Origin of the sequence: Paraburkholderia sp. RL18-101-BIB-B, from assembly GCF_046026985.1 — a bacterium.
Classification (GTDB): Bacteria; Pseudomonadota; Gammaproteobacteria; order Burkholderiales; family Burkholderiaceae; genus Paraburkholderia.
Genome location: NZ_JARESV010000011.1, coordinates 114,291 through 171,153 on the forward strand (window position 1 = coordinate 114,291; position 56,863 = coordinate 171,153).

The following is a 56,863-nucleotide window of genomic DNA, read 5'->3' on the forward strand; positions in this document are numbered from 1 at the left end:
AGCAACGGCCGACTAGGGCTGTAACACGATGTGCGAGAGGCGAGAGAGGCCGGTTGCCGTTGCCGCCTGCGATGACCGATGACGGGCATGCAGTGCGGTACGAAACCGGCAAGCCGCGAAGTCCGCCGACGCGCCCGGTTCTTGTGTGTCGTGCCGGGTCGCGCCGCGCAAACATCTGTTCGCGGCAGCGATGCACAATTTAATCTAGCCGGGCCAGAAGCGCAAAGGGTTTAGTCGCGTTTAGTCACACTCGAGATGCGAATCGCGTCAGACGCGCGGGCTGTCACGCCACGTTCACGATTTGTTACGGGTTTGTCGTCGCTGGCCGCCGCCGCGCGTTCCGCCGTGCGGTGAATCTCAGGTACCATCGGCGCGACGCAAGCTGCCGCGCGGCTTGCGTGCCCTTCGCGGCAGCCTGGCCACAAGCCGCGCGTGCTTCGCACCGCTTTGCGCGCGGCGGAGCGCCGTTCCTGTTCACTTTCGACCGTAGCCCGTCACGTCATCCGATGAAGCCAGCCTCCGGCCGCAAAAGCCCTCCCCGTCTCGTCGCCCGTTTCGTCGCGATCTCCTGGCGCGATCTCGCGGTTTCGTTCGGGCCGATCCTGCTGATCGCCGCCGTCGCGATCTGGTTCGCCGTGCGGCTGATCCAGCCCGCGCCGCCCAGCACGCTGACCATCAGCGCCGGCCCCGAAGGCAGCACCTTCTGGACAGCGGCGCAAAAGTACAAGGCGATTCTGGCGCGCAACCGCATCACGCTGAACGTGCTGTCGTCGGAAGGCTCGCTGCAGAATCTCAAGCGGCTGTCTGATCCGAAGTCCGGCGTCGATGTCGCCTTCGTGCAGGACGGCGTCGCGCCCGGCGCGGCGGCCGACGGGCTGATGTCGCTCGGCAGCGTGGCCTATGTGCCGCTCGCGATCTTCTACCACGGGCCGACCGTCACGCGGCTCTCCGAGTTCAAGGGCCAGCGGCTCGCGGTCGGCGCCGAAGGCAGCGGCACGCGCGAACTGGCGCTCGCGCTGCTCAAGGCGAACGGCATCGTGCCGGGCGGCGCGACCAAACTCCTACCGCTTTCGGGCGACGACGCCGCCGAAGCACTCGTCTCCGGCAAGGTCGACGCGGCGTTCCTCGCCGGCGATTCGGCGCAACCCGCGGTGATGGGCAAGCTCTACCGCACGCCGAACGTGCAGTTCTACGATTTCTCGCAGGCCGACGCCTACACGCGGCGCTTTCCCTACCTGACGCAACTCGAAATGCCGATGGGCGCGTTCGACCTCGGCAAGAACCTGCCGTCCGCGCCGATTCACATGGTGGCGCCGACCGCCGAGCTGGTGGCGCGCGATTCGCTGCATCCCGCGCTTTCCGACCTGCTGATCGAAGCCGCGCGCGAGGTGCACGGCAAGGCGAACATCATGCAGCGCGCTGGCGAATTCCCCGCGCCGCTCGCCCACGATTTCCCGGTCAGCGACGACGCCGCGCGCTACTACAAGTCCGGCAAGAGCTTCCTCTACCGCATCCTGCCGTTCTGGCTCGCGAGTCTCGCTGACCGCCTGCTGGTGGTCGTGGTGCCGCTGATCGTGTTGCTGGTGCCGGCGTTGCGTCTGGTGCCGTCGCTGTATGCGTGGCGGGTGAAATCGCGCATCTATCGCTGGTACGGCGCGCTGATCGCGATCGAACGCAGCGCGCTCAGCGACCATTCGCCCGCCGAGCGCGCGTCGCTGATCGAGCGGCTCGACGCGATCGAGGAGTCGGTCAACGGTCTGAAGATGCCGCTCGCCTATGCGGATCAGTTCTACGTGCTGCGCGAGCATATCGGCTTCGTGCGCCAGCGGCTCATGCAGGCCCGAGACGCCCAGCGCGACGACGCCGCCAACGAAGCGGAAGGCGCGGAGAACGGATCGGACGAAGCAGGCGCCGGACCCACGCCGCCCGCCGCGAACGAAGCGGCTGAAATCGGCGAAACGCGCGACGACCGCGACGCGAAACCATATTGACGGGTGCAAGCCGCGGCTGCACCGCGTAAGATCATTACAAATCCGACGGTGCAGCAGACGCGCCGTGCGGAACCGGCAATTCGGGAGACATTTATGACCGTTGGCATCGACGCCAGGCAACCGCTGTGGTTCTACGACTTTGTCTCGCCGTTTACCTACCTGTTGCTGGAGCAACACGACAAATGGCCGGGCTTCGACTTCGTGTTCACGCCGGTCGTACTGAATGATCTGTATCGTCACTGGGGACAGCGGCCGGCTTACGGCGTGCCCTCGAAACGCACCTTCCTGTACCGGCACGCGCTGTTTCGCGCGGAGCAACTCGGCATTCCGTACAAGATGCCGCCGGCGCATCCCTTCGATTCCATGAAGCCGTTGCTGCTCGCCACCGCGGCGAATGGCGACATCAACTTCGTGCGCGAGATTTTCCGATTCATCTGGCGTGAAGGCCGCGATCCGTCCACTGACGAAGCCTTTGCCGAGTTGTGCGACCGCGTCGGTATGCCCGACGGTCCGGAGATCATCAGAAGCGCAGCCGTGCTGGCGCAATTGCAGCGCAACACGGCGGATGCGATCGGCCTCGGCGTCTACGGCGTGCCGACCTTCTTTCTGAACGATCAGTTGTTCTGGGGTGAGGACGCGTTGCCCATGGTGCTGTACTGCGCGCGCACGCCGAACTGGCTCGAATCGAGAGAAGTCAAACGGATCAGTTCGCTGCCGTCGGGGCTTGCGGACATTCAACCGTAGGCGATACGTAAGCGTAAAGCGGGCTAAACGCGCGCCGCACGGCGCTTGCGCGGGCCGATTGCAGGTCGATAGCGGCAAAACAGCCTTGCTGATGCCGGCCATACCGTGCCCGCTATGCCGCTACACCGCAAACGGGCCTAAGGTTATGACCTTCGCGCCGTGCGCGTTGGCGCTGCGCTCTCACGAGACTCTCGCGGGCGGCTCCGTACGACGCCTTATCGAATGATCCGTTTGCCCCGCCTCGCTTAAACCATGGACGACACCGCCGCCTCCCTCGATATCTGGCTCGTGCGCGTGCTGCGCACGCTGCTGGTCGAGCGCAGCGTCACGCAGACCGCGTTGCGTCTGAATCAGACCCAGCCTGCCATCAGCACCGCGCTGCGCAAACTGCGCGAGACGCTGAACGACCCGATCCTCGTGCGCGGCAAGTCGGGCATGGTGCCGACCGAATACGGCGAATCGCTGCTGGCTTCCGCGCAGCGCGTGCTGCGCGAAGTCGATTTCGTCGCGACACCGCATGGAGACTTCGATCCCGGCCGCTCGCGCCGTACGTTTCGCGTGGCCGCGCCGGATTATCTGAACGACTTCTTCATGCCGACGGTGATCGCGCAGTTTCGCGAGGCGGCGCCGCACGCGCGGCTCGAAATCGATTCGCTGAGCCCGATGCTCGATCATTCGGCCGCGCTCGATGCCGGCGAACTCGATCTGGTGATCGGCAACTGGCCGAAGCCCGAGCCGCGCTTCGAGCGCAGCGATCTGTTCTCCGACACGGTCGTGTGCATGATGCGCGCCGATCATCCGCTGACGCGCATGCCGTTGACGCGCGAGGCGTATCTTGCCGCGCCGCATCTGGCGCCGACGGCGTATAGCGGCGCGAGCAGCGGCGCCATCGACATTGGTTTCGCGCGGGCGCGCGCCGAGCGGCGTATCGTTGCCACGCTGCCCTACTTCGGACTGGTGCCGCAAACGCTGCTGCAATCCGATTTGATCTTCACGACCACGCGCCGCTTTGCGATGCACTACGCGGACATGCTGCCGCTCGCGGTGGTCGATGTGCCGATTCCGTTTCCGCGCATCAAGTGCTATCAGTTGTGGCATCCGCAGCCGGACCGGCCGAGCGATGTCGGCTGGCTGCGTACGCTGATGTCCGAGGTGTCGGATACGCTGGTCGCGCAGAAGGTGCGGCGCGCGAAACGGGCGCCCAAAAAGGAAACGTCAGCCGCGATGGGCTGACGTTTGGGTTTGCAGTGCGATCGGCGGCGGTTGAACGCCTTCGTCTTGATCGACTTCTAGCTATCAGACACTCGCGCAGAGCTGCTGCGTTGCGAGCTGCGCCACGACCTGCCGCGTACGAATCTGCAGCAACTCCGCGCACACCGCCACGGCGATCGCCGAAGGCGCCTTATCGACGATACCGGCCACGCCGATCGGACACGTCATCTCCACCAGCCGGTCCAGATCCACGCCACGATCGAGCAAACGACGCTCGAATTTCACGCGCTTCGTCTTTGAACCGATCATGCCGAAGTAGGTGAAATCGCGCCGCCGCATGATGCGTGCGGCGAGCGAGAAATCGAGCGCGTGATTGTGCGTCATCACAAGAAAGTACGCGCCTGGCGGCGCCGTATCGACAATCGCGTCCGGCGTGTCGGTCGCTTCGATCTGCACGTTGGCGGGCGTTTCGTCGGGGAACAGTTCGTCGCGCTCGTCGACCCACTGGACGACGCACGGCAAGCTGCCGAGCAGCTTGATGAGCGCGTGCCCGACGTGCCCCGCGCCGAACAGCACGATATGCATCGGCGCCGGACGCGGCGTCTGCACGGCGCTGCGTCGGCCGATCTGAACGGATGAAAAATCGTTCATGGCGATCATTCCAGTGAGTGTGTTGTTCACGCGCTTCTTTCCCGGCTCATTGCTACGCTGGTTGCCGCGGTGTTGCGGTTGCGGCCCGCACCGCGCCGACCGCCTTGAGGATTTCCTCGCTGGTCGCGGGCGCATTCAGCGGCGGATTGACCTTGTGGTCGCCCACGGCCGACACTGCGTCGCGCACGGCGAAGAACACCGAGAACGGCAGCAGCAGCGGCGGCTCGCCGGTCGCCTTCGAGCGATGGATGCTGTCCTCCGCGTTGCGGTTTTTGAAGAGACGCACGCGGAAGTCGGGCGGCGTATCGTTGACGGTCGGAATCTTGTAGGTGGACGGCGCATGCGTCATCAACTTGCCGCCGGCGTTCCACCACAGTTCTTCGGTCGTGAGCCAGCCCATGCCTTGAATGAAAGCGCCTTCCACCTGGCCGACGTCGAGCGCCGGATTCAACGAAGCGCCCACGTCGTGCAACGCGTCCGCGCGCAGCACGCGCATTTCGCCGGTCAGCGTGTCGATCACCACTTCCGATACGGCCGCGCCGTACGAGTAGTAGTAGAACGGCCGGCCTTGCAGCTTCGATTGATCCCAGTAGAGCTTCGGCGTCGCGTAGAAACCGTCCGACCAGAGCTGAATACGCGCGACGTAAGCCTTCGCGATCACTTCTTCGAACGGCACGATCGCGTCGCCGACCACGACCCGGTCATGCACGAAGCGGACTTCCGACGCGCTCACCTGCCCCGCGCCGAAACGCTCGGCGGCAAACGCCGACAGACGTTCGCGCAACTGACGCGCGGCGTCCTGCGCAGCCTTGCCGTTCAGATCGGAACCCGTCGAGGCCGCCGTCGCCGACGTATTGGCGATCTTGCTGGTGTCGGTGGCCGTGACGCGAATGCGGTTGAAACCAATGCCCAGTTCATGCGCGACGACCTGCGCGACCTTCGTGTTCAAGCCCTGGCCCATTTCGGTGCCACCGTGGTTCACCAGCACCGAACCGTCGGTGTAGATGTGAACCAGCGCGCCGGCCTGGTTGAAGTGAGTCACGTTGAACGCGATGCCGAACTTGACCGGCGTGAGCGCCATGCCCTTCTTCAGTATTTCGTTATTCGCGTTGAACTCGTTGATCGCCGCGCGACGCGCGCGGTATTCGCTGGTCGCTTCGAGTTCGTCGATCAACTCGTGAATCACGTTGTCTTCGACGATCTGACCGTACGGCGTCTGGTTACGCTCCGTCTTGCCATACAGATTGCGGCGGCGCACGTCGAGCGAATCTTCACCCACCGAGCGCGCGACGTTGTCCATGATGTATTCGATCGCGAACGCGCCTTGCGGACCGCCGAAACCGCGGAACGCCGTATTCGACTGCGTGTTGGTCTTGCCGCAGAAGCCGTCGATCGTGACGTCGGAGAGCCAGTACGCGTTGTCGAAGTGGCACAGCGCGCGCGTCATCACCGGACCGGACAGGTCGGCGGAGAAGCCGCAACGCGAGGTCATGTCGACCGTCACGCCGTCGATCACGCCCTTGTCGTCGTAGCCGACTTCATACGTGTAGTGGAAGTCGTGGCGCTTGCCCGTGACCATCATGTCGTCGTCGCGGTCCGGACGCAGTTTCACCGGGCACAGCAGCTTCCATGCGGCGAGCGCCGCGCAGCACGCGAACAGACCCGATTGCGATTCCTTGCCGCCGAAACCGCCACCCATGCGGCGGCATTCGATCAGCACGTTGTGCGACGCCACGCCCAACGCGTGCGCGACCATGTGCTGCATTTCGGTCGGGTGTTGCGTCGAACAGTAGACGTGCATGCCGTCGTCGTCCTTTGGCACCGCGTACGAAATCTGACCTTCCAGATAGAACTGTTCCTGACCGCCGAGCAACATTTCGCCGGTTTCGCGACGCGCGGCGCGGGCGATCTTGGTGTCCGCTTCGCCGCGCGCGAGTTTCATCGGCGGCAGCACGTGCTGGTTCGCGGCGCGCGCCTGCTGCGCGGTCAGAATCGCCGGCAGTTCCTCGTAGACGACTTCGGCGCGGCGCGCGGCGAGACGCGCGGTTTCATGCGACGTCGCGACCACGATGAAGATCGGCTGGCCGATGTATTGCACGAGACCGTCGGCGAGAATCGGATCGTCGCCGTGGATGATCGGGCCGACGTCGTTGACGCCCGGAATGTCGTCGGCGGTGAAGATCGCGACCACGCCCGGCGTGGCGCGCACCTTGTCGAGCGACATCGAGACGATCTTCGCATGCGCTTTCGAGGACAGGCCGAGCGCGGCGTGCAGCGTGCCGGCGAGCGTCGGGATGTCGTCGGTGTACGTGGCGCGGCCGCTCACGTGCAGATGCGCGGACTCGTGCGGACGCGAGATGTGCACCTGGGTAAAGTCGTCGAGATCCTGAAGGTCTTTCAGGAACGGTTCGGCTTGCTGATTCATTGTTGTGTTCTCCGTATCCTTTGGGCTTCTACTTAGACTGCGGCCGGCGCACAGGCCGCGGCGACCGCGCGCACATCCAGCGCGCTCTTGGGCAGCGGATTGTTCGGACGCGTTTCGAGCCAGAAGCGGTACAGCGTGTTCTTCGCCGATTCGAGGCGGTAGTTGCTGGTCGCGCGCATGTCCGAGAGCGGCGCGTAGTCGTTGCCGAGCGCGAGCATCGCGGCCTGCGCGGTGGCTTCGTGCCATTCGGCGTCGCGCAACACGGCTTCCGCATGCGTCGCGCGCTTGGACGTGGCAGCCATGCCGCCGAACGCAATGCGCGGCTCGCGGATCAGATTACCGTCGGCGATGAACGCGAACGCGGCGCACACCGCCGAGATGTCCGAATCGAAGCGCTTCGAGAGTTTGTAAGTGCGGAACTGCAGGTTCTGACGCACGCCGGTGCGCGTCGGCACTTTCAGTCCGACGACGAACTCGTGCTCCGCCATGTCCTTCTTCTGATACGCGAGGTACAAGTCTTCGAGCGGCATTTCGCGCTCGATCTCGCCGCCGCGCACGATCACGCGCGCGCCGAGGGCGATCAGGCCCGGCATCGAATCGCCGATCGGCGAACCGTTGGCGATATTGCCGCCGAGCGTGCCGGCGTTACGAATGGGCAGCGACGCGAAACGCTGCCACATCTCGTTCAGTTCGGGGTATTGCTTCGCGATTTCCGCGTAAGCCTTTTCGACACTCACGCCCGCGCCGATCTCGATCCATTCGTCGTTGGTCTCGAGCTTCTGCAGTTCGGCGATCTGCCCGACATACACGATGTTGCCGAGGTCGCGCATCATCTTGGTGACCCACAGGCCGATGTCCGTGCTGCCGGCGAGGATACGCGTGGCCGGTTCGGCTTCCTTGATCTTTGCGAGCGCTTCGACCGTACGCGGCGCAGCGAACTGCTGGCCGGCGTGCTGGTAGTGGAAAGTGTCCTTACGTTCGAGCGTGGCGAGCGTTTTCGACAATGCTTCGATGTTGACCGGCGCTTTCGGCGCGGGCGCTTCGAACATGCGCACTGCCGCGTCGACAATCGGACGATAGCCCGTGCAGCGGCACAGATTGCCGGTCAGCGCGTTGCTGATCGCGTCACGCGACGGCACGCTCTTGTTCGCGCAGCTATGTTCGTGGCCGTGCTTTTCGTACAGCGACCACATCGACATGACGAAACCTGGTGTGCAGAAACCGCACTGCGAGCCGTGGCACTCCACCATCGCTTCCTGCACGGGATGCAGCGAGCCGTCCGGTTGGCGCAGGTCTTCGACGGTGTAGAGCGCTTTGCCGTCGAGCGTCGGCACGAACTGGATGCAGGCGTTGACCGCCTTGAAGTCGACGCCGCCCGCCTCGTTGCGCTCGCCGATCACGACCGTGCACGCGCCGCAATCGCCTTCGGCGCAGCCTTCCTTGGTGCCGGTGCAATGCGCGTCTTCGCGCAGATATTGCAGGACGGTGCGGGTGACGGGCGCGTCCTTGATCTCGCGGATCGCGTTGCGGTGGTAGAAGCGAATCGGCTCAGTCATGTCTCGTTACTCTCGAATGTTCTGTGTCCGTGGGGACGTGCAGCAGTGATGATTCGAAAACTATCACCGTCAATAAATACAACCCATAGCTCGGGTCGCATGCGGGACATATCCGCGAAAAGATATCGAGATTGGTTTGGGGGACGGTTGGCTTATGGTGGTTGTGTTATTTGACCGCATTTTTTCTATTTTTGTTGATTATTTGCCAATTTGAGGAGGACAGTTTTGACGTACCCACCCGAAAAAGTGACCTCTGAAGAGGCTAAAACGGACCACTATATGGTTCCGGCACGGGGTTTTTGTTAGACGAATTATTAAGCAAGTCCTGCAAGAGAATCGGTTCCATGGGAAAATCACGTCTTCCCGCCGATTTCAAGTCTCGTTTTCCCCATGTCCACCGACTCAGCGACACCTCGCAGCGAATTTGCGACGACCATGCAGATCATTCCGGTCGTCTTTTTCACGTTTCTTTGCTATCTGACGATCGGAATTCCGCTGGCGGTACTGCCGGGCTACGTCCACGACGACCTGGGTTACAGCGCCGTGCTGGCGGGTGCGGCGATCAGCGTGCAATACCTCGCGACGTTGGCGTCGCGGCCGCTGGCCGGCCGTTCTGCGGATACGTTGGGGCCGAAGCGGACCGTGTCGATCGGTTTGCTGGGTTGTGGCGCAAGCGGGGTTCTGTTGTTGCTGGCTGTGCTGTGCGGACGCTGGCCGGTGTTGAGCCTCGGCCTCCTGGTATGCAGCCGTCTCGTGCTGGGGTTCGGTGAGAGCCTGTGCGGCACGGGGGCGATTCTGTGGGGTATCGGCCGGGTGGGCACGAGCAACAATGCGCGGGTGATTTCTTGGAATGGCATCGCCACTTACGGCGCGCTGGCAGTCGGCGCGCCGCTGGGCGTGGCGATCGAGCATACGGTCGGGTTTGCAGCGTTGGGAATTCTGGTCATTCTGCTGGCGGCGCTTGGTTTTTACCTGGCTCGTCCGATGGCGCCTGTGCCGATCGTGCACGGCGAGCGCATGTCGTATCGCAGCGTGTTCACGCGGGTGCTGCCGCATGGGATCGGGTTGGCGCTTGGCTCGGCCGGGTTTGGGTCGATTGCTACTTTCATCACGCTGTTTTATGCGGCTAAGCATTGGCCCAATGCGGCGTTGTCGTTGACGGTGTTCGGGACGCTGTTCATCGGGGCCCGGTTGTTGTTTGCCAATACGATCAAGACCTACGGTGGGTTTCGGGTCGCGATTGCTTCGTTTTCGTTTGAATGCGCCGGGTTGTTGATGTTGTGGTTGGCGCCTGAACCGCATATTGCGCTGGCTGGCGCAGCTTTGACCGGATTTGGGTTTGCTTTGGTGTTTCCGGCTCTCGGGGTCGAGGCTGTTGGGCTCGTGCCGCCGGCCAGTCGGGGGGCGGCTTTGTCGGCTTATTCCGTGTTTCTGGATCTTTCTCTCGGGATTACCGGGCCGTTGGCTGGGTATATTGCCGGCGAGTTTGGGTATGGGTCGGTGTTTCTTTTTGCGGCTGTTGCCGCTGCCGCGGGTGTGGGGCTTTCTACTTTGCTCTATTTGCGCAATGCCAAGGTGAATAATTTGCCTGCGGCGCTTTGAGTCTGGATGCGTTGTGGTACGGGAGTTTTGGCCTTTCCTTGAGTTCACGGTGGTCTATTAGCGTTGCCCCTGTGCGGGGCAATGCTCTCAACTTAAGCCCCATCCCATCAAGCGACGTTGTGCGCAAGATGGAAATGGGGCTTCGCTTTTTTCTCGGTGGCGGATCACTGCAAGCACCCGATTGAGGTTGTCCAGATAGCGCCGGATACGCAGAAGGCACGCGCCGAGGATGGGCTTGAGCGCGCCGAGCAGGCAAAGAAGAACCTACCTCCCCCCCGACAACCCCCTCTCCAAAGCCGCGACCCCCGCCGGCAAATCAACCTTAACCCCCAGATCCACCATAGTCCTCCCAAGCGCATGCACAGTGCGAAAGAGGTTATGTTCCCGACACTGCTCTCCCATCTGTCCCACGCGAACGATAGGCAATCCAAAAGACCCCGAAATCTCCACCTGATGCATCCGCGAAATATGCGAGCACACATCTGCCGGACTGAACCCTTCGGGCACCTCGATGCCAACAACAGAATTCAACCGACAAGCGTCAGGCGTATACAACCGCAGCCCCATCGCCGCGACCCCATCCTGCAGCGCCAACGAACACTTCAAATGCCGCGCAAACCGCTTCTCCAGCGTCTCGGCACAAACAAGCCGCAAAGCTTCGTGTAAAGCCAAAACGCCAGAAACAGGCGCCGTATAGTGATACCCCGCGTTGTGCCAAAAATTCTCCGCAAGCGTCGCATCCAGGCACCAATGCGCATTCGGCGCCGTGCGCCCTTTCACGCGCTCCCACGCCGCATCCGAAAACGCGATCAACGACACACCGGGAATCGACGACAACCCCTTCTGCCCACCCGTAATAACGGCATCGATCCCCCAGGCATCCATCTCCAAAGGCATCGTACTCAAGGTACAAACCGCATCGACGATCACCAACGCGCCCGCGGCTTTCGCCAACGCGGCAATCTCCTTCAGGTGATAATTCCACACCGTATTCGACGTCTCGCCCTGCACCACCGTCACGATCTCCGGACGCTCGCGTCGAATCGCCTCGGCAATCTCTTCGAGACTCGCCACCGAGCGGTCGGCAACATCGAGCGTGCTCACCCGCGCGCCGACGCGCCGGCCCATCTCCGCCATCCGTTCGCTGAAGAAACCGTTCTTGATGGACAGCACACGCGTGCCTTCCCACGCGAGGTTCGAGATCGCCATCTCCATCGCGGCCGATCCAGGCCCGGCCACGCCCAGCACCCATTTCGAATTCGTCTGGAACACATAGCGCGCCATCGACTTCACCTGCCCAATCACCTTCACCATCGTGCCACCCAGATGATTGATCACGATCGCGTTGGCCTTGGCCACCGCCGCGGGAATCGGCACGGGGCCGGCGCCCATCATCAGGAGCGGCTCTTCGGGAAGAATGGCGTCGAGCGACTCGACAACCGGACAGGGCACTGCGGAAGATGCGGATGTGAATGATGAAGTCGGCATGATGATCGGTACGTGAATGTCAGGACGCAAAGGAGCAAACGGCCCCGCCAGCATTGACGCTGGCGAGGCCGCCTGTTCGATCATTCACCGATCCGCGCGATTGCGCAAGTTTTTTGACTATGCTTGACCGCACAGCACGGCGGACAATCCCGTCACTTCACCTTGGTCTTATCAAGCTTCTTGCCCGTGGACGCATTGAAACGCTCGACATAATCTTCGATCAGCTTGCGCAGGGCGCGGCCGATCTGCCGGTAGTCGGACTCGTTCAGATTGGCCAGCGAGACGCGCCCCGACGGATGCTGAGTGCCGAAGCCGCGGCCCGGCAGCAGCACCACCCGCGCTTCGCGCGCGAGACGGAACAGCAGTTCGGAAGGCTGCGTGTTCTTCAGTAGCCACTCGACGAACTCGCGCCCGAACATCCGCTCGCCGAGGAATTCGATGTCGAGAATGGTGTAGTAGTCGACCTGATTCGGATCGTCGTCCTCGAACGAAATGCCGACCTCTTCATAGAGCGCCTGCTTGCGCTTGCGAATCAGCCGCTTCAACGCGTTCTTGTACGCGTCCGGCGTGTCCATCAGCGAGAACAGCGAAAACAGCACCATCTGTACCTGCTGCGGCGTCGACAGGCCCGCCGTGTGATTCAGCGCGACGGTGCGGCTGTCGGCCACCAGGCGGTCGATGAACTTGAGCTTGTCCGGCTCCGTCGTGATCGACTCGTAACGCTCGTGCAACTGCTTCTTCGCGTCCTTCGGCAGTTCGGCGATCAACCTGTCGAGCACGTTGTCGCGATGCGTCGCGATCGTGCCGAGACGCCAGCCGGTCGCGCCGAAGTACTTCGAGTACGAGTACACGAGAATGGTGTTCTTGGGCGCGAGCGCGAACAGCGACACAAAGTTATCGGCAAAGGTGCCGTACACGTCATCGGTCAGCAGGATCAGATCGGGCCGTTCCTTGACGATGTCGGCAATGTACTGAAGACTCTCGTCGTCGATCTTCACCGAAGGCGGATTGCTAGGGTTCACCAGGAAGAACGCCTTCACCTTCGGATCGCGCAGCTTGTCCAGTTCCTTCTTCGAATACTGCCAGCCGTTGGCCACGTCGGCTTCGAGATTCACGACGTTCAACTGGTAGTCGTTCAGGCGCGGAATCTCGATGTACGGCGTGAAGATTGGCATGCCGAGCGCGATCGTGTCGCCGGCCTTGATCAGGTGGTTCTCGCGCATCGTGTTGAAGATGTACGTCATTGCCGCCGTGCCGCCTTCCACCGCGAACACGTCGAATTCGCCGACGAACGGATGGTCGCCGATCATCTCGCGCCGCAGATACTGGCCGACGATCAGCTCGGACAGTTTGAGCATGCGGTCGGGCACCGGGTAGTTCGAAGCGAGAATGCCCTCGCACATTTCATACAGGAAGTCGCCGGCCGAATATCCCAACTGGTCGCGCACGTAAGACACCGCGCCGCGCAGGAAGTCGATGCCCGCCACGCCCTTGTTTTCGCGCAGGAACAGATCGAAGCGTTCTTCGAGGCCGTCGCGTCGCGGAAAGCCGCCCACGCCTTCCGGCATGTAGGCGAACGAGCGCTCCGATTCGCGCATCGCAAAGAGGCCGAGTTGCCAGAAGCCGTGGCGCGGAATCGTCGCGAGAAAATTCGGATTGCCGCGGCCGGCGTTGAGCATCGATGCGTTGGCGGGCCGCTCCACGGCGCCGCCGCCGGCGGCCTTGATCAATTCGTCCTTCAGCTCGAACGGGCTGAGCGCGGCCATACCTGCTTGTGCCATATCCGAGTGTTTCTTGTCGCCCTTCTCTTTTGCCATGATGCGTTCTCCTGAGCCAAGTGAAAGACGCCGGCGTGGCGGATGATCGCCCGATAAGCGCCGGCGTGAGAGATCGATAGACGCCCGCGCTAGACGAGCCCGACCACGAGCGGGCCGAGCAGCGTCAACGCGACGTTCGCGATGGCATACGTGATCGCGAACGGCACGGTCGGCACTGCACTTTCCGCCTTGTCGAGCACGCCGCCGAATGCCGGATTCGCGCTGCGTGAGCCGGTCAGCGCGCCGGCCAGGATGGCCGCGTTGTTGTACTTCAGCACGTAGCGGCCGAACAGCATGGTGAGCAGGAGCGGAAACAACGTGACGAACACGCCGAGCAGGAAGATCGTCATGCCGCTTTGCTTGACGGTGACCACGGCCTGCAAGCCGGAGTTCAGCCCGACCACCGCGACGAAAGCCGCGAGGCCGAAGTCCTTCAGCAACTGCGAGGCCGCCGTCGGCATCACGCCGTACATCGGGTGCTTGCCGCGCATCCAGCCGAACAGCAGCCCAGCCAGCAGACAGCCGCCGCCCGAACCGAGCGTGAGCGGAATGCCGCCCACGTCGATGACGATCAGTCCGATCAGCAAGCCCAGCACGATGCCGACGCCCATATAGATGAAGTCGGTCTTGATGCTGTACGGCAGCTCGTAGCCGGCTGCGTCGACGGCGCGCTTGGTGTCTTTCGGCGAACCGTAGAAGGTGATCACGTCGCCGTGTTCCAGCTTGGTCTCCGGCAAGATCGGCAGCGGCTGGCCGGCGCGCGATATGCCCTGGATGTAAACGCCGTGGCGCATATCACGATCCAGCACTTCCCGCGCGGCGGCGATCGTTGTGTGGTTCATGCCTTTGCGTGTGAACACGGCTTCACGCGTTTGCATAACCACGCCGATGTCTTCGACTGCGGCAACTTCGCCGCCGCTCGCACCGAATGCGACCACAGCCTCGCGGCGGCCAACAACCAGCACCACGTCATCGGGCTTCAACACCAGATCGGGCGTTGGGTCGAGTTGCTGCCCGTCACGCTTGATCCGCTCGATCGTCAGCATGTCCTGATGTTGCGTCTCGACGGCCTTCACCGTTTTCCCGGCGCTGACATCGATCTTGTATGCTCGGCCGACCATCTCGGGCAACGCGGAAAGCTGTCCCGGCGCGATGGACGGCGCACCGGAGGACAGCTCGCGTTCCGCCTGGATCGAGGCGTCGCGCAAACTCTGCCCCATGAACTTGGGCAGAATGTTCACGCACACGATGATCGCGCCCAGCGAGCCGAACACGTAGGTCACCGCGTAGGCAATCGCCACGTCCGATTGCAGCGACTTGACCTGATCGGCAGGCAGGCCGAGACGCGCGATCGCGTCGCCCGCCGTGCCGATAATCGCCGACTGCGTCAGCGCGCCGCCCGCGAGCCCGGCGGCGAGGCCCTTGTTCAGGTGGAACAGCTTCGCGCACACCACTACGGTGATCAGCGCGGTGACCGCCAGAAAGACGGCCATCGCAATCTCACGCAGCGTCTTGCGGTTCAGCGAATTGAAGAAGCCCGGACCGGAGTCGTAGCCGACGGCGTAGATGAAGACGGCGAACATCACCGACTTCACACCGTTGTCGATGGTCACGCCCGCCTGACTGATGACGACCGCGGCCAGCAGCGACCCGCCCACGCCGCCCAACTGGAACTTGCCGAAGTTGATCTGCCCGATGAAGTAGCCGGCTGCGAGCGACAGAAACAGCGCGATCTCGGGTGATTTCTGAAAGATGTGATGTAGCCAGTCCATCGTGCCCTCGCTGGATAGTTTGCGATACTGAGTACTGGGTGCGGCCCGCGCATGCGAGGCGCAATCGTGTCGCGCGCCACATGCCACATGCCGCCTGCCGCATCGACCGAACGTGGCATGGCGCGCCGCGTCCGGTACATCTGGCCGCCTAGTGGAATTTCCCGGCGAGGCCGACAACCACCGGCCCCATCAGCGGCAACAGAATGTTCGAGAGTGCATAAGTGATTGTGTAGCCGATCACGGGAGTGGAGTTGCCGGTGACGCCCACCAATGCGCTGATCGCGGGCGTGCTGCATTGCTGGCCGGCAATCGCGCCGAGCAGCATGGGCGCCTCGAGCTTGAGGAACATGCGGCCGATCCATAGCGACAGCAGACCCGGCACGAGCACCATCAGAATCCCGGCCACCGGCAACGCGAGACCGTATTCGCGCACCAGCTTGATGGCGTCCGGTCCCGCCGACAAACCCACTGCCGCGATGAAAGTGGCGAGACCAAAGTCCTTGAGGATCTGCGCGGCCGCCGAAGGCAGCGAACCGACCAGCGGATAACGCGAACGGATCCAGCCGAATAGCAGCCCCGACAGCAAACAACCGCCGCCCGTACCGAGCGCAACCGACACGCCGCCCACCCGTCCGCCGAGATGGCCGATCGCCATGCCGACCAGCACGCCCAGACCCAGATAGACGAAGTCGGTCTTCTGCGTCGCGACGAGCGCGTAGCCCAGCCGCTTCGCGCCGCGCTCCACATCGGTTTTCGTGCCCACCAGCGTCAGCACGTCGCCGCGATTCAGTTCGGTGCCTGGCAGCGCCGGCACCGTGCTCTCGAGCCGCGTGACCGCCGCGATGTAGACGCCGCGTCCGTTTTCCGGCGTCGCCTGTTCGCGCACCTGCGCGATGGTCCGGCCGTGCAGGTCGCGGCGCGTCAGCACCACGTCGAGCTTCTCGGCGATCACGAGGCCGAAGTCGGTGCCACTCACTTCGTCACCAAGCGCGGCAGCGGCCGCCACTATGGCTTCACGTCGCCCCGCCACGAGAATGACGTCGCCAGGTGCGAGCGTCAGTTGCGGTTCGGCCGGTACGTCCAGGCCGTTGCGCCGCACGCGCTCGACCGTCAAATTGAAGCCGTACTGCTGTTCGAACGCCCGAATCGTCGCGCCAGCCGCCGTGCCGACGAGAAACGCGCGGCCCACCAGCGCCGGCGCGGCCGCGTGCTGTCCCTCGCCGAATGCGCCGTCGCCGCCGAGCTTGCGCCACACGCGCTCGGCTTCGTCGCGCAGATTGACGCGCAATAGCAGCGGTGCGAACTGGCTCGTAAAGAGCACGATGGTGATCAGGCCGAACAGGTAGCTCACGCTGTACGCGGTCACGATATTGGCCTGCAGGCGGACCGTTTCCGCGTCGCCGAAGCCGAGCTTGGCAATCGCCTCGGACGCCGTGCCGATCACGGCCGACTCCGTCGCCGCGCCGGCCAGCAGACCGGCCGCGGTACCGGCATCGAGCCGCATGACGGCCACCGCGATGATGATCAGCACCAGCACCGACACGATCTCGACCACTGACAGCAACCCGTAGCGCCAGCCGCGGCCGATGTTGGCGAAGAACTGTGGCCCGCCGGTAAAGCCCAGCGCGAAGATGAACAGCGCGAACGCGATGTTCTTCAGATCGGGGGCGATGCGCGCGCCCGTCTGGCCCAACAACAACGCAACGATCAACGTGCCGCACACGCCGCCGAGCTGAATGGGCCCGACGCGGAACGAACCAATGAAATATCCGATTGCAAGGCTTGCGAACAGCGCGATCTCCGGTTGAGACCTCAGCAATTCACCGATCATGTTGGCTCGCCGATTAACGGGTTTATTGGCAGGAAACCGAAAAATCGTTCGAGAAACTCGAATTAATTTATTCGGTCCCCAGTATGACGCACGCATTACTCAATCGGCATAGCGAATGAGTGAAAACTTAATTTATGGCAAGGGGATGACGCGAGTTGCGCCCGGGATGATTTGTCGCACTGCAGCGGCGGGTATTGAAATAGTCATTCGATAGCTCGACTGTCACTCTTTCCTCGCGAAGTTGCCTAATGCCTTGAAAAGACATCGTCTGCTGATGGCCAATTATTACAGCATGAGTGAACATGCCTTTTCGAACTGCCTTTTTTAATTGATATTGTAATTCCGCAGGGCTGTCAATATTATTTTTAACTCGCGTCCGCCTACCTTCGCAAAAAATGATCTTTAGCAAAGGCGAATGGATTGCAAGCACCTGGTCCGTGAGGCTTACCCTATACTGGACCGTTCGCCTGCCGCGCCATCAGGCCGCTTCGTTAGCGCCGGCACGTATTCTTCGGAGCCCGACATGCGCATGATCCTGTTCAGCAGCCGCCAATACGACAGCGACACGTTCACCGAAGCCAATGCCACGCATCGCTATGAACTGCACTTCCAGGAGTCGCACCTCGACAGCGAGACGGCCATTCTCGCTCAGGGCTACGAAGTGGTATGCCCGTTCGTCAACGACAACGCTAACGCAGCGGTATTGGAGCGGCTTCATGCCGGCGGCACGCGCATGATCGCGTTGCGCTCGGCGGGCTTCAATCATGTCGATCTGGCCGCGGCCGAGCGTCTCGGCATCACGGTCGCGCGGGTGCCGGCTTACTCGCCGCACGCGGTCGCCGAACATGCAGTCGGCTTGATTCTGGCGCTGAACCGGCGCCTGCCGCGCGCCGCCGCACGTACTCGTGAAGGCGACTTTTCGCTGCACGGGCTGCTCGGCTTCGATCTGCATGGCAAGACCGTGGGCGTGGTCGGCACGGGCATGATCGGCCGAGTATTCGGGCGCATCATGGCGGGCTTCGGCATGCAGGTGCTCGCGTACGATCCCGGCAAGCCCGCCGACGATCTGCTCGCGCTCGGCGCCCGCTACGTGCCGCTCGACACTTTGCTCGCCGAATCCGACGTGGTCAGCCTGCATTGTCCGCTCGTGCCGGACACGTACCATTTGATCGACGGCCCCGCGCTCGCCAAGATGAAGCGCGGCGCGATGCTGATCAACACGGGCCGTGGCGGCCTCGTCGAAAGCAATGCGCTGATCGGCGCCCTGAAAGATGGCCAGCTCGGCCACCTCGGGCTCGACGTGTACGAGGAAGAAGGCGGCCTGTTCTTCGAGGATCACTCGAACCTGCCCTTGCAGGACGATGTGCTCGCGCGTCTGTTGATGTTCCCGAACGTGATCGTCACCGCGCATCAGGCGTTCTTCACGCGCGAGGCGATGAACGAGATCGCCCAGACCACGCTCGACAACGTCGTGGCGTGGCAGGCCGGCACGCCGCGCAACGTGGTGCGCGCGCCCGCTTAGGTGCCGCCGCCGGTGTTCAGCGGCGTCGCGCGGACCACGGTGCGCGCGTCGTCGGCGGCGCCGCAGAGTTCGCGCAGCAACGTCGCCTCACGCTCGTGCACTTCCACCGGAAACCAGCGCGCGCCCGCATCGGCCAGATAGCGCGCGCGATGCTGGCCGTTGCGAAACGCCACCACGCCTTCGCGCTCCAATCCGAACCAGCCCAGCAGACCCGGCGCGCGACGCGTCGAGATGGTCACGTACGGCATCTGCGGAATACGTGGGTTCTCTGGATCGAGAAACTCGCGAATGCCGCGCACCTTGCCCGAGTGCCATTCGGCGACCGGCTTCAGCACGTAATCGGTATTGTCGCGATCGGCGCAAGCGAGCAGCTTGCGCACGTCGACGAGGACAACCTGATGCCGCGTGCCGTCCGTGACGAAGACGCGTTTCAGGCGCACGTGGTCGTACCATGGATGCTCTTGCAGAGGCACGGTCCAGACCGTCTCGGCACAAGCCGGCGCGGCGGCTGACGATGAATTGGACAAGGGCAAAGGCAGGCTCGTTAAGCCGGCGAAAAGACGCCAGCGCATTAAAAGAGCGCTTACGCTACGAGCCGATTGTGTAAGAAGCATGACAGACCACGGTATTAATTACTCTGCATGAGCACACGGCTCACAACCCCGCACCCAGCGGGCAGACGCTGATGACTTCTACGGTGACAACGATGATAACCACGCAAAATTTCAATGACCACGTGCGCATCGAAGCTAATCAGGATATCGGCGTGGCGACGATCATCCTTGAGCGCCCTGCGCGTCGAAATGCCGTCGACCGTCCTGTCGCTGACGCGCTCAGCGCCGCGTTCGCCCGCTTCGAAGCGGAGCCGGCCTGGCGCGCGGCGGTGCTGTTCGGCGCGGGTGGCACCTTCTGCGCGGGCGCGGACCTGACCGCCCTCGCCGACGACACCCGTCGCAACGAATTGCATGCCGACGGCAGCGGTCCCGGCCCGATGGGACCGACGCGCATGAGCTTCAGCAAGCCCGTGGTCGCCGCGATTGCCGGTTATGCGGTGGCAGGTGGCCTGGAACTGGCGGCCCTGTGCGACCTGAGAGTCGTCGAAGACGACGTGGTGCTCGGCGTGTTCTGCCGGCGCGTCGGGATTCCGCTGATCGACGGCGGCACGATCCGCCTGCCGCGCTTGATCGGCCTGTCGCGCGCGCTCGACCTGATTCTGACCGGCCGCGCGGTGAGCGCGCAGGAAGCGCTCGGCTTCGGTCTCGCCAATCGCGTCGTCCCAAAAGGCACGGCACGCGCCGCGGCGGAACAGCTGGCCGCCGAACTGGCCGCCTTTCCGCAGGCTGCGTTGCTCGCCGACCGCCGTTCGGTGTTGGAAAACAGCATGCTCGACGATGTCGCAGAAGCATTGCGCCGTGAAGGCGCCGGCGGTTATCAAGCGGTTTTCGACGAAGGTGTGGCCGGCGCGGCGCATTTCGCCAGTGGTGCCGGCCGCCACGGCAAAACGCTCGGCCCCGGCGGTGGCAGCCGCTAGAAACGCAGCGAGGCTCGCGTTTGACAGCGACTTTCAGCAAAAAACAACATCCGTGTCGACGATCAGCAAGCCCGTTTTGACTTAGGTAGAATCCCCTACTGTTTTACCCCTGTACGGCGCACGCGTTTTCGCCCCGAAAACGCGCGCCGGCCGCGCGACGCTTCCCGTCGCGCCGATTCACGCTCCTTCACCATGCCTTTGCCCCTGCTTGCCCTTGCCGTTGCCGCGTTTGGAATCGGTACCACCGAATTCGTGATCATGGGGCTGCTGCCCGATGTCGCGCGCGATCTGTCCGTGTCGATTCCGGCAGCCGGCATGCTGGTGTCGGCGTACGCGCTCGGCGTCACCATCGGCGCGCCGATCGTCGCAATCGCGGTCGCCAACATGCCGCGCAAGAAGGCGCTGATGAGCCTGATCGGCGTGTTCATCGTCGGCAATCTGCTGTGCGCGGTGGCGCCGGGCTACGCGGTGCTGATGGCCGCGCGCATCGTGACCGCGTTCTGCCATGGCGCGTTTTTCGGCATCGGCTCGGTGGTCGCCGCAGGCCTTGTTGCACCGAACCGCCGCGCGCAAGCCATCGCGTTGATGTTCACGGGCCTCACGCTCGCCAACGTGCTGGGTGTGCCGCTCGGCACCGCGCTTGGCCAGGCGGTGGGCTGGCGCGCCACGTTCTGGGCGGTGACGGGCATCGGCGTCGTCGCGGCGGCCGCGCTCGCCGTGTGCCTGCCCGCGAAGATCGAAATGCAGAAGGCCAGCCTCGTCCACGAATTCAGCGTGCTGAAGAACTCGCAAGTGCTGATGGTGCTCGGCATCAGCGTGCTCGCGTCGGCGAGCCTCTTTTCCACCTTCACGTACATCACGCCGATTCTCGAAGACGTGACCGGCTTCACGCCGCACGCGGTCACCCTCGTCTTGCTGCTATTCGGCCTCGGCCTGACGGTGGGCAGCACGCTCGGCGGCAAGCTCGCCGACTGGCGGCTGATGCCGTCGCTGGTGGCGTTTCTGCTGGCCATCGTCGTGATTCTGACCATCTTCGCCGGCACGATGCATTCGGAGATCCCGGCGATGATCACGATCTTCGTGTGGGGCATTCTGGCCTTCGCGATCGTGCCGCCGCTGCAAATGCTGATCGTCGACCGCGCGAGTCATGCGCCGAATCTGGCTTCGACCTTGAACCAGGGCGCCTTCAACCTCGGCAATGCGACCGGCGCCTGGCTCGGCGGCATGGCGATCGGCGCGGGCGCACCGCTCACGACGCTGCCCTGGGTCGGCGTGGCGACCTCGATCGGCGCGCTGGTGCTGACACTGTGGTCGGTGTCGATCGACCGGCGCGCGCAACGCATGGCGATGGCGGGCTAACCGCCCTTCTGCTCGCTCGCGTCAAACCCCGCACAGGTGCGGATGACTCGCGGCCGTAGTAGCATCTCGGCCGATGAAAGTCATCTTCACCCGCGATTTCCTCGCTTTGATCCTTAGCGTCGCCGTCGTCGGACTCGGCAGCGGCGCAACGCTTCCCCTCACTGCCCTCGCACTCACGCAAGCCGGTTACGGCACCGACGTGGTCGGCCTGCTGACTGCCGCGCAAGCGGGCGGCGGGCTCGTCATCGTGCCGCTCGCGGGATGGATCGCGGCGCGTTTCGGTGGCCGCCAGGTGATCGTGAGCGCCGTGCTGGTAGTGGCGTTCGCCACGGCGCTGATGCAACTCACCTCGAACCTGTGGCTGTGGGCCGTCTTGCGTGTTCTGTGCGGCGCGGCGCTGATGCTCCTCTTCACGATCGGCGAAGCGTGGGTCAACCAATTGGCCGACGACGCCACGCGCGGCCGCGTGATCGCGATTTACGCGACCAACTTCACGCTGTTCCAGATGGCCGGTCCTGTGCTGGTGAGTCAAATCGCCGGCTTCACGCAGTGGCGCTTCCTGATTTGCGGGGCGATCTTTCTGCTGGCGCTGCCGATGCTCGCCACGATCCGCAAGACGCCGCAAGCGTCCGAGGATGAGCACGCGGCGCACGGCAGTTGGCGCCATGTTTTGCCGCAGATGCCGGCGCTCGTGATCGGCACTGGGTTCTTCGCGTTGTTCGACACGATCGCGCTCTCGCTGCTGCCGCTCTTCGCCATGTCGCATGGCATTACGAGCGAGGTGGCCGTGCTGTTCGCGTCGGCGCTGCTGCTCGGCGATACGACGATGCAATTCCCGATCGGCTGGCTGGCTGACCGGCTTGGACGCGAACGCGTGCATATCGGTTGCGGTGTGATCGTCGTGGCGCTGCTGCCGTTGCTGCCGTGGGCGATGACTTCGCCGTGGCTCTGTTGGCCGCTGCTGTATGTGCTCGGCGCGGCGGCAGGCGCGATTTACACGCTGTCGCTGGTTGCCTGCGGCGAGCGCTTTCGCGGTGTCGCGCTGGTGTCGGCGAGTTCGCTGGTGGGCGCGTCGTGGAGCGCGGCGAGTTTCGGCGGCCCGCTGGTGGCTGGCGCGCTGATGAAGGGCGTCGGGAATGACGCGATGGTCGGGGTACTGCTTGTTGCGGCGTTGGCGTTTCTGGTGGCGGTCTGGTGGGAGAGACGGCGTGCGCCGGTACGAGTCGTTGGTTGATCGCCGGACATTGGTTTAAGCGTTTCGGCGTTTCGGCGTTTCGGCGTTTCGGCGCTTCGGCGTTTCGGCGCTTCGGCGCTTGGGCGCGGCGCCACTGCATGATGATGACCCATGAATAGCAAAACGGGGAAGCCACGATAAATGGCGTCCCCGTTTCTCGTCGTGCACGTTGCGTGCGGCTCGTCCGCTATTACAGCGTTACTTCAACGCCGGCAAAATCTCCCCGACGCATGCGCCGAAACCCACACGATAACCCTCACCCTGACACCAGCCGGCCAGCGTCAATTCGTCGCCGTCTTCGATGAAACTGCGTGTGCCGCCTTCCTGCAACTCCAGCGGCTTCTTGCCGTTCCACGTCAACTCCAGCAGGCTGCCGAACGAATCTTCGGTCGGCCCGCTGATCGTGCCCGAGCCCATCAGGTCGCCCACGCGCGTATTGCAGCCCGATACCGTGTGATGCGCGAGCTGCTGCGCCATCGTCCAGTACATATGCCTGAAGTTGGTTCGCGCAATCGTGCTCGCCTGCTTCGCCTGCTGCGGACGCAGCTTCACTTCCAGCGTGATATCGAACGCATGCTCGCCGTCGTGCCGCAGGTATGCGAGCGGTTGGGGCTCCTGCGCCGGCTGCGCGACGCGGAACGGTTCAAGCGCGTCGAGCGTCACGATCCACGGCGAGATCGTCGTCGCGAAGGTCTTCGCGTTGAACGGTCCGAGCGGCACGTATTCCCATTGCTGAATATCGCGTGCGCTCCAGTCGTTCAGCAGCACCATGCCGAAGATATGCGCTTCGGCATCCGCGCACGCAACCGGTTCGCCCAAGGCATTGCCCGCGCCGATCACGAAGCCCGTTTCCAGTTCGATATCCAGCTTGCGGCACGCGCCGAACACCGGACGCTCCTGATCCGGCAGCTTCAACTGCCCGTTAGGACGACGCACGGACGTGCCGCTCACCACCACCGACGACGCGCGTCCGTTATAGCCGATCGGCATCTCCGACCAGTTCGGCAGCAGCGCATTCTTCGGATCGCGGAACATGGAGCCGACATTCGTCGCGTGCTCCTTCGACGAATAGAAATCGGTGTAGCCGGGAATCTGCACCGGCAGATGCAATTGCGCGTCGGCCTGGCGGATCAGCGCGCGGCTGCGCAGTTCGGCGTCCTCACGCAGCGTCGCGTTATCACGCGAGAGCAGCTTGCTTAACTGAATACGCACGCCGCGCCACGCGTCACGGCCGAGCGCGATGAAATCGTTCAACGCGTCGCGCACGAATACACTGTCGCCCGCACCCGACGTAGGCAGCGTCAGCAGACCCGCGCTTTCGAGCGCGGCCAGGTCGACGATGCTGTCGCCGATCGCGACGCCCACGCGGCGCGTCGCATTCAGAGCGTCGCTAAAGACGCCGAACGGCAGATTCTGAATCGAAAAATCGCTGGTCGAATCGTTGGCCGACTCGACCCAGCTTTTGCGCGACGGATCGAGCGTCGCCTGAAGATCGCTCGGTGCGTTCATCGTTGCTCCGGATTGAAGTGTTTCTTGAGACCTTGCCAGCACTCGTAGTAATGCGCCTGCAATTGCGCGGTTTCGAGCGCGAAGCGCGTGGGCTTGATCAGCGTGCGCGTTTCGAACATGAAGGCCATCGTGTCGGCGACTTTCTTCGGCGTCGACGTATCGCCGTGCGAGGCTTTCTCAAACGTTTCCGCGTCCGGGCCATGCCCCGACATGCAGTTATGCAGACTCGCGCCGCCCGGCACGAAACCCTCGGCCTTGGCGTCATACACGCCGTGCACGAGGCCCATGAACTCGCTCGCCACGTTGCGATGGAACCAGGGCGGGCGGAACGTATCTTCGGCTGCGAGCCAGCGCGGCGGGAAGATCACGAAGTCGATCGAATCGACGCCCGGCGTGTCGCTTTGCGATTGCAGCACCAGGAAGATCGACGGGTCCGGATGATCGAAGCTGATCGAGCCGATCGTGTTGAAGCGGCGCAGATCGTACTTATACGGCGCGTAGTTGCCGTGCCACGCCACCACGTCGAGCGGCGAATGGCCGATATCCGCGCGCCACAGATTGCCGTTCATCTTGGCGACGAGTTCAAAATCGCCTTCACGGTCTTCATAGGCCGCGTGCGGCGTGAGGAAGTCGCGCGGATTGGCGAGGCCGTTCGAGCCGATCGGGCCGAGGTCCGGCAGACGCAGCAACGCCCCGAAGTTCTCGCAGATGTAGCCGCGCGCCGTGCCGTCCGGCAGGCTCACCGCGAAGCGCACGCCGCGCGGAATCACCGCGATCTCGAACGGCTCGACGTCGAGGCTGCCGAGTTCGGTTGCAATGTGCAGGCGCCCTTCCTGCGGCACGATCAGCAATTCGCCGTCGGCGGTATAGAAGAAGCGGTCCTGCATCGAGCGGTTTGCCGCGTACAGGTGAATCGCACAGCCGTTCATCGATTCGGCCGCGCCGTTGCCCGCCATCGTCACCCAGCCGTCTATGAAATCGGTTGGCTCGGCCGGCATCGGCAACGCGTCCCAGCGCAACTGGTTGGGCGGCGTCGGCGGCACCTCCGCGAAGTTGGCGACGAGCCGCTCCGAAGGCAGCGGCGTGAACGGCTTGTGCACCGCCGCCGGATGAATCCGGTACAGCCACGAGCGGCGGTTGTGGCCGCGCGGCGCGGTGAACGCCGTGCCCGACAGTTGTTCGGCGTACAGACCATAAGCCGCGCGCTGCGGCGAATTGCGGCCTTCCGGCAAGGCGCCCGGCAAGGCCTCCGTCGCGAATTCGTTCGCGAAGCCCGACTGATAGCCCGGCTCGATTTCGAGCCGCGAACTGGCAGTGTTCGGCGTGCGTGTTTGGGTGTCCATGCAAGGTTCTCCGTTGATACTCGATCTCGTCATCTCATGCGGTCCGCGGCTCGGACGGCTGGCCGCGTTGGCGCGTCGCGGCGGCCAGCGCGATCACCAGCAGCGCGGAGCACAGCACCGGCAGGGCCGCCGCATGAAACAGCGCGGCGTTCGACCAGTTCAGCGCGATCAGTTGACCGCCGATCAGCGGTCCGATCACCGAACCGATCCGGCCAATGCCGAGGCTCCAGCCGATCCCGGTCGAACGCAGCGTGGTCGGATAGAAATGACCGGCCAGTGCGTTGACCGCCGGTTGTCCGCCGACCACGCAGAAGCCGCCCGCGAACACCACGAGCAACAGCCAGGGCAATGCATGCGCCACCGTGCCGATCGTGCCGACCGCCAGCGCCGCGCCCGCGAAACACACGAACAGCACGCGCACAAAACCAAACCGTTCAATGAACCAGCCTAGCAGCAAGGTGCCGACCACGCCGCCTGTTTGCAGCACCGTGCCGACAATCACGGCCGTGCCCGGCGAATAGCCGGCGTCGCGCATCACGGTAGGCAGCCAGTTCGACAGAAAGTACAGATCGATCAGGTTCATGAAACTGATCGCCCACAGAATCAAGGTTACCGGGCCGCGGCCGGCCCGGAACAATTCAGCGACCGGCGCGCCGCCGTTGCCCTTCTCACGCACGACGAGCCGCGTGTTCGCGTCGATCGGCAGCGCCGGGTTGAATTTCGCGAGCCAGCGCAACGCGCGCTCGCTGCGGCCCTTGAGAACCAGAAATTGCAGCGATTCCGGCAACGCTGCAAGCATCGCCAGCGCGAGCAGCAGCGGCACCGCGCCGCCCACCCAGAATACCGCGCGCCAGCCATAAGCCGGAATCAGCGCGGCGCTGATGAAGCCGCCGAGCGCCGCCCCCAGCGTGAAGCCGCACGACACCAGCATCATGCGCTTGACGCGATGCGCGGGGGTCGAGAATTCGCCGACCAGCGCCATCGCGTTCGGCATGATGCAGCCGAGGCCGAGACCGGTGATGAAGCGCAGTGCGATCAACGCGGGGATCGTGGTGACGAAGGGCGTGGCCAGCATCGACAGCGCGAAGAAGAAGGTCGAACCGATCAGCACCGGACGGCGGCCGATGCGGTCAGCCAGCACCGACAGCCCGAGCGCGCCGAGCAGCATGCCGAACAGGCTGGCGCTGAACACCGGACCGAGCGCCGCCTTCGAGACATGCCATTCGCCGATCACGCTCGGCGCGACGTAACCCATCGCCTGCGCGTCGAACCCGTCGATCACGAGGCACAGCCCGCATAGCGCGAGCAGCAGCAACTGGAATGCCGGGTGATGCGTTTCGCCGAGCACGCGCTCGACTTCGATCACATTGGCGGCGGCCGCGGCCGGTTTTGCACTCATTGGGTCGTCTCCTGATGCTGACTGGATTATTCGATGGTGGCGGCGCGGCTGAAACGGCCGGACAGCGCCAGTGGGCGGCGCATGCGCCGCGCGCACGGCACAAGTCACCCCGCCATCGCAGTCGCACTGCAATTTACGTATAGTAAAATGAATTATGATTAGTGAAATTAACGTAAACCCTCAATAACCATCTAAGAATCCCGGACAGCCAGTCGGCACAAGCGTTCGACGGATAACGTTATGAGCAATTTGTTCATGTGACGGCGGTGCAGACTGCTACCATCAGTGGATGCGGCAATCGAGTCGCGTTGCTGCGCGCCGAGCGCCTCACTATCGCCATCCATACGTCTACATGATTCCGCCGACCATCCCCAACCTCATTGCCCGCGCCGCCGATCATCCGTTTCTCGGCGAGCATCTGGTAATGGGTCAAGGCCTGCATCACGACGTCGCGCTGGCGCAATTCGACGGGGTCGAACTCGCCAGCGCCTATGAGCCGATCTTCGATATCAGCGTGCATGCGTTGGCGCAGTCACTGTCGTCGGGGGTCGAGGGGGTGGACCGTTTCGGCGATGAACTCGGCTTTCAGGCCGTCACGCACCGGGTCGAGGCGGCGCCATTCGACGTGTTCGATCCGTTCGACCGTATCGCCGACGATCAGGAACTGGTCGCGCTCGACCGCATGTCACGCGCGCTGCACGCCATCAATTTCTTCGGCGCGCAGCGGCATGGGTTGCTCTTTTTGCGCGTGCACGAGCGGCTGCTCAAGAGTGTGAAGTATGACCACGGGCGTCATTTTTCGAGCGTGCTGTTGTCGTTCGGATTGAACCCGTCGCGGGTGGTGATCGAGTTGCCGGCCGCGGCGGTCGCGCACAAGACGTTTCTCGGCTATCTGACCAAGAGCTACCAGCACTATGGGTTCAAGGTGGCGGGGAATCTGTCCAATGCCGGGCAGATTCTGTCGGTGTCGGAGACTGCGCGCCTCGACTTCATCAAGATGGATGCAGGGACCGCTTTGCGCGATGCCACGGTTAAACCGCTAGTAGGTTATGCCGGCCGCTTACGGATTCCGTTGATCTTCAACCGCGTGATGGATGAAACGCAGTTCGAGGCGTTGCAGCAGTACGACGTGCGCTTCGTGCAAGGCCCGTTGTTCAATGCGCATTATCACGATCGGGCGGTTTGAGTAGTTGAATCGACGCGTTGGCACACGCGCCGCCCGCTTCAAACCGTATCGCCCAAACGCCGCGCCAGCGCTTTCAGCCGCGGCGCGACGTTGTCACGAAACACATCCTCTCCCATCGACGACGCCGGCCCGCTGCAACTCAGCACCAGCCAGCGCCCTTCGCGCGGCTCGCGAAACGGCACCGCGACCGCATTGACATCGTCATGCCACGCACGGAACGAATAGCAGCAGCGCTGCGCGGCAAAGGCGGCGATTTCCTGCTCGGCGTCGGCGACCAGTTCGGCGCCGTCCTTCCCCGCCGCCTTCCTCAATTCCGCCAGTAACGCGGCGCGCACGTCGAGCGGCTGCACGGCCAGATAGGCGCGGCCCATCGAACTCGTCAGCATCGACAGTTTCGAACCGGACGCCAACCCAAGCGTCAACGCCGTTTCGCTGCGGATCGTCTCCAGATAAATCATGTCGAGCCCATCCCGGCAACCGAGCGAGACCGCCGCCCCCACCTCGCGCGCGAAGGTGCGCATGTGCGGGCGCGCGAGTTCGAGCGTGTCCGTGCCCGAGAGCAGCGCGAAACCGAGCGACAGCACACCGGCGTCGAGTGCGTATTTACCCAGGGTTTCGTCGAGCCGCAGATAGCCGAGCACGGTCAGCGTGTAGGCGAGACGGTTGACGGTCGCCTTCGGCAAACCCGTGCGTTCGACGAAATCGCGGTTGCCGAGCATCGTTTCGCCCGGCTTGAACGCGCGCAGCAAATCCAGCCCGCGTGCAAGAGCGACCACAAATTTGCGCTCGTCGAGCGGTTCGGAGGGAGTAGATGTCGGCGTCATGGGGTGATACACTCGGACGTGGTTTGCAAAACATTGTTTCGCATAGCGGAACTTAAGTCAAGCGCAAACACGTTTCCGTCAAGCAAGGAATCAGGAGATAAGCCATGGCCGAGGCCGCGCAGTTTCACTGGGAAGACCCGTTGCTGCTGGATCAGCAGCTCACCGAAGACGAACGCATGGTGCGCGACGCCGCCGCGGCCTACGCGCAGGACAAGCTGCAGCCGCGCGTGCTCGAAGCGTTCCGTCACGAGAAGACGGACATCGAGATCTTTCGCGAGATGGGCGAACTCGGCCTGCTCGGCCCGACGATTCCTGAGCAATACGGCGGCCCCGGTCTGAACTACGTGGCGTACGGTTTGATCGCGCGTGAAGTGGAGCGCGTGGATTCCGGCTACCGGTCGATGATGTCGGTTCAGTCGTCGCTGGTCATGGTGCCGATCTACGAATTCGGCTCGGAAGCGCAGAAGCAGAAATACCTGCCGAAGCTCGTCACCGGCGAATGGATCGGCTGCTTCGGCCTGACCGAACCGAATCACGGCTCCGATCCGGGCAGCATGGTCACGCGGGCCAAGAAGGTCGAGGGCGGCTATTCGCTGTCGGGCTCGAAAATGTGGATCACCAATTCGCCGATCGCCGACGTGTTCGTCGTGTGGGCGAAGCTCGAAGAAGACGGCAAGGACGCGATCCGCGGCTTCATTCTCGAGAAGGGCTGGAAAGGACTGTCGGCGCCGACCATCCATAGCAAAGTGGGCCTGCGCGCGTCGATTACCGGCGAGATCGTGCTCGACGAAGTCTTCGTGCCGGAAGAGAACCGCTTCCCGGAAGTCAGCGGCTTGCGCGGTCCGTTCACGTGCCTGAACTCGGCGCGCTACGGCATCGCCTGGGGCGCGCTCGGCGCGGCCGAAGCATGCTGGCACACGGCGCGTCAGTACGTGCTGGACCGCAAGCAGTTCGGCCGGCCGCTCGCCGCGAACCAGTTGATCCAGAAGAAGCTCGCCGACATGCAAACCGAGATCACGCTCGGCCTGCAAGGCGTGCTGCGCCTCGGCCGCATGAAGGACGAAGGCACCGCGGCCGTCGAAATCACCTCGATCATGAAGCGCAACTCATGCGGCAAGGCGCTGGACATCGCGCGGCTCGCACGCGACATGCTCGGCGGCAATGGCATCTCGGACGAGTTCGGCATCGCGCGGCATCTGGTGAATCTGGAAGTGGTGAACACTTACGAAGGCACGCATGACATTCACGCGCTGATTCTCGGGCGCGCGCAAACGGGCATTCAGGCTTTTTTCTGAAGGTTTTCTGAAGCGCGGATTACAACCATTTGCGATATAGCGATTGCCTCGGAGCCCGCGCGGCTCGATAAAAAAGCCGGTTCAATGTGAACCGGCTTTTTTCGTTCGACGCAGCGCGCCGTGGCTAACGGCCCGCTTCGTGGCGCATCAGCCGCTTACTTGTTCGGCTGCGGCGTCATGCGCAGATACGGACGCAGCGCCTTGTAGCCCTTCGGGAATTTCTGCTTGATGACTTCCTCGTCCTTCAGCGACGGGACGATCACCACATCATCGCCCTGCTTCCAGTTGCCGGGCGTAGCAACCGAGTGGCTGTCGGTGAGTTGCAGCGAATCGATCACGCGCAGCACTTCGTCGAAGTTGCGGCCGGTGCTGGCCGGATAGGTGATGATCAGGCGCACCTTCTTCTTCGGGTCGATCACGAACAGCGAGCGCACCGTGAGCGTCTCGTTCGCGTTCGGGTGGATCATGTCGTACAACTCGGCGACCTTGCGATCGCCGTCCGCGAGAATCGGGAAGCCGACATTGGCGGCTTGAGTCTCGTTAATGTCTTTGATCCACTCTTTGTGCGACTCGGCGCTGTCGACCGACAACGCGATGGTCTTCACGTTGCGCTTGTCGAATTCGTCGGCCAGCTTGGCGGTCAAGCCGAGTTCGGTCGTGCAGACCGGCGTGAAGTCGGCGGGATGCGAAAACAGCACGCCCCAACTATCGCCCAGCCATTCATGGAATTTGATCGGGCCGACACTCGACTGCTGTTCGAAATCCGGCGCGATATCGCCAAGACGTAGACTCATTGTGCAACTCCTATAGGGGTTTGGACATTGCCGCGCGACCATTTACCCGCGGCGCTCCGCAACGATAAAGCATACGGGAGGGACGGTGTATGACGAACGAACATCGCTTCACTACTTTATGCGTTTTTGTAATTTTCACCGATTTAGTGGAAACTTTGCGGGACAGATCAACTCCATCTTAGGCAAACTTGTCTGCACGTCGTGCAGGCGGTGGCGTTGTTTGTGGCTATGCTTCAACCGGGAACGGTTCGTGCGAAGTTGGAACCAACCGAGCCCTGCGCTCGCCAGCGGCCGTTTCTTTGGTTACGATTCACGCGTGGCGTGAGACGAAGGGGAGCTGTCAATGTCGGAAATCAACAAGGAGAGATTGATGTCGGATATCAAAACCGTCCTCGCGGACGCTGAAGATCTGCTGAAACAGGCCGCGAGCGCCACCGGCGAGCGTGCTTCAGAACTTCGTGAAACGGCGCTCACGCGCCTGAAGCAAGCCAAGGAAAAGGCGGCCGACGTTCAGGTCGTGGTGGTCGAAAAAGGCAAGAAGGCAGCCCGCGCCACCGACGACTACGTGCACGAGCATCCGTGGGCATCCATCGGCATCGCCGCAGGCGCCGGTGTGCTGCTTGGGCTGTTGATCAACCGCAAGTAACACTGCCGATGCCGCCGGGGCGTGTCTCGTCCGGCGCACCAGTAAATCGAGTTGACCGGCGCACGCCTGGCCGGTCCGCTTCTTCTGGCGCGCGCGCGCGCCGGTTAGGCCTTCACGCGCAACGCCCACAGCCATGACGATCGAAACACAATCGCAGCGCGGAGAACATAGTCCGTTACGCCGCATAATCGGTTCCGTGTTTGCCATTCTGCAAACGCGGCTGGAACTGGTCGGCATCGAACTCGCCGAAGAAAAGGACCGTTTGCTCGGCGTGCTGTTCCTCGGCCTTGCCGCCATGATGCTCGCCACCATGGCGCTGATCGCGCTGACCGCGCTGATCGCTATCGCCTTCTGGGACACTTACCGCTGGCAGGCGCTCGCCGGCATCACCGCGGTCTATGCGATTGCGGGACTAGCCTGTGCGCTGAAAGCGCGCAGCGGTTTGCGCAATGCTCCAATGGTGTTCGAAGCGACCCTCGCCGAGTTCGAAAAAGACCGCGACGTGTTCCGCAAACCGTGACCTTGAAGGCGCAACGGCGTGCCCTTCGCGCCTTGCGTCTTGCTTGAGAAGCTCGCGCGAAATGCAGCGCCGTTCCACCGCCCCACCATTCACTGCCGCCGACACGCCATGAGCCAGATCCATCCCGACACCGCATTCCGTAACAAGCGCCACCAGGCCAAAGATCTGAGCGCACCGCATTTGCGAGCACTGCGCAAGGAGCTGCTGCTGGTGCGTGCGGATGTCGAGCGTATGGAACTCGCTCAAGCGACCATCGAGTTGCGACAGGCGGTCACGCACTTCAGCTGGCTCAAATTTATCCTGCCGGGCTTCGGTGGCATGCGCGTCGGCAAGGGCTCGAAGGCGAGCTTTATCAACGCGGGGAGCATCGGCGCCCTTCTCAAACAGTATCCACTCATCAGCTCGATCGTCTCGATCCTCCTCGCCAAGCCACTACGTACGACGGTCGTGGCCGGCGCCAAACCCGTTTTGAAGTGGGGCAGTCTCGCGCTTGCCGGGTGGGAAGGCTATCGGATCTGGCAGCAGATAAAGCGAGATTCGGCGGCCTCGTCTGGCAACAAGGCTGAATCCACGGACAGCGGTTACTGAGGGCAGACGCTGCGGGCCGTGTCGCCTCGGCTCGACTCGCTAGCTTGTATTCCAGCAGTCGCCGATAAGGGACGTCGAACCGCTTGCCCCGTTTTTGTTGCCGCGTAATCCTGTCGCATCGAGCGTGAAAATGCCGCATGTGTCGTCGCGCATCGGGCCGGATTCGTTCGGCGTTGCCTCGATCGCATAGCCACCGTTTGCATCGTCCGCGGGCAGCACATGCAGGCGATAGACAGGCGTGCCGAATTGCGGCGCCTGATCGAGGCCGGGGGGCAATGTCGGCGCGCTGTCGCTTGCCGCTCCTTCGACGAATTGGGCCGCGCGATAGAGCGCGGACGCCGCGTCGATTCGATGAGTTCGCGCAATATGGCTGCGATACGAAGGCACGGCAAAGACGGCCAGCGTAGCGGCGATCGCTAGCGTAATCATCAACTCGAGCAGCGTGAACGCGGATGCATGCGGCTTCATGTCGCCTCCGTCAAAAAGGTCTGGCGGCAACGCGTCGCCAATGACGTTCGATTTTCTGTCCGTCGATCACCAGTTCCATTTGCAGCCATACCTGCGACTCGCTGACGCGGCCGAAGCCGCGCGAAGTCAATAAATACGCCCGAGCATCGGCACGAGTGGCTAGACGCCAGGCCTCGATCAGACATTGCGGCGCGCGCAGCGAGCCGGGCCATTGCGCCACCGGCGTAACGGCGCCTGCTTCGAATGCGGCTGCGAGTTTCCAATGTGTCGGCTCACCGGCTGCGACCGGCGTCGGCGCTCCGGACTGCGCGCTTGCAGCCGCGATGACACTGCGTGCGCATAAGTTCAGCGCCGAATCCGCGGCGTGAAAGGCCTGCAAATAGTCGCGGACGTTGGTCGTGCCGCGCGCTGCTGCGAGCGAGGTTTCGAACCATGCTGCGGAAGTGACCAACATCATTGTTGAAATCAGCAGGACGATCGGCAGGACCAAGCCGCGTTGGCGAGCGCGTGACACATTGCGACCCGTTCGGCTTGGGCCTGACAAGATTGCCGAGTCATCGTGGCATCTAACGCACTTCCCGTCCGCGCAGCTCGGCTGCATTTCCCTTCGTCGTTTTGTCACAGCGAATCCTCCACGTGGTTGCGTATCGCCACACGCCGCGAGAACGCCTGACGCGGCCGCGAGTCGGCGGCGAGAGCGCTCACGCCGTCGCAATCGACATAGCGCGCACGCTGTTGTCCCTGTGGCGCGCCGCGCACGAGAACACAGAGATCGACGGCGACGATCTTCGCCCATTGATCAGCCATCACGGCCGACGCGTCGATTGCGGCCAACCCGCCGGCCAACCAGTACTTGATCCGCAAGCGTTCGACGCCTTCGACCAGCGGTTGAGCGGACCCCGTCTTGCCGTTGCCCTCGCAGTAAAGCTCCGGCTCGCCGGTCGAACCGCTTGCTCTCGCGAAGTACCGGTTGACGACCAGCACGCCCTGGTCGCCGAGTGCCGCGTTGCTGCCAGTCACGGCCTGGCCGAGGCAGTCGGTCGTTTGTCCGCTGGTCGATGGCCATGTGGAGATGTTGTCGCCCACGTAGCGGACCGCGACACCGTCCGAGTGGCTGGGCAAGGTCTCGCAAGCGAGGCTATCGTCCGCGCCGGTCGGGCGGCCGCCCGAGCATCCGAACATCGGCGCGGGACTGTTGTATCGTGCGACGTCCGCGGGCACGAAGCCTGCCATTTGCAGTTGCTGGCCAATCAGCGTCAGCGCTGTCAGACCGGCCTCGCGAATCCGCATCGCATCGCTCGCGTGCTCGAACGCGCTCCGCTGCGTCGTATAGAGCGAGACTGCACCCGCAGTCACCAGTAGCCCCAGCGCCATAGCGATTACGAATTCGATCAGGGTGTGGCCGTAAGCAGGATTCGAACGCCGCATCATTTTGCAAACGCCAGCGCCACGCATGAAGAGCCAACCGGAAGATCCGCTCCGCCGCAGGACGCGGGCTTGTCGATGACATCGTCGGAATGCGGCATGTCGCGTAGTGATGTCCATGTCACGCGAGCAGCCGACACACCACCGTTGTCTCCCACCGAGGCTTCGCCATGCGGCAAGAGTACCGTGGCCCGTGCGCCCCATTGCCTGATTGCGGAGTCGCCAGCGGAGGGTGCGCTCATCGCTTCCGCGACGGAATCCGCGATCCAGGCAGCATGTTCGCGCATGGACATCGCGCGGGCTTCGCGTGCGGTCCACAACTGACCGGCGATCAAACCTAGTGCGGTGACCGCCATCAACGCGACCGCCAGCATGACCTCGATCAATGAACTGCCGCGACACTTCGACTCGCTGCGGCGCGAGTGCCGGCTCTGCGAATATCGGCTCATGACGCCGCTCCGCATGCACCCTCGACAATGCGCGCGCGGCCGCCCGCCGCGATACGAATGCAACGTCGCCACTTGTCCCCTTGCGTCGCCCTGGACGGCGCACGCGGCGCGATATCAAAACTGCGAAAGGTGCCGATCAATTGCCCCGCCGGCGGCGTAAACGTGAGATTCGTCTGCGTGCCGACGATGCTCACGGCCGCAAGCAGCGGTTGCGCACGCAATAGCGATAGCGTGCCGCCTCGTTCGGCCAGGACGGCCCAGCCGCACGACCAGTCAGCGACGCCATTGCCGCACGGCTGACCCGCGGCAAGACAATGCCGCGCGGCGTCGATCCGGCACACGGTGACGCGTGCGCCTCGGCGTAACGCCTCACTGCGCGCATAAGCGAGCGTCGACGCAAGCGCCTTTGCGCGGGCGTCGACCTGGTCGCGTACGTACCACGCTACGAACGACGGCGTGGCCATCACAGCGATGACAGCCAGCAGCGCGACCACGGCCAGCGTTTCGACAAGCGTAAAGCCGCGGCATCGCGGCGGACGGACTGCATTTCGATTCATCTGCATCCCTGATCGATTCGAAGAATGCAGTCAATCTAGCGATTTGCAAATCGCCCAACAATCGGCCGAATGGCCAGGTAGCACTCAGACGCTATCCCGCGCAAGAATGCACGCGACGAACCATAACGGCAGCGGGGGATACAGATGCGCGAAACAACGCGGGAGAAAACGGCGACTCAAACGCGACGCGAGATGCGACTACGTTCAGCGTTTGCGGGGGGGCTTGGGAGGAGAAGAGGCGCGGCGAAATTCTTCGATCACGTCTTCGAATTCGGAGACGTCTTCGAAACGCCGGTAGACGGAAGCGAAACGAACGTAGGCAATGGTATCGAGCGCACGCAACTCGTTCATCACGAGTTCGCCGAGGCGCTCGCTGCGCACTTCGCGCTCGCCGCTGCCGAGCAACAGATACTCGATGCGGGCGACCGCCGCGTCGATCGCGTCCGCTGCCACCGGGCGCTTGCGCAGCGCCAGTTGCATGCTCGCGACGATCTTGCGACGGTCGAATTCGGTGCGGCTGCCATCCTTCTTGACGACCGACGGCAACGCCAGCTCGACCCGCTCATATGTCGTAAAACGTTTGTCGCAGGCCGGGCAGCGGCGGCGCCGGCGAATCGTCGCGCCGTCTTCGGATACGCGCGAGTCGACCACTTGCGTATCGGCGTGACGGCAGAAGGGGCAATGCATGGCGGCTTAGCGGTAAACCGGGAAGCGCTGGGTCAGCTCAGCGACTTGCCCGCGCACACGTTCGATCGTGGCCGCGTCTTCCGGGTTGTCCAGCACATCGGCGATCAGGTTACCCACCTGCTCCGCTTCCTTCACGCCAAAGCCGCGCGTGGTCATGGCCGGCGAGCCGAGACGCACGCCACTCGTCACAAACGGCTTTTCCGGATCATTCGGGATCGCGTTCTTGTTGACGGTGATGTGAGCGGCGCCCAGCGCGGCTTCAGCAACCTTGCCGGTGATCTTCTTCGCACGCAGGTCAACGAGCATCACGTGGCTTTCGGTGCGGCCCGACACGATGCGCAAACCACGCTTGACCAGCGTCTCAGCCAGCACGCGCGCGTTTTCGACGACTTGCTGCTGATAGGCCTTGAACTCCGGCGACAGCGCTTCCTTGAACGCGACAGCCTTGCCGGCGATCACGTGCATCAACGGACCGCCTTGAATGCCCGGAAAGATTGCCGAATTGATCTGCTTTTCGAACTCGGCCTTCATCAGGATCACGCCGCCGCGCGGGCCGCGCAGGCTCTTGTGCGTGGTGGTGGTAACGAAATCGGCGTGCGGCACTGGATTCGGATAGACACCCGCGGCGATCAGGCCGGCGTAATGCGCCATGTCGACCATGAAGTACGCGCCGACCGACTTGGCGATCTTCGACAGGCGTTCGAAATCGATACGCAGCGCGAACGCGGAGGCGCCCGCCACGATCAGCTTCGGCTTGTGTTCCTGAGCGAGCTTCTCCGCGGCGTCGTAGTCGATGTCTTCGGCTTCGTTCAGGCCGTAGCTGACCACGTTGAACCACTTGCCCGACATGTTGACCGGCGAACCGTGCGTGAGGTGGCCACCATGCGCGAGGCTCATGCCCATGATCGTGTCGCCCGGCTTGAGCATGGCGAAGAACACGCCCTGGTTGGCTTGCGAGCCGGAGTTCGGCTGCACGTTGGCGGCTTCGGCGCCGAACAGTTGCTTCACACGGTCGATCGCCAGCTGCTCGGCGACGTCGACGTACTCGCAGCCGCCGTAGTAGCGCTTGCCCGGATACCCTTCAGCGTACTTGTTCGTGAGTTGCGAGCCTTGTGCAGCCATGACAGCCGGGCTCGTGTAGTTTTCCGACGCGATCAGCTCGATATGCTCTTCCTGACGGCGGTTTTCCTGCTCGATGACCTTCCAGAGTTCAGGATCGACGTTGGCGATGGTGCTTTGGGCTCTGTCAAACATACGGATTCCGTTGAATGTGTTCAGGTTAACCGGATCGTGCGCCGAATCTTGCGTAGAGGGTACGCAGCGCTGCTGGCGGCTGGGCCAGCCCTGACGTGGCGGATGGAGAGTCGCCGCACACGCGAGGCAGGACAGCCACCGTCAGCGCAGATCAATGCGCGCGGATCACGGCTGCCCAGGCGAACGGCAAAACGGCACCCTGCGCTTCACGGTGGGTTGTTCCACCTTGAACCCGGTTGCTTGAACCGGTTCTATCGCCAGTCACGCAGGGATGAGCGCGTTAGTTTATTGGAAGAGGATCGAATAGGCAACCAGCTTCCGGCCGCTGCCGCAGGCGCTCGCCGGGCGGCCCGCAGCGCCCTCTTGCGCGGCGCGCAAACATCTGAGGAAAGTCTTGCGAAAACCCGCGGCGCGTCCCTGCCACGGCCACTCGTACGGCTGGTTCATCCTTGCCGCAGCGCCGCAATGGAAGTAGGCTTGGGGCCTTTCTCTCTTATCAGCCTGGGAACCACTGCAATGATCGTGTTCGTCACCGGAGCGTCCGCGGGATTCGGCGCCGCCATCGCTCGCGCCTTCGTCAAAGGCGGCCATCGCGTCGTCGCCACCGCACGCCGCAAGGACCGCCTGCAAGAACTCGCCGACGAACTCGGCGACGCACTTCTGCCGTACGAACTCGACGTCCGCGACCGCGCCGCCGTCGAAGCCGTACCGGCCTCGCTGCCGGCCGATTTCGCCGCAGTCGACGTGCTGGTCAACAATGCCGGCCTCGCACTCGGCATCGAACCGGCGCAAAAAGCGAGTCTCGACGAATGGAACACCATGATCGAGACCAACTGCACCGGACTCGTTCAAGTCACCCACGCGCTCCTGCCCGGCATGGTGGAGCGCAATCGCGGCCACATTTTCAATCTCGGCTCGGCGGCCGGCAGCTGGCCCTACGCGGGCGGCAACGTGTACGGCGCCACCAAAGCGTTCGTGCATCAGTTCAGCCTGAATCTGCGCGCCGATGTCGCCGGCACCGCGCTGCGGGTGACGAACGTCGAACCGGGCCTGTGCGGTGGTACCGAGTTCTCGAACGTGCGCTTTCGCGGCGACGATGAAAAGGCCGGCAAAATGTACGAAAACGTGCAGCCGCTGACGCCCGAAGACATCGCCGACTCGATCTACTGGATCGCCACGCGCCCGGCGCACGTCAACATCAATACGATCGAACTGATGCCGGTGGCTCAATCGTTCTCCGCTTTGTCCGTTCATCGCGGCTGAAAAACGCGGCTGAGGGCCGCCGGACGGGGCACACATCTTGAAACAGACCTAGGGGTGTGCGTTCCGGTAAAATGCGCCGCATGAATATGTCGACCAGCCAGCCCGGCGCGGAAATCGGCTACACGTGGCCGATTCGCGTGTACTACGAAGATACCGACGCCGGCGGCATCGTGTTTTACGCGAACTACCTGAAGTTTTTCGAACGGGCGCGCACCGAATGGCTGCGCGCGTGCGGCGTCGACCAGAATCGGCTCGCGGACGAAACGGGCGCGATTTTCATCGTCCGCAGCACCGCGGTCGATTATCGGGCGCCGGCCCGGCTCGACGACGTGGTCAACGTGGTCAGCCGGATCGAGCGGCTCGGCAGAGCGTCGGTCGATTTCGCGCAGGAAGCGTGGCGGGACGGCACGCTGCTTGCTACCGGGTCCATCCGGGTCGGCTGCGTGGACCGGATTACGCTGCGGCCGGCCGCGATTCCTCCGCCGGTTCTCGCCGCCTTGCGGCGCGGGCCGGGCGTGAGCGAGCCCGGCGTGTCAACGGACAATGACTGAACCCCGTTGTTACGGGGCCAGTGAACTCGTAACGATCAAGCAACACAAAGCATGGTTCGGCTTGCAATATCGCCGATGCTTCCGTTTTGCTCACGGCAAGCTTCGAGCGGCCTTGCAGCCGGACGCCCCCTTCCGGGACGTTAAAACGAACCTTTATGAACACTACACAAGATCTGTCGATCGTTTCACTCGTACTCAACGCGAGCCTGCTGGCGCAGGCTGTCATGGCTCTGCTGCTGTTGCTGTCGCTGCTGTCCTGGACTTTCATCTTCCGCAAGTGGTTTGCGATCCGCCGGGCGCGCGCGCAAACTGAGCGTTTCGAACGCGATTTCTGGTCGGGCGGCGACCTGCAGGCGCTTTATCAAAGTGCGGCGAACAACCGTCACACCATCGGCGCGCTGGAACGGATTTTCGAGTCCGGCATGCGCGAATTCCTGAAAGGCAAGGAAAAGCGCCTGAACGATTCGGGCGCGATTCTCGACGGCGCACGGCGGGCCATGCGTGCCGCGTTCCAGCGTGAAATGGACGTGCTGGAAGCCAACCTCGCGTTTCTCGCGTCGGTCGGCTCGGTCAGCCCGTATATCGGTCTGTTCGGCACGGTGTGGGGGATCATGAATGCGTTCCGCGGCCTCGCCAATGTGCAGCAGGCCACGCTGGCCAACGTCGCGCCGGGCATCGCCGAAGCGCTGACCGCCACCGCGATCGGCCTGTTCGCCGCGATTCCGGCCGTGGTTGCCTACAACCGCTACGCGCACGATATCGACCGTCTGGCAATCCGCTTCGAGACTTTCATCGAAGAGTTCTCGAATATCCTGCAGCGTCAGGCACAGTAAGGAGTCCACGATGGCAGGCTCTCGCTCCTCCAGCATGCGCGGCAGCCGCTCGCGCCGCGCGATGGCCGACATCAACGTCGTGCCGTATATCGACGTGATGCTCGTGCTGCTCGTGATCTTCATGGTGACCGCGCCGCTCGTGGCCCCGTCGATCGTCAATCTGCCGACCGTCGGCGGCGCGGCGCCGCAGCAGCAAACGCCGCCCGTGATCGTGAACATTCGCGCGGACGGCAACATGAGCGTCAAGTACAAGGACGATTCGGGTGCGCAGCAGCAGGAGAACATAACGAAAGCCGATCTGAACGGCTTTATCGCCGACCGTGCACAGTCGCATCCTGACCAGCCCGTCGTGATCGCCGCCGACAAGACCGTCAAGTACGAAGTCGTGATGAACGTGATGTCCGAACTGAAAGCTCGCGGCGTCAAGCGCGTTGGATTGCTCGTCAAATCGCAATGATCCGCAAGAATTCCGAATACCCGCTCCAGCCACCGCGTGAACGCGGCACCGGGCGAGCCTTTGTGTTTGCGCTGGTGATGCACGCGCTGCTCGGGTTCTTCCTGTATCACGGCATTCAGTGGCAAAACAGTACGCCCGAAGGCGCGGAAGCGGAACTGTGGACCGAAGTGCCGGATACGGCGATCCCGCGTCCCGTTCCGCCGCCGCCCGTGCCGGTGGCCCCTCCTCCGCCGGTGCGAGACGAACAGGCCGACATCGCGCTGCAGGAAAAGAAGCGCCAGCAACAGGAGGCGGCTCGCCAGGCCCAGTTGGCTGAACAGCAGCGTCAGCAGAAGCTGCAGGCGCAACAGGAAGCCGAAGCGAAGCGTCAGCAGCAACTGGCGGCCGACCAGGCAGCGCAGCTCGCCGCGCAGAAGGCTGCGGCAGCCAAGCAGAAGCAGCAGCAACAGCAGCAGGCCGACAAGCTGAAGCAGCAGCAATTGGCCGACCAGCAAAAGCAGCAGCAGTTGAAGGAACAGCAGCAGGAACAGCAGAAGCAAGCCGAGGCTGAAGCGCAGAAGAAGGCCGATGCGCAGAAAGCGGCGAAGGCCAAGGCGCAAGCCGACGCCGCGGCGCAGGCGAAGAAAGTGGATGCGGAACGTCGCGCACGTCTTGCGCAGATGCAGGGCCTCGCGACCGGCGGCACCGGCTCGACGACCAGCGATGGTCTCGGCAAGAGCGGCACGGGCAGCGGCTCGGGTGGCACGGCGACATCGCCGGGGTACTCGGACAAGGTGCGTCGTGCGGTACGCCCGAATATCTCGTGGGGCGGCGAAACGAGCGGTCTGGAGACGGTGGTCTCCGTGCGCTGTTCACCAACGGGCACCTTGCTGGGCGCAACGATTTCGCGCAGCAGCGGCAACGCTGCGTGGGACGACGCCGCACTGCGGGCCGTCCAACGTACCGATCCGATGCCACAGGACATCAATGGCAAGACACCGACCAACTTCCTGATTACGTTGCGCCCGGCCGGTTGAGTCCAGTAGTTTGACAGTCAGTTGACAGCAGACGCCGCGCCCCGCCCACCGGGGCGTGCTCGGGAACGAATCAGTTCTTTTCGGGTCTGTCTGCTGTCTTGAAGCGTTAGTAAAACCGTTTTTGGGGAATCCATACAGCATGAGTTTGATGACCAAGCTAGGCCTGCGGACACTTGTAGCGTCGTGCCTGATCGCCGTCGGCGGCGCCGCCCACGCACAACTCAACGTCCTCGTGACAGGCGTCGGGTCCACCCAGTTTCCGATCGCAACGGCGAATTTCGCCAATGAAGCGAACTCGCCGCAACAGGTCAGCACGATCGTGCGCCAGGACCTGCAACGCAGCGGCAAATTCACGAACATCGACGCGGGCTCCACGCCGATTTCCGAAACCGATTCCGTCGACCTCGGCAGCTGGAAGGCCAAGGGGGCCAACGCATTCGTGTCGGGCAGCGTGAACCGCCTGCCGAACGGCCAGTACGAAGTGCGCTTCAAGCTGTACGACACCGTCAAGGGCGAAAGCCTCGGCGGCCTCGTGCTGGTGAGCCCGGAAAGCGGCTTGCGCATGAGCGCGCACAAGGTCGCGGACTACATCTACGCGAAGCTGGTGGGCGGCCGCGGCGTGTTCGCCACGCGCCTGTCGTACGTCATCAAGACGGGCGGCCGTTATCAATTGCAGATCTCCGATTCGGACGGCCAGGACGCGCACATCGCGCTGTCGAGCCCCGAGCCGATCATCTCGCCGGCATGGTCGCCTGACGGCACCAAGGTCGCTTACGTTTCGTTCGAAAAGAAGAAGCCGATCGTCTACATCCACGATCTGCCTACGGGCCGTCGCGTGGTCGTTTCGGACCAGAAGGGCAATAACAGTGCGCCGGCATGGTCGCCGGATGGACGCACGCTGGCCGTCGCGCTTTCGCGCACCGGCAACACGCAGATTTTCGCCGTCAATGCGGACGGCAGCGGCCTGCGCCGTCTCACGCAAGGCAGCTCGATCGACACCGAACCGTGCTTCTCGCCTGACGGCCAGTCGATCTATTTCACCAGCGACCGTGGCGGCCAGCCGCAGATTTACAAGATGTCAGCGCAGGGCGAAAGCGCCGGCGCCGCTCAGCGCGTCACGTTCACGGGCAGCTACAACACCAGTCCGCGCGTGAGCCCGGACGGCAAACAGCTCGCTTACATCTCGCGCGTCGGCGGCGGGTTCAAGCTTTATATTCAGGACCTGCAGGGCAACACCGCCACAGGCCTGACGGACACGACACATGACGAATCGCCGAGCTTCGCGGCGAACGGTCAGTACATTCTTTACGCCACACAGGTGAACGGCCGTGGCGTGTTGGCCGCAGTATCGACCGACGGTCGCACTCGGCAGGTCCTGTCCGTTCAGGGTGGCAGCGTACGCGAGCCGTCCTGGGGCCCGTTTATGCAATAACGTTGATGCAATAACACAAGGAGAGTACTCAAATGATGTCAAAACTTCGCTTCGCTTTCGCCGTATTGATGCTTGGTGCGCTGGCCGCATGTCACTCGGGCGTCAAGCTCGACGAAAACGCAAACAAGGGTGGCGCAGTCTCGACGCAGCCGAACCCGACCGATGTCGCACAGGTCAACGTCGACCCGCTGAACGATCCGAACAGCCCGCTCGCCAAGCGCAGCATTTACTTCGACTTCGACAGCTACTCGGTCAAGGACGACTATCAGTCGCTGCTGCAGCAACACGCGCAGTACCTGAAGAGCCATCCGCAACGCCACGTCCTGATCCAGGGCAACACCGACGAACGCGGCACCAGCGAGTACAACCTGGCACTCGGCCAGAAGCGTGCTGAAGCTGTGCGCCGTTCGCTGTCGCTGATGGGCGTGACGGACTCGCAAATGGAAGCCGTGAGCCTCGGCAAGGAAAAGCCGCAAGCTACCGGTCATGACGAATCGTCGTGGGCACAGAATCGCCGCGCCGACCTCGTGTACCAACAGTAAGTAACGGGTGATGAGCCGAATGACGCATCGTTTCTCCTGGCTGCGGTTTGCCGCAGCGGCCTGCGTCGCAGGCACAGCCTTCGCGGCTGTGCCCGCGCATGCGGGCATCTTCGACGACGATCAGGCCCGTCAGGCCATTCTCGATCTGCGTTCGAAGACCGATAGCCTGTCGAGTCAGTTGTCGGCCGCGCAGCGCACGATCCTCGATCAGTCCAACCGTCTCGACCAGCTGAACCAGCAGGTCGCTACGCTGCGTGGGCAGAACGAGGACATGGCCAACCAGCTCGCCACGGTGCAAAAGCAGCAAAAGGACTACTACACCGATCTGGACACGCGTCTGAAGAAATTCGAGCCGCAGCAGCAGACGGTGGACGGCGTCCAGGGCGAGGTGCAGCCGGGTGAGACCGATTCGTTCAACGCGGCTTCGCAGCAGTTCCGCAACGGCGACTTCAAGAATGCGGCGGCGTCGTTCCGCACCTTCATCTCCAAGTTCCCGAACAGCCCTTACCAGCCGACCGCGCAGTACTGGCTCGGCAACGCGCTGTATGCACTGCGCGACTACAAGGGTTCGACGGCGACCTGGCAGGGTGTGGTGCAGAAATATCCGCAGCATCCGCGGGCGCCGGAAGCGCTGCTGGCAATTGCGAACAATCAGCTCGAGCAAGGTCAGAAGGCTGCGGCCAAGAAGACGCTGGAGCAGATCGTCGCGCAATACGGCGGCTCGGACGTCGCGCAGTCGGCCCAGAGCAAGCTGTCGCAGATCAAGTAGTTCATACTGGTTGAGTAGCTGGCAGTAACGCGCAGTGTCCGACGTCATAGCCACGCGCGCCTCTCGCTGGAAAGCCCGGGTAGTGATGCCCGGGCTTTTCACTATCTGAAGTGCTGATAGCTCGGATGGCCGTGATGGGTTGACAGCGCGCCGCGGCTATCGCTATAATTTCGCTTCTCTTTTGGGTCGTTAGCTCAGCTGGTAGAGCAGCGGACTTTTAATCCGTTGGTCACAGGTTCGAATCCCGTACGGCCTACCAAAAGATTCAAGGGCTTGCACGCGTTTGCGTGCGAGCCCTTTTCTTTTTGCGGTTCGGCTTAAGTGATGCGTCCACGCGTGGCGCCGCTGCCGTCACCGGCAAATGTGGCTTTTCACGCCGGCTCCTTCTGCACTTCCCCTTCTCGCGCGCATCAACACCCAAACTCGCGCAAGAACGCCCGCAAAAATTTATGTCACAGCCGCATATAATTGCCGATCAGCGGCTGCCCGCTTTCCTGCGGAAATCTTCGCGTACGCTGACATCTTTTTTGACGACCGCAGATTTTTCCCACAACACTCGCCACGATTTCACACAACGCGATCAGCATTTTCCAGCGTCCAATCTGACCGGCACAAACAGGAAACAACGGACACCGAACAGAACATTTATTGAGACATAAAGACGTGCAATGATCGCCGCCGATTCAGCGAAACCCGCTGCGACTCTGCGTGAGCAGACGCTTTGGCAACGCCGCAGCCCCCTGCGCTTTCATTCCACCGATATGACCAATTTTCTGTTCGACCTGTTCTCGAACCTGGCTTTGCTTGCCTTCGTGCTGGCCGCATGTCATCTGTGCAACCGCCTCATCCCCGGCGCTTCGCTCAACGGCTCGCATATATTCGCCGCATTGGCATTGGTTGCACTCCTGCTCGATGCCGCGCTCACCTTTCTGGTGTTCGCCGACTCGCAGAACCGCTACGGCCAGTTCAGCACATCAACTGCGTTCTTCGAGCGCAGCTGCGCGTACCTGCTTGCGATCATCGCCGCTTTCACGTGGCGTCGTATCGCGCGGGGCGCGAAAGTCGGGGCCGGCAACGCGCTCGTCATCCACACGTCTCCGTATTCGAAATCGAACCTGCCGATGTAAGGCACGGCAAGCGCCATCGCGTCGAACGCGTCCGCCGAATCGCCTGCTTTTCCCGCCAGACAAGCCACATGAGCAACGGGAACGCTCCTTGCGAATGCCCGCGCCGTCGCCTATAACTTCCGAAGACCGAGTGTTACCCCGAGTTACCGCTTGCGCCCGTCGCCGGGCATTTGCCGCTGTATTGCACCACCGCTGTTCAATCAGTCGAAGGCAACTCACCCAACGAGGAACATCTTGGATCTCGAAACCGTACGCGTCTTCATCATGACCCGAGGCATCGACCTCGGCACCAAGGTCGTCGGGGCGATCGTTCTGTGGATCGTCGGCCGTTGGCTCATCGGCCTGATCACCGGCTTACTGCGCAAGGTCCTGGCGCGTAACGGCCGGGTCGATCCCACGCTAGCGCATTATCTCGGCTCGATTCTCGGCGCACTGCTGAACCTGCTGCTGATACTCGCGATCCTGCAGGTGTTCGGTGTGCAGACGACGTCGTTCGCCGCACTGCTCGCCGGCTTCGGCCTCGCCATCGGCACCGCTTGGGGCGGCCTGCTTGGCCACTTCGCGGCGGGCGTATTCATGCAGGTGTTGCGACCGTTCAAGGTCGGCGATTTCGTCACCGCGGGCGGCGTCACCGGCACGGTTTCGGAGTTGGGACTGTTCGGCACGACCATCGTGACGCCGGACAACGTAACGACCATCGTCGGCAACAACAAGATCTTTTCCGACACGATCTCGAACTACAGCATCCTGCCGGTGCGGCGTGTCGAGCTGACGGCGAAAATCGCCAACGGCGTCGATCCAACGGATGCGATGAACCGGTTGAAGGCCGCCGTCATGCAGATTCCGAATGTGGCCGAGAGTCCCGCGCCGGACATCGAAGTGCTGAGCTTCACGCCGGAAGGCCCCCTGCTTTGCGTGCGGCCTTACGCGCACAATGAGCACTACTGGCAGGTCTACTTCGACACCAATCGCGCCATCATCCAGACGTTCAAGGAAGCCGGCTACCCGACGCCGGAAACGCCGCTGGCGCCGCGTGCAGTGACCTGAGCATCGTCGTGCGACGCGGATTGCTCGCGTCGTCGATTGTCAAATCCACGAGATTCAGAAGGACCAAACGAAAACGGCGTCGCGAGATTCGCGACGCCGTTTTTTCATCTGGCTAGCAGTGCGATAAAAACGTCAGTGGCTACCCGGATTTGACGCGTTCTTACGCATCATCTTCCACACTGCGCCAAGCACGACGGGCACGATCGCCGCGCCGATACCCACCAGCACGATCACATTCAGATACTGACGGATAAACGGAATGTTGCCGAAGAAGTAGCCGAGCAGCGTCAGCAGCAACACCCAGAAAAACGCGCCGGCAAAGTTGAACAACTGAAACCGGCTCACCGTCATTTCCGATGCACCCGCAACGAACGGCGCAAAGGTCCGCACCACCGGAATGAAACGCGCGAGCACGATGGTTTTGCCGCCATGCTTCTCATAGAAGTTGTGCGTCTTCTGCAGCGCGCTGCGATCGAGAAAGCGTTCGAGGAAAGGAATGTGCGAATTGAACACCCGCGGCCCGATGGCTCGCCCGATCATATAGTTCACGGTATTGCCGCCGATGGCCGCCACGAGCAGCAGCACGATCAGCAAACCAATGTTCATCTCGCCGGTCGCGCAAAAAGCACCGCCGATGAACAGCAGCGAATCGCCTGGCAAAAACGGCAGAATGACGAGCCCGGTTTCGCAGAACACGATCAGAAACAGCACCGCGTAGACCCAGGCGCCGTACACGTGAATAAAGTCTCCGAGGAACTTGTCGATGTGCAAGACAAGGTTGACGAAATGTAGCAACGTGTCCAAAGAGAATCCTTTATTAAGCGAATGTGACGGTGGCGGAAACGGCCGTATCAACAGGCCTGTTAGCGATGGCGGCAAGCCCTCACTCGCCGCCGGAAATTGACCGCGTCATGATACAGAAAGTGCCCCGCTACAATTAAAAAACTCCCGCGTTGGGGTGCGCTTGCCCGCGCTACAGGCTTGTCGCGCCGAATCGCTATAATTTCGCCATGTCCGAATTCTCCGAAACGCCTGCCGGCCTCGACGCCGCGGCCGCGATTTCCGCCGCCGCGCCCGCCCCACGCCCGTTACGCGCGATCCAGCCCCTTCCCGATCAGTTGATCAGCCAGATCGCCGCCGGCGAAGTGGTCGAGCGGCCGGCCTCGGTCGTCAAGGAACTGCTGGAAAATGCACTCGATGCGGGCGCGCAGTCGCTGCGCATCCTGCTCGACGAAGGCGGCGTCAAGCGCATCTCGATCACCGACGACGGCTGCGGCATCCCCGAGAACGAACTCGTGCTGGCGCTGATGCGCCACGCCACCAGCAAAATCCGCTCGCTTGCCGAACTGGAAGCGGTTGCTACGCTGGGTTTCCGCGGCGAGGCGCTGGCCTCGATCGCCTCGGTCGCGCAGATGACCATCACGAGCCGCACGGCCGACGCGGCGCACGCGGTGCGCGTCGACGCGGAAACCGGCGTGCTGAGCCCCGCAGCCGGCACTCAGGGCACCACGATCGAAGTCCGCGAGTTGTACTTCAATACGCCGGCGCGCCGCAAGTTTCTGAAGAGCGAGCAGACCGAACTCGGCCATTGTCTCGAACAGATTCGCCGCGCGGCGCTGGCGCGGCCGGATGTCGCGATTTCGGTGCTGCATAACGGCAAGGCGGTCGAGCACTGGAACGCCAGCGAGCCGCCGGTGCGGGTTGCGAAGATTCTCGGCGAGACGTTCGCGACGGCCCACCTGCCGCTCGACGAATCCGCCGGACCGCTTGCCGTCTACGGTTGCGCGGGCCTGCCGACCGCGAGCCGCGGACGTGCCGATCAGCAGTATTTTTTCGTCAACGGCCGCTTTGTGCGCGACAAGCTGCTCACGCACGCCGTGCGCGCCGCTTATGAAGATGTCTTGCATGGCGAGCGCTATCCGTCCTACGTGCTGTTCCTCGATCTGCCGCCTGAAGCGGTCGATGTGAACGTGCATCCATCGAAGATCGAAGTGCGGTTCCGCGATTCGCGCTCGATCCACCAGTTCGTCTTTCACGCCGTGCAGCGCGCCCTGGCGCGGCATGCGGGCGCATCGCCGGAAACGACGGCGGGCGGGCATGCGGCGCATCTGGAGCCGTCCGTCGGTGGACCGGCTTCGTTTGGCGCAACGCCGCTGGGTGGCGCGGGCGTCGGCGGTGCCAGCTTTGGTGCGGGCAGCGGTGCAAGCGGCACCGGCGGCGGCTTTGGTGGTGCATCAGGCGGCAGCTTCGGAGCGTCGTCGCAGCCCGGCAATACCTGGATGCGCCAGGCGCGCATGACGCAAGGTACGCTGCCGGTCGCGCAACCGCTCGCGTTTTACGACGCGCTCTTCGGCCGCAAAGACACCAACGCCGGCACAGCGGAAGGCGCCACGCTCTTCGAGGCGCGCGATTCGGCCGCCGAATCGCCATCGCCGTACAACACGTCCGCGCCCTACCCGGCTCCCGCTTTTCATGCCGCCGACGAACAGCCGCTCGGCTTCGCACTCGGCCAGATCCACGGCATCTATGTGCTGGCGCAGAACGCGCACGGTCTGGTGATCGTCGACATGCACGCGGCACACGAGCGCATTCTGTACGAGCAGTTCAAAAACGCGTTGGCCGATCGCACGATTGCCGTGCAACCGCTGCTGATCCCGCAATCGATGCAGGCCGACCCGGTCGAAATCGGCACGGTGGAAGAAGAGCGCGATACGCTAGACGCGCTCGGCTTCGACCTCGCCGTGCTGTCGCCGACCACGCTCGCCATCCGCGCGGTGCCGGCGCTGCTGAAAGACGCCGATCTGCAGGTGCTGGCGCGCGCGGTCCTTTCCGACCTGCATGCTTTCGGCGGCTCGCGCGTGTTGACTGAACGTCAGCACGAACTGCTCGGCACGCTCGCCTGCCATCACGCGGTGCGCGCGAACCGGCGTCTGACGCTCGATGAAATGAACGCGCTGCTGCGTCAAATGGAAGCCACCGAGCGCGCCGATCAATGCAATCACGGGCGTCCCACGTGGTATCAGTTGACGCTGTCCGATCTCGATCGGTTGTTCATGCGTGGTCAGTGACGTGACGCTGTTTCAACGGGCGCCCGCTTGCCCATGACTTCACGCCTAGCCACAGTTGTTCCGTGCCTGCTCGGCCCGACCGCATCCGGCAAAACCGCTGCCGCGCTGGCGCTCGCCGCGCGGCGCCCGGTGGAAATCATCAGTGTCGATTCGGCGCTGGTCTATCGCGAGATGGATATCGGCACGGCCAAACCGACCGCTGAAGAACGCGCGGTGGCGCCGCATCATCTGATCGATATCGTCGATCCGACCGACGCCTATTCCGCCGCGCAATTTCGCGCCGACACCTTGCGGCTGACCGGCGAGATCCATGCGCGCGGGCGTCTGCCGCTGCTGGTCGGCGGCACCATGCTGTACTACAAGGCGCTCACGCAAGGGCTCAACGATTTGCCCGCCGCCGACGCAGACGTGCGCGCCACGCTAGATGCCGACGCCGCACGCGAAGGCTGGCCTGCCCTGCACGCGCGGCTTGCCTCGGTCGATCCCGTGACGGCCGCGCGCCTCGCGCCGAACGATTCGCAACGGATTCAGCGGGCGCTCGAGGTTTTCATGCTGACCGGACAGACCATGTCCGCTTTGCTGGCCGAGCCCGCTCGACAGGACGACGCTGCGGCCGCGTGGCGCTTCGTGCCGATTGCGCTGGAGCCGTCCGAGCGCAGCGTGCTCCATGCGCGCATCGAGAAGCGCTTCGATGCGATGCTGGCCGGCGGTTTCGTCGATGAAGTGGTGAAGTTGCGCGAACGCGGCGATTTATCGCCCGAGATGCCGTCCATGCGCTGCGTGGGCTACCGGCAGGTCTGGGAGTATCTGGATGGCGCCGTCGATTATTCGACCATGCGCGACAAGGGCGTCTTCGCGACGCGGCAGTTATGCAAGCGGCAGCTCACATGGCTGCGCAGCATGACAGAGCGCTTAGTGGTGGATTGCTGCGATCCGCACGCGACGGCGCGGGTGCTTGAAGCGATTGAAGCGTTGCTTTGAAATTGTGAAGCTTTGAACTCGCGCGGCGCCAACTATCGCACACCGCGCGGGTCCCAACAGCCTTTAGACCACGACAGTCTGAGCTTCACCGGCCGCGCTTTCGCGAATCACGCCGATCTTCCAGACTTGCTCACCGGCAGCCGACAGCAGACCGATCGCCGCATCAGCATCCGCAGCGGACACGATCACAGCCATGCCGATACCGCAGTTGAACACGCGGTGCATTTCCGCATCCGCCACACCGCCGTGCTTTTGCAGCCACGAGAACAGCGGCGGCAACGGCCAGCCGCGATGATCCAACTCAGCCGTCAGGCCTTCACGCAGCACGCGCGGAATATTCTCGACGAGGCCACCACCGGTGATGTGCGCCATGCCCTTGACAGCGATCTGCTGCATCAGCGCCAGCAGCGGCTTCACGTAAATGTGCGTGGGCGCCATCAGCGCGTCGGCGAGCGACCGGCCGTCGAAATCCGCGTTCAGATCAGGCTGCGCGCGCTCGATGATTTTGCGCACCAGCGAAAACCCGTTCGAATGGATGCCGCTCGAAGCCAGACCCAGCACGATGTCGCCTGGGGCGATGGTGCTGCCGTCGATAATCTTGCTCTTTTCCACCGCACCGACCGCGAAACCGGCCAGATCGTACTCGCCGTCCGGGTACATGCCCGGCATTTCCGCCGTCTCGCCGCCGATCAGCGCGCAGCCCGACAGTTCGCAGCCATGCGCGATGCCCTTGACAACCGTTGCCGCCGTGCCCACATCCAGCTTGCCACAGGCGAAATAGTCGAGGAAGAACAGCGGCTCGGCGCCCTGCACGAGAATGTCGTTCACGCTCATCGCGACCAGATCCTGGCCGACGGTGTCGTGTTTGTTCAGCTGAAAAGCGAGACGCAGCTTGGTGCCGACGCCGTCCGTGCCGGACACCAGCACCGGCTCCTTGTACTTCTTCGGCACTTCGAACAGCGCGCCGAACCCGCCGATGCCACCCAGCACGCCGTCGCGCATCGTCTTTTTGGCAAAGGGCTTGATCGCGTCGACAAGGGCGTCGCCCGCGTCGATGTCCACGCCGGCGTCGCGATACGACAGACCTTGGGCCGAATCAGTTGAATTCGGGGCGGATTTCGGTTGATTCATGGGGAAGAGCTCGAAGGTCGGTAAAATGCGATTTTACCCGATGCCGGCCGACTGGCTGGAATTTGCATCATCCTTAATGATCCGGTCGCGACGACACCTGGGAAACAACCTTGCAAGAGAACTCCTCGATTCTGACGCCGGTTCAGCGGCGCGCCTTCATCTGGCTGGCTATCGCGCTGGGCGTCGGCATTCTGCTGTGGCTGCTGAGTCCGGTCCTCACGCCGTTTCTGCTCGGCGCGATTCTCGCGTACATTCTGCAACCGGGCGTCACGTGGATGGTGCGCCGGCGCGTGCCGCGCGGTCTCGCCGCCTTGCTGATGATGCTGCTCTTCACGCTGCTGATGACGCTGCTGGTGCTGCTGGTGCTCGCCGTCATCCAGAAAGAAGGGCCGCAGTTGCGGCAGCAGGTCCCCGTGCTATTCACGCACGTGAACGCCTGGCTGCAACCCAAGCTCGCCATGCTGGGACTCGCCGATTCACTCGATTTCGCCAGCATCCGCGATCTCGTGATGGGGCAACTGGAAGGCAGCGCGCAGACCGTGGCGCTGTATGCGTGGACCTCCATCCGCACGAGCGGCAATGTGATGATGACGCTGGTCGGCAACGTGGTGATGGTGCCGCTCGTGCTGTTCTACCTGCTGTACGACTGGAACCGCATGCTCGCCCGCGTGCAGATCGTGGTGCCGCGCCGCTGGCTCGACAAGACGCTGCAACTCGCGCACGACATGGACCAGATGCTGTCGCAATACCTGCGCGGCCAGTTGCTCGTGATGGGCGTGCTCGCCGCGTACTATGCGATTGCGCTGAGCCTCGCGCGCTTCGAGATCGCGTTGCCGGTCGGTATTTTCACGGGGCTCGCGGTGTTCATCCCGTACATTGGTTTTGCCACCGGCCTCGCGCTGGCGCTGCTCGCGGCGCTGCTGCAATTCGGCGACTGGTACGGCTTCGGCGCGGTGGCGGTGATTTACGGTGTCGGCCAGATCCTCGAAAGCTTTTTTCTCACGCCGCGCCTTGTCGGTGAACGGATCGGCCTGCACCCGCTCGCGGTGATTTTCGCGTTGCTCGCGTTCGGGCAGTTGTTCGGCTTTTTCGGCGTATTGCTGGCGTTGCCGGTCAGCGCGATTCTGTCGGTCGCCATGCGCGAGTTGCGGCAAAGCTATCTGACGAGCACGCTTTATAACAACTGATTGCTCTTTGACTATTTCGGCCCGTTCTGCGGGCCATTTGCGGCCCAAGCCTCATTTTCGGCATTCACCTACTGTGCTTCGTCAACTGACGCTCGATCTCGGCACCCCGCCGCCATCGACATTCGACAATTTCTTCGCCGGTGCCAACGCGGAGCTGGTCACGCGCTTGCGCGAGCTCGAGAACGCGCTCGCCGCCGGGCCGGTCGCCGATCGCACGTTCTACATCTGGGGTGAGTCCGGCAGCGGCCGCACGCACCTGTTGCAGGCGCTCGTGCACGAAGCGTCGCCGGGGCACGCGCGTTTCGCCGGCCCGCAGAGCAGTCTCGCCGCCTTCAGCTTCGACCCGCGCGTCGCGCTCTATGCAATCGACGATTGCGACGGCCTGTCGGCCGCGCAGCAGATCGCCGTCTTCAACCTGTTCAACGAAGTGCGCGCGCATCCCACCAGCGCGCTGGTCGCCGCGGGCAACGCGCCGCCCATCGGCATGACGGTGCGCGAGGATCTGCGCACGCGCCTCGGCTGGGGACTCGTGTTCCATCTCGCGCCGCTGCCGGACGAAGGCAAGGCCGCAGTGCTGAAACACGCGGCGCGCGAGCGCGGCATCATGCTCGCCGACGACGTGCCGGCCTACCTGCTCACGCATTTTCGCCGCGACATGCCGAGTCTGATGGCGCTGCTCGACGCGCTCGACCGCTTCTCGCTCGAACAGAAACGTGCGGTCACGCTGCCGCTGTTGCGTACCATGCTGGCTTCGCCGGACGCCGAAGAACGGCGCGCTGTGCCGACCTCAGCGGCCTCATCCGCGTCATCCGCCGCTTCAAGTAAAATAGGCCCCCATGGCTAACCTCGCACTCTTCGACCTCGACCACACGCTCATCCCCACCGACAGCGACCACGAATGGGGCCGCTTCATGGTGAAACACGGCATGGTCGACGCCGAAAATTTCGCCCGTGAAAACGACCGCTTTTTCGCCGACTACAAAGCCGGCAGGCTCGACATTCACGCCTATCTGATCGCCATGCTCACGCCGCTGTCGAAGTACACGCGCGCGCAGCTGGCCGACTTCCACGCGCAGTACATGCACGAAGTCATCAAGCCGGCGATTTTCCCCGTCGCGCTGGAGCTGGTGAAGCAGCACCGCGAAGCGGGCGACCTGTGTTGCGTGGTCACCGCCACCAACGAATTCATCACCCGCCCGATCGCTCAGGCATTCGGCGTCGACACGCTGATCGCCTGCGAAGCGGAAACCGTCGACGGCGAGCCGCATTCGCCGTACACCGGCCGCCCCACCGGCACGCCGAGCTATAAGGAAGGCAAGATCGTGCGCACCGAAGCATGGCTCGCCTCGCTCGGCAAGACGTGGAGCGACTTCGAGCGCAGCTATTTCTATAGCGATTCGCACAACGACATTCCGCTGCTCGAAAAAGTCACGGACCCGATCGCGACCAATCCGGACGACACATTGCGCGCCCATGCGCAGGCCAAAGGCTGGCGCATCCTCGAACTCTTTCAACCCTCGTGATCAAAAAACTTATCCGCAAGCTATTCGGCCAGGACTCGGCGCCCGCTGACGACAGCCTGCCCGCCGAAGCCGAAGCAGACGAAACCGGCAGCGCACCGGCGCACGCATCGTCAAGTGCCAGCAAGGCGCGCCGCAAACCCGCCCGCGCGCCCGTCAAGACCGTGCGTGACCCAGACGTGCCGGTCATCATTCCGCACGACGTGCACGGCATCGACCAGGCGCTAATCTCGAGGAACGCGATTCGCGTCACCGAAGGTCTGCAACAGGCGGGGCACCGCGCGTTCATCGTTGGCGGCGCGGTGCGCGATCTGCTGCTCGGCATCAAGCCGAAAGACTTCGACGTCGCCACCGACGCCACGCCCGAGCAGGTGCAGAAGCTGTTCCGCCGCGCGCGCATCATCGGCCGCCGGTTTCAGATCGTGCATGTGCAGTTCGGCCAGGAAATCATCGAGACCTCGACGTTTCGCGCACTGGTCGATCCGCCCGCGGCAGACGCGCCTCCGGCCCGTCGCCTGAAACGCGACGAACTCGACCGCCGCACGCACGCGGTGGACGCAAGCGGCCGCGTGTTGCGCGACAACGTGTGGGGCGAGCAGCACGAAGACGCCACGCGCCGCGACTTCACGATCAACGCGATGTACTACGATCCGGCCACGCAAACCGTGCTGGACTATCACAACGGCATGGCCGACATGCGCGCGCGTCTGTTGCGCATGATCGGCGACCCGGCCACGCGGTATCGCGAAGATCCGGTGCGTATGCTGCGCGTGGTGCGTTTCGCGGCGAAGCTCGACTTCGAGATCGAGGACAGCACGCGCGAGCCGATCGCCAACATGGCCGATCTGATCAACAACGTGCCCGCCGCGCGTCTCTTCGACGAGATGCTCAAGCTGATGCTGTCGGGGCATGCGCTCGCGTGTTTGAAACGCCTGCGCCAGGAAGGCCTGCATCATGGCCTGCTGCCCTTGCTCGACGTGGTGCTCGAGCAACCTATCGGCGAGAAGTTCATCACGTTGGCCCTGAACAACACGGATGCCCGCGTGCGCGCCGGCAAGCCGGTGTCGCCGGGCTTCCTGTTCGCCACGTTGTTGTGGCACGACGTGCAGCAGCGCTGGCAAAAATTTGAAGCGAACGGCGAATATCCGGTACCCGCACTGCATCGCGCGATGGACGACGTCCTCGACATGCAGACGGAGAAACTCGCGATCCACAAGCGCTTCTCGTCGGATATGCGCGAGATCTGGGGCCTGCAGTTGCGCCTCGAAAAACGCTCCGGAAGAAGTGCGCTGAAGCTGCTGGAACACCAAAGATTTAGAGCGGGGTATGATTTCCTCCTGTTGCGCTGCGAATCGGGCGAACTCGATGAGTCGGTCGGTGCGTGGTGGACGGAGTTCATTGAAGGAGACATCGCCGCACGTGAGGCATTGCTCACGCAAGGCGGGAAGGACCGAAGCCCCAGAAAACGACGGCGGCGCAGCAGTGGCGCCAGAAACCGCAAGCCGGGGGACGGATTGGAGGGCGGTACGCCAGCCGAACGCACAGCCGACGACGCGAGCCATGACGGCCCGCACGAAGACTGACCTAGCGTTCGCTGTTGCCGTCGAACGAAAGTTGCAGGAAGTTATGCCATGACGGTTGCTTATCTCGGCCTCGGCGCGAATCTCGGGGACGCGCGCCAGACCCTGAAAGACGCGGTGGTGTGCCTCGCACAACAGCACACCATCACCGTGCTCGCCAAGTCGAGCCTGTATCGCACTGCCCCGATCGACGCGGGCGGTGACGATTATTTCAACTGCGTCGTGAAGATCGATACGACGCTCCCCGTGCGGCATCTGCTTGCGCTGTGCCACAAGATCGAGCATCAGTTCGGCCGCGAGCGGCCGTTTCGCAATGCCCCGCGCACGCTCGATCTGGACATTCTGCTGTTCGGCGATCAATCGATCGACGAAGCCGATCTGATCGTGCCGCATCCACGTTTGATCGAACGCGCTTTCGCGCTGGTGCCGCTCATCGAGATCGACCCCACGCTGGTCATCCCGCAACATGGCCGCGCCGAAGCGCTGCTCAGCGGCGTGAGCGATCAGCGCATCGAGAAGGTGAAGGGGCCTTGCCAGTGTCCTATGCTCAATGCATTGGCCGCCGAGAGCACGCCACCCAAAGGCCGCTGCGAATGAATTCAACGCCGCTCACCGTCACGGCGCCGCAACTGCGGCCTCCGTTCGGCTATCTCGCGATCGAAGGGCCGATCGGCGTCGGC

At 63.1% G+C, this 56,863-nt stretch carries 53 protein-coding genes, 1 tRNA gene and 1 riboswitch (1 of these 55 running past the window's edge); of the genes, 32 read left to right on the top strand and 22 right to left on the bottom strand.

The window, feature by feature from the left end:
- The first annotated feature begins 506 nt into the window (after positions 1-506).
- From P0D73_RS18335 to P0D73_RS18345, 3 genes are all read left to right on the top strand, one after another.
- On the top strand, positions 507-1,991 hold the full coding sequence (locus P0D73_RS18335) for a TAXI family TRAP transporter solute-binding subunit (RefSeq protein ID WP_408432411.1): 1,485 nt from the start codon (positions 507-509) through the stop codon (positions 1,989-1,991).
- A 93-nt stretch (positions 1,992-2,084) separates the two neighbouring features.
- A complete protein-coding gene (locus tag P0D73_RS18340) occupies positions 2,085-2,735 on the top strand; it encodes a 2-hydroxychromene-2-carboxylate isomerase (RefSeq protein ID WP_132375948.1) in 651 nt (216 codons plus the stop codon).
- A 252-nt stretch (positions 2,736-2,987) separates the two neighbouring features.
- Positions 2,988-3,968: a LysR substrate-binding domain-containing protein gene (locus tag P0D73_RS18345; protein ID WP_132375949.1), complete on the top strand. Its 981-nt coding sequence runs from the start codon at positions 2,988-2,990 to the stop codon at positions 3,966-3,968.
- A gap of 63 nt (positions 3,969-4,031) precedes the next feature.
- Here P0D73_RS18345 and xdhC read toward each other — a convergent pair whose 3' ends face one another.
- From xdhC to xdhA, 3 genes are read right to left on the bottom strand one after another with little or no spacing between them, the layout of a single operon-like run.
- Complete coding sequence (gene xdhC / locus P0D73_RS18350) at positions 4,032-4,598, bottom strand: xanthine dehydrogenase accessory protein XdhC (protein WP_408315457.1); 567 nt, start codon at positions 4,596-4,598, stop codon at positions 4,032-4,034.
- Positions 4,599-4,650: 52 nt separating this feature from the next.
- Positions 4,651-7,023 carry a xanthine dehydrogenase molybdopterin binding subunit gene (xdhB, locus tag P0D73_RS18355; RefSeq protein WP_408315459.1) on the bottom strand — a complete coding sequence of 791 codons (2,373 nt, stop codon included), beginning with the start codon at positions 7,021-7,023 and terminating at the stop codon, positions 4,651-4,653.
- Between the two features lie 32 nt (positions 7,024-7,055).
- Positions 7,056-8,579, bottom strand: a complete 1,524-nt coding sequence (gene xdhA / locus P0D73_RS18360) for a xanthine dehydrogenase small subunit (RefSeq protein ID WP_408432413.1) — start codon at positions 8,577-8,579, stop codon at positions 7,056-7,058.
- A gap of 390 nt (positions 8,580-8,969) precedes the next feature.
- On the opposite strand from xdhA, the gene P0D73_RS18365 reads away from it, so the two are divergent.
- Entirely contained in the window at positions 8,970-10,181 is a 1,212-nt protein-coding gene (locus P0D73_RS18365; RefSeq protein WP_132375953.1) for an MFS transporter, read from the top strand.
- 264 nt (positions 10,182-10,445) lie between these two features.
- On the opposite strand, the gene P0D73_RS18370 is transcribed toward P0D73_RS18365, so the two are convergent.
- The 4 genes from P0D73_RS18370 to aspT (P0D73_RS18385) all read right to left on the bottom strand — a co-directional run bounded on the left by P0D73_RS18370 (position 10,446) and on the right by aspT (P0D73_RS18385) (position 17,089).
- Positions 10,446-11,669: a pyridoxal-phosphate-dependent aminotransferase family protein gene (locus P0D73_RS18370; RefSeq protein ID WP_408178886.1), complete on the bottom strand. Its 1,224-nt coding sequence runs from the start codon at positions 11,667-11,669 to the stop codon at positions 10,446-10,448.
- A gap of 152 nt (positions 11,670-11,821) precedes the next feature.
- The gene (locus P0D73_RS18375) at positions 11,822-13,486 is read right to left on the bottom strand and encodes a bifunctional aspartate transaminase/aspartate 4-decarboxylase (RefSeq protein WP_408283338.1); all 1,665 of its coding nucleotides are present in this window, start codon (positions 13,484-13,486) and stop codon (positions 11,822-11,824) included.
- Between the two features lie 89 nt (positions 13,487-13,575).
- Entirely contained in the window at positions 13,576-15,258 is a 1,683-nt protein-coding gene (gene aspT / locus P0D73_RS18380) for an aspartate-alanine antiporter (RefSeq protein WP_132375955.1), read from the bottom strand.
- 148 nt (positions 15,259-15,406) lie between these two features.
- Positions 15,407-17,089 (bottom strand): aspartate-alanine antiporter, encoded by a 1,683-nt coding sequence (aspT, locus tag P0D73_RS18385; protein WP_408432415.1) that lies wholly within the window; start codon positions 17,087-17,089, stop codon positions 15,407-15,409.
- 523 nt (positions 17,090-17,612) lie between these two features.
- Between aspT (P0D73_RS18385) and P0D73_RS18390 the strand changes: the two genes are divergently transcribed.
- Positions 17,613-18,611: a 2-hydroxyacid dehydrogenase gene (locus tag P0D73_RS18390; RefSeq protein ID WP_408432417.1), complete on the top strand. Its 999-nt coding sequence runs from the start codon at positions 17,613-17,615 to the stop codon at positions 18,609-18,611.
- Here P0D73_RS18390 and P0D73_RS18395 read toward each other — a convergent pair.
- On the bottom strand, positions 18,608-19,225 hold the full coding sequence (locus P0D73_RS18395) for a plasmid fertility inhibition factor family protein (protein WP_408432419.1): 618 nt from the start codon (positions 19,223-19,225) through the stop codon (positions 18,608-18,610). The genes P0D73_RS18390 and P0D73_RS18395 overlap by 4 nt on opposite strands.
- Positions 19,226-19,317: 92 nt before the next feature.
- Between P0D73_RS18395 and P0D73_RS18400 the strand changes: the two genes are divergently transcribed.
- The 3 genes from P0D73_RS18400 (at position 19,318) to P0D73_RS18410 (ending at position 22,735) form a co-directional block, all read left to right on the top strand.
- On the top strand, positions 19,318-20,142 hold the full coding sequence (locus P0D73_RS18400; RefSeq protein ID WP_408432422.1) for a crotonase/enoyl-CoA hydratase family protein: 825 nt from the start codon (positions 19,318-19,320) through the stop codon (positions 20,140-20,142).
- Between the two features lie 192 nt (positions 20,143-20,334).
- Positions 20,335-21,501: an MFS transporter gene (locus P0D73_RS18405; RefSeq protein ID WP_408432424.1), complete on the top strand. Its 1,167-nt coding sequence runs from the start codon at positions 20,335-20,337 to the stop codon at positions 21,499-21,501.
- Positions 21,502-21,574: 73 nt separating this feature from the next.
- Positions 21,575-22,735 carry an MFS transporter gene (locus P0D73_RS18410; RefSeq protein ID WP_408432426.1) on the top strand — a complete coding sequence of 387 codons (1,161 nt, stop codon included), beginning with the start codon at positions 21,575-21,577 and terminating at the stop codon, positions 22,733-22,735.
- 198 nt (positions 22,736-22,933) lie between these two features.
- Here P0D73_RS18410 and fahA read toward each other — a convergent pair whose 3' ends face one another.
- The 3 genes from fahA to P0D73_RS18425 are packed head-to-tail and all read right to left on the bottom strand — an operon-like array spanning position 22,934 to position 26,986.
- On the bottom strand, positions 22,934-24,244 hold the full coding sequence (gene fahA / locus P0D73_RS18415) for a fumarylacetoacetase (protein WP_408432428.1): 1,311 nt from the start codon (positions 24,242-24,244) through the stop codon (positions 22,934-22,936).
- Entirely contained in the window at positions 24,241-25,587 is a 1,347-nt protein-coding gene (gene hmgA / locus P0D73_RS18420) for a homogentisate 1,2-dioxygenase (RefSeq protein WP_408432430.1), read from the bottom strand. Before hmgA ends, fahA begins: the two co-directional genes overlap by 4 nt.
- Before the next feature lie 34 nt (positions 25,588-25,621).
- A complete protein-coding gene (locus P0D73_RS18425; protein ID WP_408432432.1) occupies positions 25,622-26,986 on the bottom strand; it encodes an MFS transporter in 1,365 nt (454 codons plus the stop codon).
- Between the two features lie 352 nt (positions 26,987-27,338).
- On the opposite strand from P0D73_RS18425, the gene P0D73_RS18430 reads away from it, so the two are divergent.
- Positions 27,339-28,172 carry an EAL domain-containing protein gene (locus P0D73_RS18430; RefSeq protein WP_132375965.1) on the top strand — a complete coding sequence of 278 codons (834 nt, stop codon included), beginning with the start codon at positions 27,339-27,341 and terminating at the stop codon, positions 28,170-28,172.
- A 38-nt stretch (positions 28,173-28,210) separates the two neighbouring features.
- On the opposite strand, the gene P0D73_RS18435 is transcribed toward P0D73_RS18430, so the two are convergent.
- Complete coding sequence (locus P0D73_RS18435) at positions 28,211-28,996, bottom strand: IclR family transcriptional regulator (protein WP_408178844.1); 786 nt, start codon at positions 28,994-28,996, stop codon at positions 28,211-28,213.
- A 104-nt stretch (positions 28,997-29,100) separates the two neighbouring features.
- On the opposite strand from P0D73_RS18435, the gene P0D73_RS18440 reads away from it, so the two are divergent.
- On the top strand, positions 29,101-30,291 hold the full coding sequence (locus tag P0D73_RS18440) for an acyl-CoA dehydrogenase (RefSeq protein ID WP_132375967.1): 1,191 nt from the start codon (positions 29,101-29,103) through the stop codon (positions 30,289-30,291).
- Positions 30,292-30,446: 155 nt separating this feature from the next.
- On the opposite strand, the gene P0D73_RS18445 is transcribed toward P0D73_RS18440, so the two are convergent.
- Positions 30,447-31,085 (bottom strand): peroxiredoxin, encoded by a 639-nt coding sequence (locus P0D73_RS18445; RefSeq protein WP_116119029.1) that lies wholly within the window; start codon positions 31,083-31,085, stop codon positions 30,447-30,449.
- Between the two features lie 343 nt (positions 31,086-31,428).
- On the opposite strand from P0D73_RS18445, the gene P0D73_RS18450 reads away from it, so the two are divergent.
- From P0D73_RS18450 to P0D73_RS18460, 3 genes are all read left to right on the top strand, one after another.
- Entirely contained in the window at positions 31,429-31,731 is a 303-nt protein-coding gene (locus P0D73_RS18450; RefSeq protein ID WP_007179108.1) for an ElaB/YgaM/YqjD family protein, read from the top strand.
- 133 nt (positions 31,732-31,864) lie between these two features.
- Entirely contained in the window at positions 31,865-32,251 is a 387-nt protein-coding gene (locus P0D73_RS18455; protein ID WP_132375968.1) for a phage holin family protein, read from the top strand.
- A gap of 108 nt (positions 32,252-32,359) precedes the next feature.
- Positions 32,360-32,839 carry a DUF3318 domain-containing protein gene (locus P0D73_RS18460; protein WP_408178887.1) on the top strand — a complete coding sequence of 160 codons (480 nt, stop codon included), beginning with the start codon at positions 32,360-32,362 and terminating at the stop codon, positions 32,837-32,839.
- A gap of 39 nt (positions 32,840-32,878) precedes the next feature.
- On the opposite strand, the gene P0D73_RS18465 is transcribed toward P0D73_RS18460, so the two are convergent.
- The 7 genes from P0D73_RS18465 to glyA form a co-directional block, all read right to left on the bottom strand.
- Positions 32,879-33,307: a type IV pilin protein gene (locus P0D73_RS18465; RefSeq protein WP_408178845.1), complete on the bottom strand. Its 429-nt coding sequence runs from the start codon at positions 33,305-33,307 to the stop codon at positions 32,879-32,881.
- Between the two features lie 10 nt (positions 33,308-33,317).
- Positions 33,318-33,908: a pilus assembly PilX family protein gene (locus P0D73_RS18470; protein WP_408432434.1), complete on the bottom strand. Its 591-nt coding sequence runs from the start codon at positions 33,906-33,908 to the stop codon at positions 33,318-33,320.
- A 17-nt stretch (positions 33,909-33,925) separates the two neighbouring features.
- Positions 33,926-34,738: a PilW family protein gene (locus P0D73_RS18475; protein ID WP_408178847.1), complete on the bottom strand. Its 813-nt coding sequence runs from the start codon at positions 34,736-34,738 to the stop codon at positions 33,926-33,928.
- Positions 34,735-35,181 carry a type IV pilus modification PilV family protein gene (locus P0D73_RS18480; RefSeq protein ID WP_408178848.1) on the bottom strand — a complete coding sequence of 149 codons (447 nt, stop codon included), beginning with the start codon at positions 35,179-35,181 and terminating at the stop codon, positions 34,735-34,737. The genes P0D73_RS18475 and P0D73_RS18480 overlap by 4 nt, the downstream gene beginning before the upstream one ends.
- Entirely contained in the window at positions 35,178-35,738 is a 561-nt protein-coding gene (locus P0D73_RS18485; protein WP_408178849.1) for a GspH/FimT family pseudopilin, read from the bottom strand. The genes P0D73_RS18480 and P0D73_RS18485 overlap by 4 nt, the downstream gene beginning before the upstream one ends.
- Positions 35,739-35,942: 204 nt before the next feature.
- Complete coding sequence (gene nrdR, locus P0D73_RS18490) at positions 35,943-36,425, bottom strand: transcriptional regulator NrdR (protein ID WP_132375973.1); 483 nt, start codon at positions 36,423-36,425, stop codon at positions 35,943-35,945.
- 6 nt (positions 36,426-36,431) lie between these two features.
- On the bottom strand, positions 36,432-37,679 hold the full coding sequence (gene glyA, locus P0D73_RS18495) for a serine hydroxymethyltransferase (RefSeq protein WP_408178850.1): 1,248 nt from the start codon (positions 37,677-37,679) through the stop codon (positions 36,432-36,434).
- Between the two features lie 166 nt (positions 37,680-37,845).
- Positions 37,846-37,954: riboswitch (ZMP/ZTP riboswitch) on the bottom strand.
- A gap of 241 nt (positions 37,955-38,195) precedes the next feature.
- On the opposite strand from glyA, the gene ydfG reads away from it, so the two are divergent.
- The 11 genes from ydfG (at position 38,196) to P0D73_RS18550 (ending at position 46,716) form a co-directional block, all read left to right on the top strand.
- Entirely contained in the window at positions 38,196-38,942 is a 747-nt protein-coding gene (ydfG, locus tag P0D73_RS18500) for a bifunctional NADP-dependent 3-hydroxy acid dehydrogenase/3-hydroxypropionate dehydrogenase YdfG (protein WP_132375975.1), read from the top strand.
- A 71-nt stretch (positions 38,943-39,013) separates the two neighbouring features.
- Complete coding sequence (gene ybgC, locus P0D73_RS18505; protein WP_408178851.1) at positions 39,014-39,493, top strand: tol-pal system-associated acyl-CoA thioesterase; 480 nt, start codon at positions 39,014-39,016, stop codon at positions 39,491-39,493.
- Between the two features lie 155 nt (positions 39,494-39,648).
- The gene (gene tolQ, locus P0D73_RS18510; RefSeq protein ID WP_012431821.1) at positions 39,649-40,326 is read left to right on the top strand and encodes a protein TolQ; all 678 of its coding nucleotides are present in this window, start codon (positions 39,649-39,651) and stop codon (positions 40,324-40,326) included.
- Between the two features lie 10 nt (positions 40,327-40,336).
- Entirely contained in the window at positions 40,337-40,783 is a 447-nt protein-coding gene (gene tolR, locus P0D73_RS18515; RefSeq protein ID WP_408432436.1) for a protein TolR, read from the top strand.
- On the top strand, positions 40,780-41,799 hold the full coding sequence (gene tolA / locus P0D73_RS18520; RefSeq protein WP_408178852.1) for a cell envelope integrity protein TolA: 1,020 nt from the start codon (positions 40,780-40,782) through the stop codon (positions 41,797-41,799). Before tolR ends, tolA begins: the two co-directional genes overlap by 4 nt.
- Before the next feature lie 139 nt (positions 41,800-41,938).
- Complete coding sequence (gene tolB / locus P0D73_RS18525) at positions 41,939-43,231, top strand: Tol-Pal system beta propeller repeat protein TolB (RefSeq protein WP_408283376.1); 1,293 nt, start codon at positions 41,939-41,941, stop codon at positions 43,229-43,231.
- Between the two features lie 32 nt (positions 43,232-43,263).
- Complete coding sequence (pal, locus tag P0D73_RS18530; RefSeq protein WP_120297782.1) at positions 43,264-43,773, top strand: peptidoglycan-associated lipoprotein Pal; 510 nt, start codon at positions 43,264-43,266, stop codon at positions 43,771-43,773.
- Positions 43,774-43,792: 19 nt separating this feature from the next.
- Entirely contained in the window at positions 43,793-44,542 is a 750-nt protein-coding gene (gene ybgF, locus P0D73_RS18535; protein ID WP_132375979.1) for a tol-pal system protein YbgF, read from the top strand.
- Positions 44,543-44,725: 183 nt separating this feature from the next.
- A tRNA-Lys gene (locus tag P0D73_RS18540) sits at positions 44,726-44,801 on the top strand.
- 409 nt (positions 44,802-45,210) lie between these two features.
- Positions 45,211-45,669 carry a hypothetical protein gene (locus P0D73_RS18545; protein WP_408178853.1) on the top strand — a complete coding sequence of 153 codons (459 nt, stop codon included), beginning with the start codon at positions 45,211-45,213 and terminating at the stop codon, positions 45,667-45,669.
- A gap of 234 nt (positions 45,670-45,903) precedes the next feature.
- Positions 45,904-46,716: a mechanosensitive ion channel family protein gene (locus tag P0D73_RS18550; RefSeq protein WP_408178854.1), complete on the top strand. Its 813-nt coding sequence runs from the start codon at positions 45,904-45,906 to the stop codon at positions 46,714-46,716.
- A 132-nt stretch (positions 46,717-46,848) separates the two neighbouring features.
- Here the strand turns inward: P0D73_RS18550 and P0D73_RS18555 are convergent, their stop codons facing one another.
- Complete coding sequence (locus tag P0D73_RS18555; RefSeq protein ID WP_132375981.1) at positions 46,849-47,520, bottom strand: DedA family protein; 672 nt, start codon at positions 47,518-47,520, stop codon at positions 46,849-46,851.
- Positions 47,521-47,726: 206 nt separating this feature from the next.
- Between P0D73_RS18555 and mutL the strand changes: the two genes are divergently transcribed.
- Both mutL and miaA read left to right on the top strand, forming a co-directional pair.
- A complete protein-coding gene (gene mutL, locus P0D73_RS18560) occupies positions 47,727-49,784 on the top strand; it encodes a DNA mismatch repair endonuclease MutL (RefSeq protein ID WP_408432439.1) in 2,058 nt (685 codons plus the stop codon).
- Positions 49,785-49,817: 33 nt separating this feature from the next.
- On the top strand, positions 49,818-50,765 hold the full coding sequence (gene miaA, locus P0D73_RS18565) for a tRNA (adenosine(37)-N6)-dimethylallyltransferase MiaA (protein WP_408283390.1): 948 nt from the start codon (positions 49,818-49,820) through the stop codon (positions 50,763-50,765).
- Between the two features lie 63 nt (positions 50,766-50,828).
- Here the strand turns inward: miaA and purM are convergent, their stop codons facing one another.
- A complete protein-coding gene (gene purM, locus P0D73_RS18570) occupies positions 50,829-51,896 on the bottom strand; it encodes a phosphoribosylformylglycinamidine cyclo-ligase (protein WP_408253817.1) in 1,068 nt (355 codons plus the stop codon).
- 110 nt (positions 51,897-52,006) lie between these two features.
- Between purM and P0D73_RS18575 the strand changes: the two genes are divergently transcribed.
- The 6 genes from P0D73_RS18575 to P0D73_RS18600 all read left to right on the top strand — a co-directional run.
- Positions 52,007-53,083: an AI-2E family transporter gene (locus tag P0D73_RS18575; RefSeq protein ID WP_408178858.1), complete on the top strand. Its 1,077-nt coding sequence runs from the start codon at positions 52,007-52,009 to the stop codon at positions 53,081-53,083.
- A gap of 73 nt (positions 53,084-53,156) precedes the next feature.
- Complete coding sequence (gene hda, locus P0D73_RS18580) at positions 53,157-53,927, top strand: DnaA regulatory inactivator Hda (RefSeq protein WP_132375986.1); 771 nt, start codon at positions 53,157-53,159, stop codon at positions 53,925-53,927.
- The gene (locus P0D73_RS18585; protein ID WP_132375987.1) at positions 53,920-54,606 is read left to right on the top strand and encodes a histidinol-phosphatase; all 687 of its coding nucleotides are present in this window, start codon (positions 53,920-53,922) and stop codon (positions 54,604-54,606) included. The genes hda and P0D73_RS18585 overlap by 8 nt, the downstream gene beginning before the upstream one ends.
- The gene (pcnB, locus tag P0D73_RS18590; protein ID WP_408432441.1) at positions 54,603-56,186 is read left to right on the top strand and encodes a polynucleotide adenylyltransferase PcnB; all 1,584 of its coding nucleotides are present in this window, start codon (positions 54,603-54,605) and stop codon (positions 56,184-56,186) included. Before P0D73_RS18585 ends, pcnB begins: the two co-directional genes overlap by 4 nt.
- A 48-nt stretch (positions 56,187-56,234) precedes the next feature.
- Entirely contained in the window at positions 56,235-56,780 is a 546-nt protein-coding gene (gene folK / locus P0D73_RS18595; protein WP_132375989.1) for a 2-amino-4-hydroxy-6-hydroxymethyldihydropteridine diphosphokinase, read from the top strand.
- A protein-coding gene (locus P0D73_RS18600; RefSeq protein ID WP_408178861.1) for a deoxynucleoside kinase crosses the window boundary here: on the top strand, positions 56,777-56,863 show its beginning. The gene runs 594 nt beyond the window's last position; 87 of the gene's 681 nt are visible here — the first part of the coding sequence; its start codon is at positions 56,777-56,779; its stop codon lies off the right edge, out of view. The genes folK and P0D73_RS18600 overlap by 4 nt, the downstream gene beginning before the upstream one ends.

Coding starts and splice junctions, on each gene's coding strand:
- P0D73_RS18335 (WP_408432411.1), top strand. CDS start 507: ATGAAGCCAGCCTCCGGCCGCAAAAGCCCTCCCCGTCTCGTCGCCCGT.
- P0D73_RS18340 (WP_132375948.1), top strand. CDS start 2,085: ATGACCGTTGGCATCGACGCCAGGCAACCGCTGTGGTTCTACGACTTT.
- P0D73_RS18345 (WP_132375949.1), top strand. CDS start 2,988: ATGGACGACACCGCCGCCTCCCTCGATATCTGGCTCGTGCGCGTGCTG.
- xdhC (WP_408315457.1), bottom strand. CDS start 4,598: ATGAACGATTTTTCATCCGTTCAGATCGGCCGACGCAGCGCCGTGCAG.
- xdhB (WP_408315459.1), bottom strand. CDS start 7,023: ATGAATCAGCAAGCCGAACCGTTCCTGAAAGACCTTCAGGATCTCGAC.
- xdhA (WP_408432413.1), bottom strand. CDS start 8,579: ATGACTGAGCCGATTCGCTTCTACCACCGCAACGCGATCCGCGAGATC.
- P0D73_RS18365 (WP_132375953.1), top strand. CDS start 8,970: ATGTCCACCGACTCAGCGACACCTCGCAGCGAATTTGCGACGACCATG.
- P0D73_RS18370 (WP_408178886.1), bottom strand. CDS start 11,669: ATGCCGACTTCATCATTCACATCCGCATCTTCCGCAGTGCCCTGTCCG.
- P0D73_RS18375 (WP_408283338.1), bottom strand. CDS start 13,486: ATGGCAAAAGAGAAGGGCGACAAGAAACACTCGGATATGGCACAAGCA.
- aspT (WP_132375955.1), bottom strand. CDS start 15,258: ATGGACTGGCTACATCACATCTTTCAGAAATCACCCGAGATCGCGCTG.
- aspT (WP_408432415.1), bottom strand. CDS start 17,089: ATGATCGGTGAATTGCTGAGGTCTCAACCGGAGATCGCGCTGTTCGCA.
- P0D73_RS18390 (WP_408432417.1), top strand. CDS start 17,613: ATGCGCATGATCCTGTTCAGCAGCCGCCAATACGACAGCGACACGTTC.
- P0D73_RS18395 (WP_408432419.1), bottom strand. CDS start 19,225: ATGCTTCTTACACAATCGGCTCGTAGCGTAAGCGCTCTTTTAATGCGC.
- P0D73_RS18400 (WP_408432422.1), top strand. CDS start 19,318: ATGATAACCACGCAAAATTTCAATGACCACGTGCGCATCGAAGCTAAT.
- P0D73_RS18405 (WP_408432424.1), top strand. CDS start 20,335: ATGCCTTTGCCCCTGCTTGCCCTTGCCGTTGCCGCGTTTGGAATCGGT.
- P0D73_RS18410 (WP_408432426.1), top strand. CDS start 21,575: ATGAAAGTCATCTTCACCCGCGATTTCCTCGCTTTGATCCTTAGCGTC.
- fahA (WP_408432428.1), bottom strand. CDS start 24,244: ATGAACGCACCGAGCGATCTTCAGGCGACGCTCGATCCGTCGCGCAAA.
- hmgA (WP_408432430.1), bottom strand. CDS start 25,587: ATGGACACCCAAACACGCACGCCGAACACTGCCAGTTCGCGGCTCGAA.
- P0D73_RS18425 (WP_408432432.1), bottom strand. CDS start 26,986: ATGAGTGCAAAACCGGCCGCGGCCGCCGCCAATGTGATCGAAGTCGAG.
- P0D73_RS18430 (WP_132375965.1), top strand. CDS start 27,339: ATGATTCCGCCGACCATCCCCAACCTCATTGCCCGCGCCGCCGATCAT.
- P0D73_RS18435 (WP_408178844.1), bottom strand. CDS start 28,996: ATGACGCCGACATCTACTCCCTCCGAACCGCTCGACGAGCGCAAATTT.
- P0D73_RS18440 (WP_132375967.1), top strand. CDS start 29,101: ATGGCCGAGGCCGCGCAGTTTCACTGGGAAGACCCGTTGCTGCTGGAT.
- P0D73_RS18445 (WP_116119029.1), bottom strand. CDS start 31,085: ATGAGTCTACGTCTTGGCGATATCGCGCCGGATTTCGAACAGCAGTCG.
- P0D73_RS18450 (WP_007179108.1), top strand. CDS start 31,429: ATGTCGGAAATCAACAAGGAGAGATTGATGTCGGATATCAAAACCGTC.
- P0D73_RS18455 (WP_132375968.1), top strand. CDS start 31,865: ATGACGATCGAAACACAATCGCAGCGCGGAGAACATAGTCCGTTACGC.
- P0D73_RS18460 (WP_408178887.1), top strand. CDS start 32,360: ATGAGCCAGATCCATCCCGACACCGCATTCCGTAACAAGCGCCACCAG.
- P0D73_RS18465 (WP_408178845.1), bottom strand. CDS start 33,307: ATGAAGCCGCATGCATCCGCGTTCACGCTGCTCGAGTTGATGATTACG.
- P0D73_RS18470 (WP_408432434.1), bottom strand. CDS start 33,908: ATGCAGCCGAGCTGCGCGGACGGGAAGTGCGTTAGATGCCACGATGAC.
- P0D73_RS18475 (WP_408178847.1), bottom strand. CDS start 34,738: ATGATGCGGCGTTCGAATCCTGCTTACGGCCACACCCTGATCGAATTC.
- P0D73_RS18480 (WP_408178848.1), bottom strand. CDS start 35,181: ATGAGCCGATATTCGCAGAGCCGGCACTCGCGCCGCAGCGAGTCGAAG.
- P0D73_RS18485 (WP_408178849.1), bottom strand. CDS start 35,738: ATGAATCGAAATGCAGTCCGTCCGCCGCGATGCCGCGGCTTTACGCTT.
- nrdR (WP_132375973.1), bottom strand. CDS start 36,425: ATGCATTGCCCCTTCTGCCGTCACGCCGATACGCAAGTGGTCGACTCG.
- glyA (WP_408178850.1), bottom strand. CDS start 37,679: ATGTTTGACAGAGCCCAAAGCACCATCGCCAACGTCGATCCTGAACTC.
- ydfG (WP_132375975.1), top strand. CDS start 38,196: ATGATCGTGTTCGTCACCGGAGCGTCCGCGGGATTCGGCGCCGCCATC.
- ybgC (WP_408178851.1), top strand. CDS start 39,014: ATGCGCCGCATGAATATGTCGACCAGCCAGCCCGGCGCGGAAATCGGC.
- tolQ (WP_012431821.1), top strand. CDS start 39,649: ATGAACACTACACAAGATCTGTCGATCGTTTCACTCGTACTCAACGCG.
- tolR (WP_408432436.1), top strand. CDS start 40,337: ATGGCAGGCTCTCGCTCCTCCAGCATGCGCGGCAGCCGCTCGCGCCGC.
- tolA (WP_408178852.1), top strand. CDS start 40,780: ATGATCCGCAAGAATTCCGAATACCCGCTCCAGCCACCGCGTGAACGC.
- tolB (WP_408283376.1), top strand. CDS start 41,939: ATGAGTTTGATGACCAAGCTAGGCCTGCGGACACTTGTAGCGTCGTGC.
- pal (WP_120297782.1), top strand. CDS start 43,264: ATGATGTCAAAACTTCGCTTCGCTTTCGCCGTATTGATGCTTGGTGCG.
- ybgF (WP_132375979.1), top strand. CDS start 43,793: ATGACGCATCGTTTCTCCTGGCTGCGGTTTGCCGCAGCGGCCTGCGTC.
- P0D73_RS18545 (WP_408178853.1), top strand. CDS start 45,211: ATGATCGCCGCCGATTCAGCGAAACCCGCTGCGACTCTGCGTGAGCAG.
- mutL (WP_408432439.1), top strand. CDS start 47,727: ATGTCCGAATTCTCCGAAACGCCTGCCGGCCTCGACGCCGCGGCCGCG.
- miaA (WP_408283390.1), top strand. CDS start 49,818: ATGACTTCACGCCTAGCCACAGTTGTTCCGTGCCTGCTCGGCCCGACC.
- purM (WP_408253817.1), bottom strand. CDS start 51,896: ATGAATCAACCGAAATCCGCCCCGAATTCAACTGATTCGGCCCAAGGT.
- P0D73_RS18585 (WP_132375987.1), top strand. CDS start 53,920: ATGGCTAACCTCGCACTCTTCGACCTCGACCACACGCTCATCCCCACC.
- folK (WP_132375989.1), top strand. CDS start 56,235: ATGACGGTTGCTTATCTCGGCCTCGGCGCGAATCTCGGGGACGCGCGC.